The following is a 57,671-nucleotide window of genomic DNA, read 5'->3' as shown; positions in this document are numbered from 1 at the left end:
ATAATAAGCGTAAATATTATTGACAGTATAGTTATACTAACGAGATCTGACAATAAATATTTCTTTTTATGAGGAAAAGTAACTAATAACTGGTATTTACTATTTCCTTCATTATCAGTATAAATCGGAATAGAATAGGTGGCGTTTTTATCATACTTAAAATCTTTAGATTTTATTTTAGTAGCCAAATTATTATTATAAATTCCGAACTCAAATTTAGTATTTACACCATATTCTTCTAACTCTCTTTTGATGAGTTTATTTAAGATTTCTTTTGAAACCCGTTCTTCAAGAGGCATTGCAGAGGCAATATCTTTAAAGAAAATTTCAAACTGTGCATTATCTAAAACATCTAAATTTCCAGATTTTTCAATTCGAACATCTGGTATCAGACTTTGTTGAACACCCGGATTATCAATTTTATTATTGTTATAAACTTCGGTAACACGCTTAGAATTGAAACTCTTAAACCTTTCACTATCAAATTTTTTATCAAAGAACGTTGAAGAAATATTATAATCTTCAGATATAATACTATTTGAATATATTATTGTTTTATTTGTTCTTGGATTTTTTTGAACATAATAAAATTCTAATAAATCATTCTTTTTCGGAATCTTTCCTGTGCTGTCTTTATAATGATTGTATTTATCATAAAAACTGTATGCTTCTTGCTGCTGAAGCTTATCTGCCACATTACCAATAACTTGCTTAACATGAAATTTAAATTGTTCATCATTGTTTTTAAATGAGGTATTAAACCAATACACCTGAACAAGAATAATCCCTATTAGGGACAAACTCATCAACAACACAAGCAATCTAAAAAAAAGTTTATTCATCGAGACAAAATTAGTATTTTAACAATATATTAAATAATACATTAACCAAAGATTAACATCTAAGACACATTTTGTTTAATCTTTAAAATTTTAAGAATTTTAAGAATTTCTGTTTTTGCTTCTTCAATTGAAGTATTTTCTATGACAAAATCACTTTTCGAAATGCGTTCATCATCAGTCCATTGAGATTTTATTCTTTTTAAAACAAGTGATCTAGTTGTTTTATCTCTTTCAATAACTCTATGAATCCTTGTTTCTACTGGGGCAGTGACGGTTATGATTATATCACAATCCTTATATCGGCCACTTTCAAATAAAATAGCTGCCTCATAAATAACATAAGAATTATCTTTACACTTCAATACCCATTCATCAAAATGCTTTTTTACGGCGGGATGAACAATTTTATTGAGCTGTTCTAGTTTTTCAGGATTATCAAATACAATTTCAGCTAGTTTTTGCCTATTCAATATTTCATTTTCAAAAATAGATGTACCAAAAGTTTCTTTAATTGCATTAATAATTTCTGATGACTGCATAATTTTTTTTGCCTCATCATCAGCAATATAAACTGGAATCCCAAATGATTGAAAAATCTTTGCAATGGTAGTTTTACCACTTCCAATACCACCGGTTAAACCAATTATTTTTGTCATATTAATTTTTGAAAAACAATCCTGGAAAAGCTTCTTGAGGTTTTTGTTTCAGAATGATAATTTTTATAAACGATTCTAAAAAGCCTAATCCGTAACCATAAAATTGTTTCCAAACAGCTATTAATGATAAATACCCTATTTTAAAGCTTTTGTTTTGATATGAAGACATCAAAAACAACACTAAAAAATAAACAAAATACAACTGCAGTAGCTGATCAAGATTAAAAACCAATAATACTAATGAAGTAAAGAATCCTATTATAAAAACCGATGGAAAGAAAAAAGTGAGTTTATTATATTTTGGATACCAACTATTAAGAATGGGTCTTGCTTTACCAAATTTATTTACCTGAACAGAGAACTTATCCCAATCAATTCTTCTCTTATGATATACAAATGCCTTAGGAAAAAGTTTTGTTTGAAAACCTAAATTCCACAAACGAATTGATAAATCTGGATCTTCACCAGGATGAATATTCCCAAAACCTTTAGAAACTTCAAAGGCTCTTCGTGACAATCCCATATTAAAACTTCTAGGCTGAAACTTATCAATTTTTTCAGAACCACCTCTAATTCCACCTGTAGTAAGAAATGAAGTCATCGCAAAATTAATCGCTTTTTGAATATCTGAAAAACTATCCAAAGCTTTATCAGGACCTCCAAAACAATCAACATAATTCTGCTGTAGTTCATTTTCAACTTCACTTAAATAAGTTGGAGGAATAATACAATCCGAATCAAAAATGATAAAGTAATCACCCCTAGCCTTTTTCATTCCATAATTTCTAGAATCCCCTGGACCTGAATTTTCTTTAAAATAATAGGATATATCGAGTCTGTCTCCATATTTTTTAGCAACATCTTTACAAGGTAAAGTAGAGCCATCTTCAATTAAAACAATTTCAAAAATTTCGTTATAAGTTGAATGCGACAAACTTTCTAAAAGTTCATCAACTTCATCCGGGCGATTGTAAACTGGTATAATTAGGGAAAATAACATAAAGTAAGACTGTGGTATTAGAGATGCTTTTTAGACTCAAAAAATTTTTAACAAATATAATCTTTATCCATAAAAAAACCATCAACTATTAATTGATGGTTTTATAAATATTTAATGTAGTAATGGGATTATGCAATACTTTCTATGTTTACCACCTCGTTTGCTTCTGCTTTATAATCTATTCCTTGAACGTCAAAACCAAACAGATTGTAAAAATCTTTTCTGTATCCTTCTAAATCACCTATTTCAGATAAGTTTTCAGTAACAGCCTCAATCCATAATTTAGCTACTTTTTCCTGAACATCAGCACGCATTTCTAAATCGTCAATACGAATTCTTCCTTTCTCATCTACAGGAACTTCATTTCCAGTATATAATCTTTCTTGGTACAAACGTTGAATTTGCTCAATACAACCTTCATGAATCCCTTCTTCTTTCATTATTTTGTACAATAAAGAAATATACAATGGTATAACAGGAATTGCCGAACTTGCTTGAGTTACTAGTGCTTTATTTACCGAAACAAATGCTTTTCCGTTAATATCAACTAAACTGTCTGTGATAGCAAATGCTGTCGCTTCAAGATGATCTTTAGCACGACCTATAGTTCCTTTTCTATAAACAGCTTCAGTCAATGATGGCCCAATATAAGAATAAGCAACAGTTGTAGCACCTGGCGCCAATAAATTCTCCGCTTTTAAAGCATCAATCCACATAGCCCAATCTTCTCCACCCATTACAGCAATTGTATTTTCAATATCATCACCACTACAAGGCTCAATAGAAATTTCAGAAACTTTACCAGAATGGAAATCAACAGTTTTATTCGTAAAAGTACTTCCTATAGGTTTCAATACAGAACGATGCATAACACCTGTAACCGGATGAACACGAACAGGAGAAGCTAAACTATAGATAATTAAATCTATTTGACCTAGATCAGCTTTGATAAGATCCAATGTCTGTTTTTTTATTTCATTAGAAAAGGCATCTCCATTGATACTTTTTGCATATAAACCTGCTTGATGCGCTTCATTTTCGAAAGCTGCAGAATTATACCAACCTGGTGAAGCCGTTTTCCCTTCAGAAGGTGCTTTTTCAAAAAACACACCAATCGTTGCAGCATCAGAACCAAAAGCACTTGTAATTCTTGAAGCCAACCCGAAACCTGTTGAAGCTCCAATTACTAAGACTTTTTTAGCCCCGTCAATATTCCCTTTTGATTTTATATATTCTATCTGATTTTTAACATTTTGTTCGCATCCTTTTGGGTGAGATGTCGTACAAATAAATCCTCTCATTCTAGGTTCTATAATCATATTTGGTTATTCTTTATTTAATTTTCGTATAATTGTTTTTAAGCGTTCACAAAATGCTTACTAAAAGGGAACAAATATAAAGCAAAATATTAGTTCAACAAGGCTTTTGCATGATTTAAGGCTGATTCAGAAACGATTGTTCCTGATAACATTTGTGCAATTTCCACTACTCTATCTTCATCATTTAACAGCTTTAGTTCTGATTGGGTATCGTCACCAACAGTCGATTTGAATACTTTGAAATGTGCATTTCCTTTTGCAGCGATTTGAGGCAAATGCGTGATTGCAAAAATTTGCATCTCCTGACTCATTTCTTTCATAATTTCTCCCATTCTGATGGCTATTTCTCCAGAAACACCAGTGTCAATTTCATCAAATATTAGTGTTGGTAATTTTGAATATTGTGCTAATATCGCCTTAACAGCGAGCATAATTCTTGACATTTCACCACCTGAGGCCACTTTTTTCAATAAACCAAAATCAGTTCCTTTATTGGCTGAAAACAAAAACTGAAGTTCATCTTTTCCATTTTGAAAATACGTTTCACCTGCGTTAATATCAATTTTAAAACGGACATTAGGCATTCCTAACGTAGCTAAAATGGAAATTAACTTTTGAGATAAAACAGGAATAGATCCTAATCTATTATCATGAATTATAATTGACATTGTATCTAATGTCGTTGTTTTTTGTTCAATAGAATGAGTTAATGCTATAATTTCTTCTTCGATATTTCCTAATTCAAGAACTGAATTTTCCAAGTTAGCTTGGATTTCAAGTAATTCTTCAACTGTAGAAACCTGATGCTTCTTTTGCAAATTAAAAATAACCTGCAGTTTTTGACTAATTAAATCTAATTGCTCTGGATCATTAATTAATTTCTCTGAACAGCGAATCATCTCGTCCGAAATATCATCAAACTCAATCGTTACGCTTGTAATTCTTTCCAACAAAGAATGATAATCGGCAGAAAAAGGAGCGATTTTTTGTAATGCAATTTTAATTTCTTTCAAATTATTCAAGACTCCTATTTGTTCTTCATTGGCAATAGCCAAAGCTTTATCAATAGATTCTTTAATAATCTCAACATTATTCAATTTTTCAAAATCAGCTTCAAGAGTTTCTTGTTCGCCTGATTTTAATTGAGCCGCAACCAATTCATCCAATAAAAAAGTATTGTATTCTTGTTCCTTCTTAGATTCACTTTGTTTTTTTAACAGCGAATTCAATTTGGATTTATCCGATTTATAACTTTTCAAAAGTAATTGATAATCCAGAATCGTCTCTTTATTATTAGCAATAGCATCTATAATATCAAACTGAACATTTTCATCTGAAAGCTCTTGAGTTTGCTGTTGCGAATGAATATCGATTAAGAACAAACCTAAGTCCTGAAGTTCCTGAAGATTTACCGGACTATCGTTTATAAAAGCTCTGGATTTACCTGAAGGCAAGATTTCTCGTCTAATTATCGTTTCATTTTCATAGTCCAAATCATTGGCATCGAAAAACGGCGACAAATTATACTTTGAAATTTCAAAATGAGCTTCAATAATACACTTCTCTTCTTTATTTTTTAAAGAAGTCAAGTCGGCTCTTTTTCCCAAAACTAGCCCTAATGCTCCTAAAATTATTGATTTACCAGCACCAGTTTCTCCTGTAATAGTTGAAAAACCTTTTGAAAAATCGATAGTTAATTTTTCTATTAAAGCATAGTTTTTTATCGAAAGTGACGTTATCATTTATATATTATTTGTTATGAGGAGTTGGAATTAAACTATAAATTGAAAAACAATTAATACTTTATTAGTCCCCATTTACTCGAATTTAGAGGAGAAATTACATTCAGCTTATCGACTAAATCTGAAATAGTAATAGTTGGACCACCAGAAAATATAGAAACTATTTCATCTGATTTAGCATCAAAAAAAACGCGCGTTAAAAAAGCATTAGGTCTTGATGCATTTAATTTTGATAAATTAATTAGCGCTATTTTAATCTTTTCTTTTGATGTTTTAAGATCTTTAGTCATCAAATCTAATCCAGAATGATAATCATACATGGTTTGTCTGACTTGCTTGAATGGAGGCGATAAAATATCGTTAATCAAAAAATATCGATTTTGATTTCCATCCGTTTGTGCCCAACCTTTAGACCCTCCTTGTTGTGCTACATTTGAAATATTTTGGGCAATTTCAAAATTTGGATTTCCAGATTCCAAAACAAAGGTATCCGAATCCATTCCTAAAATAACATAACTGTAAAAAGCAATTACTGAAACTAAATTAGAATCGAAAGTTGTAGGATTAAAAATTAAATTTTCGAACTCAGTATACCTAAAACTAAAGTCTTTATCATTAAAATTTAAAACAGGAGACGCATAGGAAGAATTAAAAATGGGTCTCGATGATTGAACCTGAATAGTAGCAGTAAATTGATCTGAACTATTTGATGAAACAGTAATGTACATCGAGCAATTAATCTTTTCGTTTTGCTTGAAAGTCTGTCCCGTCCAATCGGTTTTATTTACAAATTCACTTATTGATGTTTCCAAGGTTTTAAAAACCTGCTGATTTGCATTACTTAATTTTTGTGCATTTACTGTAACGGTACAGTTCAACTGTTGCGCATGGGAAAGCCCAAAAGTCAGTAGTAAAAAAAAAGTAATTATTTTATTCATTGTAGCTTTCTATTATTTCTTATAGGTCATCTATAAATCACTAACCATTATTGTCGCTTGCATTGCAATCTACTAGCTCATTTCATAAAAGTGCGAAATTACTTTATTTAATATATCATCAGCAACCGCTTCTTTCGATTTCAATTCCATGGCTTCGATAGCAAAAAATTTATCTATAAAGGTAATTTTGTTTGTTGCCTTTCCAAAACCGGCTCCTTTATCCTGCAATGAATTTAAGACTATCAAATCTAAGTTTTTTTTCTGAATTTTCAACTTCGCATTTTCAATTTCATTTTCTGTTTCCAAAGCAAAACCAATTAAAAACTGATTTTTTTTAAATTGACCTAAAGATGCTAAGATATCCTTTGTTTTTTCTAATTCAATACTAAATTCGTCAGCATTCTTTTTTATTTTCTGGGAAGCTACATTTTTAGGTTTGTAATCAGCTACAGCTGCAGCAGCAATTGCAACATCTACATCAGCATAATAAAGATGGCATGCGTCATACATTTCCTGAGCAGAAACTACAGGAATCACTTTTATTAATCGACTGGTTGCTTTACAATGTGTAGGCCCTGTAACTAATAATACGGAAGCACCCAGATTTGCAGCACTAGCAGCTATATCAAAACCCATTTTCCCCGAAGAATGATTTCCTATAAAACGTACAGGATCTATTGCTTCGTATGTGGGACCGGCAGTTATTAATATTTTTTTTCCTTTTAAAGGCAATCTGCTTTCTAAATCGGCTTCTATAAATGCAACAATATGTTCAGGCTCAGCCATCCTGCCTTCTCCTGAAAGTCCACTTGCTAATTCTCCACTTTCAGCTGGAATTATTGTATCTCCAAACTCAGTCAGCGAGAAAAAATTAGCAACGGTAGATGGATGCTTGTACATATCCAAATCCATTGCGGGGGCATAATAAACAGGACATTTTGCTGATAAATAAGCTGCAATCAAAAGATTATCACAAGTACCATTTGCCATCTTTGACAAGGTATTTGCAGTAGCAGGAGCAATAACCATCAAATCAGCCCAAAGTGCTAATTCAACATGATTATTCCATTTTTCATTCTCGTCGTCTTGATTATAAAAGCTAGAAAATACAGGATTTTTAGATAACGTAGATAACGTTAATGGAGTTATAAAATCCTTAGAAGCAGGTGTCATTATCACTTGGACATGTGCACCTGCTTTTATAAAAAGTCGTACTAATGAAGCTGTTTTATACGCTGCAATTCCACCAGAAATACCTAGCAAAATTTTCTTACCGTTTAAAACTGACATTACTACTATTACTTATTTGAATCTCTGTGGTAAATTTTACCATCTAACCATTCTTGAACCGCTAAAGCATGAGGCTTAGGCAATTTTTCATAAAATTTTGAAACCTCAATTTGTTCTTTATTTTCAAAAACTTCTTCAAGACTGTCATTATATGTAGCAAATTCTTCCAATTTCTCAGTCAATTCTTTTTTAATTTCAGAATTGATTTGGTTTGCTCTTTTAGCCATAATGGTTATCGCTTCATACACGTTACCAGTAGGTTCTTCAATAACATTCTTGTTGTATGTTATTGTATTTACTGGAGCATTCGTCTTTTTTAAATCCATGACTTTATTTATTTAGTAAATTTTTGTAAATCTTTATCAATCCTAGCTAACATTTCGTCAGCTTTCTTTTTGTATTTGGTATTAGCATCAAATTTAACCAAATTTGAATGCGCTACTTTTGCAACATTTAATCTTTCTTCCATTTTTGCAGGAACACTATTAATTGCGAGCTGATAGGCTGAGTCGTATTTATAAAACAAAGCATCTTCTTTAAATTTTGTTCCGGGATAATCGCCTATAAAATTATCAAAAGCAATTATTGCTGATTTAAAATCAGAAATAGTGTTATAACCTTTAGCATTTTCATATACTTTTTTCTCGATTTTATCACTTAGAACTTTTAGAGTTGCATTTGCTTCAGCTATATATTCTGAGTTTGGATAATTATCTATAAATGCTTGTAATTTATCAATTGCTTTTACTGTATCTGCTTGATCTAAGCTATAAACAGGAGATAGCATTGAATAACTTTTCGCACCTAAAAAGGCAGCTTCTTGTATCTTTTCACTTTTTGGATAACCGGAAACAAAACTTTCAAATTGATATCCCGCTAAATAATATTGTTTGGTTTTATAATATGATTGTGAAAACATATAAAACAATTTTTCTGCCTGAGGTTTCCCTCTATAAGCTGGAGCAATTTGTTCAAAAAGACGAATCGCTTTTGAATATTTACCAGCATCGTACAATTTAGTAGCTATATCAAATTTTACAGCAACATCTTCGGTTTTTAGTGCTTTTTGATATTCATTACAAGAACAAAAAAGAGTAACGAGAAGCAATAGAGATATTATTTTTTTCATTTTTTTACTTTTTTCACGATTTCTTTGTTGTGTTCAACGTACAAAAAATCATACCGAAGTTTCGGTGGCAAATTTAGTTATTAATTTAGCTACTACAAAATATATTTTTGCATAAAAAAAGACACTATTTTTTATGCTTGTTTATTCATTTTTTCAACAAATTGACCAATTCTGTTTGCCAATGATTCATCAACTTTTACTAATGGTAAACGCACTGTATTTTCAGCGATTCCCAGTGACAGAAACACTTGTTTAATTCCTGCAGGATTTCCTTGCTCAAAAATCATATCGATACAGTCCGACAAAAGGTATTGCGTTTTAAATGCTTCCTCTACTTTTCTATTCAAACCCAATCGAATCATTTCAGAAAATTCTTTTGGAAACCCCTGTCCAATTACGGATATAACACCTGATCCACCTGCTAAAATCATTGGCAAAGCAATCATATCATCGCCAGAAATCACAAGAAAATCTTTTGGTTTGTTTTTCAATATTTGCATTGCTTGCACAATATCTCCGGCAGCTTCTTTGATAGCAACCACATTTTCAAAATCATTTGCTAAACGCAAAACAGTTGATGGTAACATATTACTTCCTGTTCTTCCTGGTACATTATACAAGATTACTGGAATCGGAGAAGCATCTGCAACAGCTTTAAAGTGTTGGTAAATTCCTTCTTGAGTTGGTTTATTATAATATGGAGAAACCGAAAGAATTGCAACAAATGCAGACAAATCTCTAGTTTTAAGCTCTTCAACTACTTTCATTGTATTATTACCGCCAACACCCAATACCAATGGCAATCTTCCATTATTAGTTTCTATTACCGTCTTGATAACTAATTCTTTTTCGTCCTGAGACAAAGTTGCATTCTCAGCTGTTGTACCAAGTACGACTAGATATTCAATTCCATTATCGATGGAGAAATTTACAATTCTTTTTAATGCTTCGGTATCAATTGAAAAATCTTCGTTAAATGGCGTTATAAGGGCAACACCGGTTCCTATTAATGATTGCATATAGTATTATAATTTGTTTAATATTTTTAAATATCTAAATAATTCGTGAATGAAAACTTTATAATTTTCGGCATTCGTGTTAATCAACAAGTGATTTAGCCTTTTGTCTATTGATGAAAACCCAACTTTAAATTGTGCTTTTGAATTGTGCGTAACAACCATTAAAATTGCTTTTTCAACATCATAATAATTGATAAGCAAATCAAATTTTTCTTTTACAAAATCATTTACCTGTGAATCAGCAATCTCCCCTTTCCAATTGAGATATTTTGCTCCAAAAGTTGGATGAGTATACGCATCACTTTTTTTAAATTTGTCTTTGTAAACAAGAACTTTAATATTATCTTGTGAAATTCCGTTTGCAATTAAATCGTTAATCAAGGCCTCTTTTTCAGTAAAATAACTAGAATCTATAAGTAAACCAACGGTTTGTATCGACGTTGAAAGCGAACTGCTTTTAACATTATGCAAGCTGTTTTTTAATATTTTTTTTACAGAAAAATCCTTTATGTAATTTAAAAACATATTACTTTTACTTATTTACAAAATTAATTAATTAAGTTGCATTTGAAATGGTAAATCTAAAAAAGTATAACGATGTTTTAAAACTTTTTGTTATATCCTTAACATTTATTTTTATTATTTGCTGTAGTAAACAAAATTATTACGTTACAAAGATAGAAGGCAAAAGAATCCCGATTAGTGAAAAAGAAAATCAAGTTACTGATTTAAGCACAAATAACGAACAAGGGCAGCAAATTGAAAACTTTATTAAACCTTACCGCGAACATATTAATAAGGATTTAGACAGTGTTTTGGCATATTGCCCAATAACATTAGACAAAAGTTCTGGAAAATGGCAAACTACAATAGGTAATTTACTGGCTGATGTAACCTTGATGCGTGGTAATTTAGTTTTTAGTGCCCGAGAGAAAAAGAATATTGATATTTGTTTACTGAATCACGGCGGTATTCGTTCTATTCTACCAAAAGGAAATGTAACAGCAAGAACCGCTTTTGAAATTATGCCTTTTGAAAATAGCATGGTTGTTATTGGTCTAAAAGGAGAGCAAATATTTGAATTAGTAGATTATTTTATTGCTGAAAAAAAACCACATCCATTATCTGGAATTACATTTACAATTGATAAAAATACTGCAGCCAAAAATATCTTAGTTCAAGGGAAACCAATTGATAAAAACAAAATTTATTATGTGGGTACCAATGATTATTTATCTAATGGTGGCGATAATATGGATTTCTTTAAAAAAGGCATTGCAAAATATGTTTTGGATTATAAGTTACGAAATATTTTAATTGATTATTTCAAGGAAGTAGATACCATTCCTGTTGTAAACGATATTAGAATTAGTGTTGAATAAAGAAAGATTTAATTCAAAAAGAAATAATTTTACAAATACATAGCCTAGCCCTGATGGTCGAATTGCTCTTGCAATTACCTTTATATTTTTTCTTTAAAAACAGAAGATACAGCGGACGACAGGAAATGGCTCCCAAAAACAAGAAAATGAAAAGAAGAGATTTTATCGAAAAAACTGCTGCTGGTACTGCATTATTAACTTTAGGATTGCCTTTAGTCAGCTTTACAACTTTAGATACAAAACACTTGACGATTCTACATACGAATGATGTTCATAGTTATATTGATCCTTTTCCGGCGGATCATCCCAGAAACCCTAATATGGGTGGTGTTGCAAGAAGAGCGGCTCTTATAGAAACAATCAGAAAAGAAAATCCAAATGTATTATTGCTTGATGCCGGGGATATTTTTCAGGGAACTCCTTATTTTAATTATTATGGTGGAGAATTAGAATTCAAATTGATGAGTATGATGCAATATGATGCCTCAACAATAGGAAATCATGATTTTGACAATGGTGTAGAAGGTTTGCACGCACAAATGCCGCATGCGAAGTTTGAATTCTTATCAGCAAACTATGATTTTAAAAATACAGTAATGGATGGCTTTGTAAAACCATATAAAATATTTAATAAAAATGGAATTAAAGTTGGTGTTTTTGGTCTTGGAGTAGAACTTGATGGATTGGTTGACAAAGCAATGTACAAGGAGACTATTTACAACAACCCTGTTGAGGCAGCGCAAGATATGGTTCGGAATTTAAAAAAAGAGCAACAATGTGATTTAGTTATTTGTTTGTCACATTTAGGGTATAAATACAAGGAAGAGCCTAATAAAATTTGCGATTTAAAACTAGCAGAACTAACCCAAGATATTGACTTAATAATAGGTGGTCACACCCACACTTTTCTTGACAAGCCAACTGTTGTAAAAAACCTTGCAGGCAATGACGTTTTAGTGAATCAAGTGGGTTGTTATGGAATTAATTTAGGTCGAATTGATTTTTATTTAGACAATAGTAAAGAAAATACATCCATAGGAAGATCAATTGTTGTTTAATACGACACCAGAATTTGAATTCTCTACATCCATAAAAAATCTATAAAAAGCATAATACAATGTTATATTTAATAGCATTGCCAATGGTCTAAAAATAGCTGGAGCTAGATTAGAAAGATAGTATTTCTCAATAAAAACTATAAAATATTGTGTGACAGATAACAACCCGAAAATCAACAACCAAGTATTTTTCTTGACATCATTCATAACATAATGAGATAATGAAATACCTCCAAGAATCGAAATTAATATATTTTGTAGGATTAAAATATTATAACTTTTAGATGTTAATCCCTCTGAAATAGATAATAAATAAAAGAAAATAAACAAAAAAGGAACTGTCGCTATCAATAACGGAATGTAATCCTTCACTTTTGTCAATTTATTTATATAAAAAATCATCAGTATTCGATGTATCAAGAAAGCAATAAGTCCTAAAAACAACATTGTTTCTGTATTTGGAATAAAAAAAACATTTGTAATCAAGGAAAAGAATATGGTTGCAAAAAATAGCTTATTTCTTTGTTCAGAAGTACTCCAATATAAAGCCATCAACAGCACTGAAATTAATGGTTTTAATACAAAAAGCAAAGGTTTATATGCAAATGCTTCGGTAGTAACTTCTGCCATAGCAACTGCAAAATACAAACCTGTTATTATATTTTTAACGTTTTCTTTATTTTTCACAATCAGTATTTACAATTTTTAGCTTTTGGTTAACATTTGCATAAAATCATCTTCAGAAATTATAGGGATATTTAGCTTATTAGCTTTTTCCAGTTTTGCTGGTCCCATATTATCTCCCGCAACAACATAATCAGTTTTTGCTGAAATAGAACTTCCTACTTTCCCACCGTTATCTTCAATTGCTTTTTTTAAATCATCTCTGGAAAATTGCTCAAAAACACCCGATACTACAAAGGTTTTCCCCGAAAGTTTATCGGTTGCATTGGGGTTTATTTTTTCTACAATTTCAAATTGTACACCATGTTTTTTTAATCTTTCAATTATAACCCTGTTTTGCTGATTTTCGAAAAAGTCAATCACACTTTGCGCAATTCGTTCTCCAATTTCATCAACTAAAATCAAGTCCATCAAAGAGGCATGACACAAAGCATCAATGTTTTTATAATGTTTTGCTAATTTCTTAGCTACCGTTTCACCCACGAATCGAATACCAATAGCAAACAAAACACGTTCAAAAGGAATATTTTTTGAATTCTCTACCCCTTTCACTAAATTTTCAGCTGATTTTTGAGCCATTCGTTCCAAAGGAAGAATTTGATCAACCGTCAATTCATACAAATCGGCATAATTATGAACCAATCCATTATTAAAAAGTAACGCTACAGTTTCTCCTCCAAGGCCTTCAATATCCATAGCTTTTCGCGAAATATAATGCTGAATCCTTCCTATAATCTGCGGAGGACAACCGTAAAAATTTGGGCAATAATGATTGGCTTCTCCCTCACTTCGTACCAACTCAGTATTGCATTCCGGACAATGAGTGATATAGCTTGTTGGCTCAGTGTTTTCTGGACGTTTACTAAAATCAACAGCTATAATTTTAGGTATAATCTCCCCTCCTTTTTCTACAAAAACAGTATCTCCAACACGAATATCTAATTTTTCAATTTGATCAGCGTTATGTAAAGACGCACGTTTTACAATAGTACCTGCTAATTGTACCGGTTCTAAATTAGCCACGGGCGTTATTGCACCAGTTCTTCCCACCTGATACGAAATCGAGTTTAATTTTGTTGAAACTTGTTCTGATTTGAACTTATAAGCAATTGCCCAACGCGGTGACTTAGCTGTAAAACCCAACTCATCTTGGTAATGAAAAGAATTTACTTTTATAACAACGCCATCCGTTTCATAAGGTAAATCATGTCTATGTGTGTCCCAATAATCTATAAATTCGAAAACTTCTGCTAGATTATGAGCTAGTTTTGCTTCTTTAGGTACTTTAAACCCCCATTCCCTTGCTGTTTCTAATCCTTCATATTGAGATTTAAAAGGCAGATTATTTCCAATTAAAAAATACAACAAACAATCTAACGGTCTTTTAGCAACTTCGGCACTGTCTTGCAATTTCAAACTTCCCGAAGCCGTATTTCTGGGGTTTGAATACGGTAATTCACCAATTTCTATTAAATCTAGATTCATTTTTTCGAAACCGGCAAATGGCAAAATGATTTCACCACGAACATCAAATACAGAAGGAAAATTTCCTTTTAATTTTAACGGGATGGATTTTATAGTTTTAATATTATTAGTAACATCATCCCCTTGAAAACCATCACCACGGGTTACAGCCCGTTTTAATTTTCCGTTTTCATAAGTAATACTGATTGATGCTCCATCATATTTTAATTCACAGGTATATTCTAATGGAACTTCTCCGAGAACTTTTTGGATTCGCTTTTCCCAATCAACTAATTCTTCTTTAGAATAGGAATTATCAAGAGAATACATTCTGTGTTCGTGAGCTACAGTTTGAAAATTTTTTGTAATTGCCCCCCCAACTCGTTGTGTAGGAGAATTTTCATCAAAATATTCTGGATATTTATTTTCTAAATCTTGGAGTTGTTTTAATTTCAAATCAAATTCATAATCGGAAATTATAGGTTTATCCAACACATAATAATTATAATTGTGCTGATTTAATTCCTCTCTTAAAATTTGAATTGTATTTTGAATATCCATAGAAAATAAAAATTGGCTATTTTAGTTTTTTGAAAAAGTGTACTAAAATAACCAAATTAAAAGAAACTGCAATACAATTATGACTCTATAATTGTATTTATTTGCTTGTATAAAAGTCCATCACTTAAAAAAGAACCTTGTTGTATTAATCCAAAAACTGAGGTGTTACGCTCATCGGTAAACTCTTTTTTTCCCACTTTCATTTCAATCGTATCGGTAAACATATTATCACTAAGCCATTGCAATCCTTCTTTGGTCAGAAAATCAGTTTCAGGAACCAATGATTTCAAAACAATAGATTGAACATAGGTATCAAAACAATGAAAAAGAAAAATATGATTTTTAGAAAAATGCTCTAAATATTCCGCTTTAGTTAAAACCCCTTCCCAAACTAAATCAGAAAAAACATCCAATTCTTGTTCAGCTACTTCCGGTTTTTCCGTTTTAATCTTATCCCATTCCGCTTTATCAATTGCTTGAGTAGCTAAAAAATTAGTGAATTCAGGCATTAATTCTTCAAACTGTTCTTTTGTTAATCTTGAGTATTTCATTTATGCTAAATTTTGTTCAACATCTCATGTTTAAACAAGATGCTCTTTATATTATATTTAAATTAAAAAATCTGAAACAAGTTCAGATTAAACAAAAAAAAATCCCGACTTCCATCGGGATTTAATTAAATAAATTTAAAAATTATGCTTTTTCAGCAGCAATTTCATAAGGTAATTCAATAATTACATCTCTGTGTAATCTAACGTTAGCAGTATATTTTCCTGTACGTTTAACGATTCCACTAGTAATAAATTTTCTATCAATTACTTGACCACCTTTTGCTAACGCTTCAGCGATATCAATATTCGTGATTGAACCGAATAATTTTTCACCACCAGCTTTTGCGAAAATTTTAATTTCAATAGCTTTCAAAGTTTCAGCCAATGCTTTTGCATCATTTACTACTTTTTCTTCTTTGTGAGCTCTTTGTTTTAGATTTTCAGCTAATACTTTCTTTGCAGAAGAAGTAGCTAAATGTGCGTGACCTTGTGGAATTAAAAAGTTACGACCGTATCCGTTTTTCACATTTACTACGTCATCTTTAAATCCTAAATTTTGAACATCTTTTCTTAAAATAAGTTCCATGTTGTTGTCCTTTATTTGAGAAGTTAGGTTTCATATTTCAGAAAACCAACAACTGTTAATTTTTAATTATTTTAATAAATCCGCCACATATGGCATCAAAGCTAAGTGACGTGCTCTCTTAACTGCAACTGACACTTTTCTTTGGTATTTCAATGAAGTCCCTGTTAAACGGCGAGGAAGAATTTTCCCTTGTTCGTTTACAAATTTCAATAAGAAATCAGCATCTTTATAATCAATATATTTGATACCTGATTTTTTGAAACGACAATACTTTTTAGTTTTGTTAGTTTCTATGTTTAAAGGTGTAAGATATCTGATATCTCCGTCTTTTTTTCCTGAAGCCGATTGTTGTAATGTTGCCATGATAATTAAGCTTTTGTAGATTTTAATTTAGTTCTTCTTCTTTCAGCCCAAGATATAGCATGTTTATCTAAACTTACAGTCAAGAAACGCATTACTCTTTCGTCACGTCTAAATTCAGTTTCAAAAGCAATAAGAACTTCTCCTGCTACTTTGAATTCGAATAAATGGTAAAAACCACTTTTTTTGTTTTGAATTTCGTAAGCCATTTTTTTAAGACCCCAGTCTTCTTTCGATACCATCTCTGCTCCTCTACTAGTAAGAAAATCTTCAAATTTGCTTACTGTTTCCTTTACCTGAACTTCAGATAAAACGGGATTTAAAATGAAAACAGTTTCATAATGATTCATAAATATGTATTTATTTGTTAATTTGGGTGCAAAAGTAATTAATTATTTTAAATAAACAATCAAAATTTTACTTTATTCGTTGTATGGTAAAAAAAATCGACAAAGATTAGTTTTTTAAATAAAATTATGTTAAATTTACTCATCCAAATCTTAAAATTCAAAATTATGAAACTTAATTGTGTTGTAGTTGATGATAGTTCCATTCAAAGAATGATTATCGCAAAGTTAGTAAATAATCACCCAAATCTGCATTTAATTGGTGATTTTTCTAATGCAATTGAAGCTAGAAGTTGTATGTCCGTGCATAATGTGGATTTAATATTTCTTGATATTGAGATGCCTGTAATTAGCGGATTTGATTTTTTAGATGGTTTAAAAATAAAACCACAAATCATATTCATTACTTCAAAAGCTGAGTATGCTATGAAAGCATTTGATTATGATGCTACCGACTATCTGCAAAAACCTATTGCTATAGATCGTTTCAATGCATCAGTTAGAAGAGCAATCGATTTATATTCTCTTAAAAAAGAAAATAAAGAAGAAGAAGGCGAACATATTTTTATTAAGAGTAATCTTAAAAAATTAAAAATCTTCACTTCCAAAATTAAATGGATCGAAGCTTTTGGCGACTATGTTAGAGTTGTGACCGAGGAAGACAGCAATCTGGTACTTTCTACAATGAAATCTTTTGAAAATGATTTGTCTAAAGAAAAATTCATCAGAGTACATAAGTCCTATATTATAAACATAGACAAAGTAGAGCGTTTCAACAGTAAGTTTGCCGAAATTGGAGTTACTAAAATACCGTTGAGCAGAAACAAAAAAGAAGATTTAGTTAAAGCCCTATCATTTGCATAAAACTACTTTTAATAAAAATCAACGTTTAGCGTAACTTTTATAGCTCTATATTGAGCAACCGACTCAAAACTATTCAATATCTTTTGAATAGTTTTTTTTGTACTTACCACAGACGTATTTTGAGGAATTTTAATTATAATCGTTCGGATATATTCATTCCTAATTCTATTAATTGTTGGCTCTTCGGGTCCTAATACTGGCATTACCAGATTTTGACTCAGTACTTGATACAACCACATGGCGCCTTCTTTCAATTTGTCAAAATCGCGCTGTTTTAATGTCAGTTTTATGATTCTAAAATAAGGAGGATACTTATAGATCTGTCTGTCATACAATTGCTCTTTATACATTCCCAGATAATCATTGTTCGTTACTTGCTGTATCGTATTATGATTGGGATTATACGTTTGAATAATCACTTTTCCTTGCTTCTCAGAACGCCCTGCCCTTCCTGCAACTTGAGTCATCATTTGAAAACTTCTTTCGAAAGCCCTAAAATCAGGATGGTACAACATATTATCGGCATTCATGATTCCTACTAAACTTACATTGTCAAAATCTAATCCTTTGGCCAGCATTTGCGTTCCAACTAAAATATCAATTTCCCTATTCTTGAAACTATCTATAATTTTCTCAAAACCAAATTTCCCCCTTGTGGTGTCCTGATCCATTCTTCCCGTTTTAGAATTTGGAAAAATAGAAATCAGTTCTTGCTCAATTTGTTCGGTTCCAAAGCCTTTTGTAGTCAAATCAACACTCGAACACGAAGGGCAATGCGTGGGTTTTGCCATTGTATACCCACAATAATGACAACGCAACTGGTTTTTATGTTTGTGATAGGTCAAACTCACATCACATTGTTGACATTGAGGAACATTGCCACAAGTGATACATTCTATTATAGGAGAATAACCTCTTCTGTTTTGAAACAAAATCACTTGTTCCCCTAATGATAACGCTATATTTATTTCTTCAATTAGAACATCACTGAAATGTCCAGTCATTTTTTTTCGAAAGTATTTATCTTTTAAATCCACCAATTCAATGTTTGGCATCATTACATTTCCAAATCGTTTTGAAATTTCGACTAAACCATATTTTTCTGATTTTGCATTAAAATAGGTTTCTAAACTTGGCGTCGCCGAACCTAATAAAACTTTTGCTTTATGAGAATGAGCCAAAACTACTGCAGCATCACGCGCATGATATCGTGGCGCAGGATCTACTTGTTTAAAAGTTTGTTCATGTTCCTCGTCAACAATTATAAATCCTAAATTATGAAAGGGTAAAAACAAAGCGGATCTCGCTCCTATCACAACTTGTGCTTTGTCTGAATTTGACAAAACCTGATTCCAAACCTCGATACGTTCATTATTGTTATATTTCGAATGAAAAACAGCTACTTTATTTCCAAAATAAGTTCTTAATCTTCCAACTAATTGAGTTGTCAAAGCAATTTCGGGCAATAAATACAATACCTGATTTCCCGTTTCCAGATATTCTTCAATAAGCTTAATATAAATTTCAGTTTTTCCACTGGAAGTTACACCATGTAGCAAACAGACATCTTTTTGAATAAAACTATCTTTAATTTCTTCAAAAGCAGTTTGCTGCGCTTGGCTTAATTGCAGTTGATCTTCTCTTATTTTTCCATTGAAATGCACTCGATCTTCCTGAAGAAAATAATCCTCAAATATTTCTTTTTCAATTAGAGCTTTTATAATTGCCGAAGAAGAATTAGCAGTTTCAACCAGTTTCTTAACGGTTATTGGCTTCTTTTCGGTAGCACTCAATTGAAAATAACTCAGTACTATTTCTTTTTGTTTATTGGCACTTTTCAAAGTTTCCAACAATTCACCTAAACCGGCATTCGAATCGTATTTAGAATGCAAACGCACGTAACGAACTAACTTAGGTTTATAACTTTCTGAAATTTCTTCCTGAAGCACTACAATATTTTTGTCAATCAATTTTTGAATAACAGGAAAGATATTTTTTTTGTTTAAAATTGATATAATATCTTGCACTTTAAGTGAACTTTGCTGCTGCAAGGCTTGATAAATTAGATATTCATCATCCGAAAGCAAACTTTCATCCACAAACAAATCCTGCTTTTGAGAAATTATCGTTTCGCTTTCAAGCAAAAGTGCACTTGGCATGGCACCACGGTATACATCACCGATAGCGCACATATAATAAGAAGCAATCCATTGCCAATGTGCAATTTGAATTTCAGTAACTATCGGTTTTTCATCGAGAATTTGGTGAATTTCTTTTGCTTCGTATAAAGTGGGTTTATTTTGATGAATTTCAATAACAAGGGCCGTGTAAATTTTACTTTTACCAAAAGGTACAGCCACACGCATCCCTTTTTTTACATAATGAAATTCGGCCTCAGAAACGTTATAGGTAAAGGTTTTGGCTAGAGAAAGGGGTAAAATTACTTCGACGAAATGCATTTTTAAATTTTAAATATTTACTTTTTTTTAACATATAACAAATTCATTAATATGAATTAACTTTTTACTCTATACCAGTATTGCGTTCGTCCAAACAAAGAAATCCCAATAAAACCACGAACTTTAAGTTTATCTTTTGAAACTAATGTAATGTAACATTTGTAAAGTTGCCCGTTTTTAGGATCTAGAATTTTACCTCTTGTATATTCGTTTCCATCTTTAGTCAATCCTTTTATTACTATCATTCCTAGAATAGGTTTATTTTTATCCTCACCTGAACAATTACTACAGACTTTTTTTCTATGTTCTTCTTCGAGAATTTCAATTACTTTACCATAAATTTTTCCTGATTTTTCATAGATTTCGACTATCGATTTAGCTTTCCCAGTTTCATCATCAATGGTTTTCCATTTGCCAATAACAGTTCCGTTTTGACCATAGGAAAGGCTAACAAAAAACAGAGCTATAATAACTAAACTACTTTTTTTCATGATTCTTGATTTTTTTGCTTTCACAAATTGGAGAACTCAAATAAATTGATTGTAAAATTAAACATTAAAAAGGAAAAGACTGTAATGAATAGTAGGAAATAGCTCTGTGACTGCATTGGATTAAATCCTTAAATTTATTATTTTAAAATTGTCCCGTATGTAATTCCGAAAACGTTTGAAACTTAAAATTTTGCTCCTTTACGTCTTTGTCACCCGAAATAAAATCAATAAATTAGCCACTTGAAATTCAATACAAAATAACAATGAAAAATACTGCGCTTACGCACATACACGAGAGTTTGGGAGCAAAAATGCTTCCGTTTGCCGGATACAATATGCCTATTTTATATGAAGGGGTAAATGCTGAACATGAAACGGTTCGAAATGCAGTGGGTGTTTTTGATGTTTCTCACATGGGCGAATTCTTGCTTACAGGACCAAATGCGTTGGCTTTAATACAAAAAGTAACTTCGAATGATGCTACAACTTTAACAATAGGAAGAGCACAATATTCTTGTTTACCAAACAATGATGGCGGAATTGTAGATGATTTAATCATTTACAAAATGAAAGACGAGCAGTATTTATTAGTCGTAAATGCTTCGAATATTGACAAAGATTGGGATTGGATTTCGGCTCACAATGACTTAGGAGTTGAAATGAAAAATTTATCAGATGATTATTCCTTATTAGCAATTCAAGGTCCTAAAGCTGTTGAAGCGATGCAATCATTAACTTCAAAGGACTTATTAGCTATTCCATATTACCATTTTGAAGTGGGTGATTTTGCAGGAATTGACAACGTAATTATTTCAGCTACGGGGTATACTGGTTCAGGCGGTTTTGAAATTTATTGCAAAAACTCCGAAGTAGAACAAATTTGGAATAAAGTTTTTGAAGCGGGTGCAGCTTTTGGAATTAAACCAATAGGTCTTGCCGCTCGTGATACATTACGATTAGAAATGGGATTTTGTTTGTACGGAAATGACATTAACGACACCACTTCTCCACTTGAAGCTGGCTTAGGATGGATCACAAAGTTCACTAAAGAATTCACTAATTCAGAAAATCTAAAAAGACAAAAAGAAACTGGAGTATCTAAAAAATTAGTGGCTTTTGAAATGCAGGAACGTGCCGTACCAAGACACGATTACGAAATTGTAGATGGATCAGGAAATAAAATAGGAATTGTAACTTCGGGTACCATGTCGCCATCCATGAATAAAGGAATTGGACTAGGTTACGTAACCGTTGAAAACAGTGCTTTAGACAGCAATATATTCATTAGAATCCGTAAAAATGAAGTTCTTGCCAAAGTGATAAAACTACCTTTTTATAAGAAATAACAATTGAAAAAAGTAGCCCTATTTTTATTCTTGCTTTATTCAAAAGGGCTTATTGCTCAATCTGAAACGAATACCTGCAAAACTTTATCCAAAATTAATGCATTGGTCAAAGAGTTTCATTACAAACCTAAACCGATAAATGACAGTTTATCGGTTTACGTTTTTAACAATTTTATAAAAGCGTTAGACAGCAAAAACGATTTATTTTTAGAAGACGAAATTAACAGCCTAAAAAAATTCAAATACAAATTAGACGACAATATCATCCATTCTAATTGCAGTTTTTTAAACGAATTTTATATTGCTTATCAAAAAGCCGTTAATCGCCATACTACAATTATAGAAACTCTAAAGAAAGAAAGTTTCCCACTGAGTAGCCCTGAAATAATTAGATCTTACAAAACCCCTACTCCATATTTAAAAACAGAAGCAGATTTAAAAAAACTTAATAAAAAACGAATGCTATTCGATGTGCTTACTGAAATAGCACAAAGCAGCTCTAATAAAGATTCACTTATCGCTGTATTTCCAAGCATTTCAGGAAATATAAAACAAAAAATATTTGACGATTATACCTGCGAAGCAACCAAATACAACCTTACATCCCAAGAATTTCATAACATCTTTTTTACTGTTTATTGTTCTTATTTTGATCCTCATACCGAATTCTTTTCAACCAATCAAAAATCAGATTTTTTATCATCTGTAAGTTCAGACAACTATACCTTGGGGCTTATCGTTTCAATAAAAGAAAAAAATGATATCTCCATAGATGAAATATTACCTGGTGGTCCGGCTTATTTTTCAGAAAAAATTGAAGTAGGAGATCAAATCATTAAAATAAAATCGAAGCAAGAAGAATACTTAGTAAATTGTTATAATTTTGAAAAAATAGAAAAAATTTTAAGCTCTAATGAGTACAAAAATGTTTCCGTGACACTTAAGAAAAAAAGCGGGGAAATTTACACCACAAACCTCTCTAAACAAGTGATGAGAGATTATCAAAATAGTGTTTATAGTTATGTACTGGAACGCGATAATCAAAAAACGGGCTATATCAAAATTCCTAGCTTTTACTCAACTTTAGAAAACGGAAAAACAAATGTTAGTGATGATGTATCCAAAGAAATAGCCAAACTAAAAGAAGACAAAATCACCGGGCTAATAATTGATTTAGAAAACAACGGAGGTGGTTCTATGGAAGAAGCCGTTATGCTATGCGGTTTATTTATAAATACTCCTTATTTAGCGCAAGTTGTCACCAAAACAAATCAAAAAGAAATCATTGGTAATCAAAAACCAAAAAACAGCTATAGCGGCCCAATTATTATCCTAATAAATGGCTTTTCTGCTTCCGCAAGCGAATTTTTTGCTAACGTTATGCAGGATTATAATTTAGCCTTAATTGTAGGAACGAAATCATTAGGAAAAGCAACAATGCAAGAAATAGTTCCATTAAAAGATGAAAAAGATCAATTTCTAAAAGTAACCATTGGAGAATTTTATAGAGTAACCGGAAAAACCAATCAATACAACGGTATTACTCCTGATATTATAATCCCGGGGTTATTTGACGATCAAATGCCTAAAGAAAGTGCTTATCCAACTGCTTTAAAAAATGATAAAATTGAAAGCATCATCGACACCAATAGATTCCCGATGAATGAAAAACAAAAACAAGCTATTTTAGAATATACCCAAAAATCAAAAACGAATACAGAATTTCAAAAAAACATCCGTCTAAAAACTACTTTTAATCAGTTTTTCAAAGCAGCTGTAATCATACCATTGCAATTTAATGTCATTTTTAATAAATCAATTGCATTTTCAAAACATTGGAAAGAAATAGAAGCATTTGTCAAAACTGAGTACCCTTTTATTGTAAATAACACTAGTAATGATGCTAACAAAATACTAACAAACGATTACCTAAAATCTATAAATAGTACCCAAATTAAAAATTTAAAAAACAACTTTCGTGTTTTTGAATCTGTAAAAATCATGGCAAACTTAAAATAGTAAAATACTAATTTTTTAAAATTTATCACAAAAAAAACGACAGAAACTATTTTAAAACAATTGAATAATTCTATTTTTGCACTTAAATAAAATAAACTCATAAAGTAATGGGAAGAGCGTTCGAATTCAGAAAAGGGAGAAAAATGAAACGTTGGTCAGCAATGGCCAAAGCATTTACCAGAATTGGTAAAGATATTGTAATGGCAGTAAAAGAAGGTGGACCAAATCCCGATGCCAACTCAAGATTAAGAGCGGTTATTCAAAATTCCAAGGCAGTTAATATGCCAAAAGAAAATGTAGAACGTGCTATAAAAAAAGCAACTGATAAAGATACCGCTAACTATAAAGAAGTTTTATTTGAAGGATATGCACCTCATGGAATTGCAATCTTAGTTGAAACAGCTACAGATAACAATAACAGAACTGTTGCTAATGTTAGAAGTTATTTCAACAAATGTAACGGTGCAATGGGAACACAAGGTTCAGTTGAATTTATGTTTGACCATACCTGCAACTTTAGAATTCCTGCAAATGGAATTGATCCTGAAGAATTAGAACTAGAATTAATCGATTTTGGTGCTGAAGAAGTTTTCGAAGATGAAGACGGTATTTTGATTTACGCTCCTTTTGGAAGCTTCGGAACAATCCAAAAAGAATTAGAAAACAGAGGATTGGAAATTCTTTCTTCTGGGTTTGAAAGAATTCCTCAAATCACAAAAAAACTTTCTGAAGCAGAAGTTGCTGATGTTGAAAAACTGATTGAAAAACTAGAAGAAGATGATGACGTTATGAACGTATATCACACTATGGAGGAAGAGTAGACTTCTTAGATTTTTAGACTTCTTAGAAAAGAGAAAAGAATATAACTAAAAGGATAATAGAATAAAGACTTCAAAGTACTGCTTTGGAGTCTTTATTTAGACATTATGTTTATTAAAGCAAAAAACAGAATGACTCTGTTAAAATGAAAAACTCCATTCAAACAAGTCTGAATGGAGTTTTTTTTATGTCTAAAAATCTAAAAAGTCTAACAATCTAGAAGTCTAAAAGACCTATTTTATAAATTCAATTTTTTGAGCTTCTTCTTCGTTAATACTATCAAAAAAGCCTTGTTCATTCATCCAGTCATCGCTAAATACTTTACTCATGTAACGAGAACCATGATCTGGAAATATGGCAATTACATTACTGTTTTTATCAAATTCACCTTCGTCAGCATATTGTTTTATTGCTTGCAAAACTGCTCCGGATGTATATCCAACAAATAAACCTTCCTTTCTGGTAATTTCTCTAGCAGAATGTGCGCTTTCCTCATCAGTTACTTTCATGAACTTATCAATAAGATCAAAGTCAGTTGCAGATGGAATTAAGTTTTTACCTAAGCCTTCAATTCTATACGGATAAATCTCATCGTTATCAAATTCTCTTGTCTCATGGTATTTTTTCAATACCGAACCAAAAGCATCAACTCCAAGAATTCTAATGTTAGGATTTTGTTCTTTTAGGTATTTTGCAGTTCCTGAAATAGTTCCTCCTGTTCCGCTACAAGCTATAAGGTGCGTAATTTTACCATTTGTTTGTTTCCAAATTTCAGGGCCAGTGGATTTATAATGTGCATCAATATTCAATTGATTGAAATATTGATTGATATATACTGAACCTTTCGTTTCTTCATGCAAACGTTTAGCTACATTATAATATGAACGCTCATCATCAGCAGAGACATGCGCGGGACAAACATAAACTTTTGCTCCCAAACTACGTAACATATCTATTTTATCTTTAGAAGATTTAGAACTTACGGCAAGAATACAGTTATAGCCTTTTATGATACTCACCATGGCTAAACTAAAACCAGTATTCCCGGATGTAGTTTCGATGATCGTGTCACCTGGAGATAAAATCCCTCTTTTTTCAGCTTCTTCGATTATATATAATGCTATTCTATCTTTAGAAGAATGTCCAGGATTAAAAGCTTCTACTTTTGCGTAAAAATTACCCTCTAATTCTTCGGTGACTTTATTTAGCTTAATAAGTGGAGTGTTACCTATTAATTCTAAAACATTATTATAAGCGTTTATTTCTTCTTTCATAAAAAAATAGTTAGTCGAGGAGAATTTTTAATTTAACCTCGAACGTTGCAAATTTAACAAAAAAAATCTAATTACTTTTTAATTTTCTCTAAATCTAGTAAAAAACTAAATTCTTTTGCTAATTCTTTCAAGGCTTCAAACCTTCCAGATGCTCCTCCGTGGCCTGCATCCATGTTAGTATCAAGATATAAGATATTTTCATCTGTTTTAAACTCTCTTAATTTTGCGACCCATTTTGCAGGCTCCCAATATTGAACCTGTGAGTCATGGAGTCCTGTAGAGACATACATATTTGGATAATTTTGTTTTTTTACATTGTCATAAGGGGAATAAGACAACATGTATTTATAATATTTCTTTTTATTTGGATTACCCCATTCATCATATTCCCCAGTTGTCAACGGAATACTATCATCCAGCATTGTAGTAATCACATCGACAAAAGGTACTTGAGCAATTATTCCGTGATACAGTTCAGGTGCTAAATTTACTACAACCCCCATTAATAATCCTCCTGCGGAGCCACCTTCGGCATATAAATGCGCTGGTGAAGTGTATTTTTGATCAATTAAAAATTTAGAACAATCAATAAAATCAGTAAATGTATTTTTCTTTTTTAATAACTTTCCATCTTCATACCATTGTCTTCCTAAGTCTTCGCCACCTCGAATATGTGCTATAGCAAATATAAATCCTCTGTCCAATAACGTTAATCGTGTCGAAGAGAAAGTAGCATCCATGGAGTGTCCATAAGAGCCATAGGCATATTGTAACAATGGATTATTTCCGTCTTTTTTCAACTCTTTTCTATACACCATCGAAATTGGAATTTTAGTTCCATCTTTGGCTGTAGCCCAAACACGTTCTTCTTTATAATTATTTTTATCGAATTTACCTCCAAGAACCTGTTGTTCTTTTTTGACTTCTTTTTCCTTAGTTTTCATATTGAAATCAATAACCGAAGAGGGAGTTGTCATCGACTGGTATCCGTAACGTAAAATTTCTGTTTCAAAATCTACATTAGTTGTGGTGTAAGCAGTATAGGTTTCGCTTTCGAAAGGCAAATAATATTCCCCTTCCCCACTCCAAGGCATAATTCTGATTTTATTCAAACCATTCGAACGCTCTTCAACTACCAAATAATTAGCAAAAATTTCGATATCTTCTAATAAAACATCTTCGCGATGCGCTAAAACTTCTATCCAATTTTCTTGTGATGTTGCTGTTTCCAGCGTTTTCATCAGTTTGAAATTTTCCGCTTTGTCTTTATTGGTCAAAATATAAAAACTGTCCTTGTAGTGATTAATGCTATATTCAACTCCTCTGATTCGTTTCTGAAAGATTTCAAATTTTCCGTCCGGAGTATCTGCATTTAAGATTCGATATTCTGTTGTAAGCGTACTTCCAGACTCAATTGCTAAGTATTTTCTGGATTTTGATTTTGCAACTTCAACATTATAGGTGTCGTCTTTTTCAAAATAGACCAAAACATCATCTACTTGTTTTGAACCTAATTTATGTTTAAAAACTTTATCAGAGCGCAGGGTAACTTCGTCTTGCGAAGAATAAAAAATAGTATGATTATCATTTGCCCAAACAGCAGTTCCGGTAACTTTTTCTATTTTATCTTCTAAAATTTCATTCGTTTCCAAACTTTTGACCTGAATGGTATAAATTCTTCTTCCAACTGTATCCGTACTAAAAACAGCTAATTTATTATCCGGACTTATACTTAATCCTCCCAATTGAAAATACGATTGTCCTTTGGCCAATTCATTGCAGTCGAACATAATTTCTTCTTTTGCCGAAAGGCTTTCCTTTTTTCGAGAATAAATAGGATAATCTTTTCCAGTTTCAAAACGGGTGATGTAGTAATATCCATTGTATAAATAAGGAACTGATTCATCATCTTCCTTGATTCTAGCTTTCATTTCATCGAATAATTCCTTTTGAAACCCCTTAGTATGAGTAGTCATATTATGATAATACTCATTTTCTTTATTCAGATAGTCAATAACCTCAGTATTTTCTCTGTCATTCAACCAGAAGTAATTATCGATTCGCAAGTCATCAAACTTCTCTAATTTTTCAGGGATTATTTTGGCAACTGGTGGTTGTATATTTTCTGGCATCGTTTGCGCTTTTATATTTAAGTGAAGTTACAAAAATAGCACAAACACCTTTTAAAACGATTCAATTTTCTATCTAATTTAACATTGCTTATTACTCTGAATGTAGTAATTTCGTAGCTCAATATTTAAAATTTATCAAAATGGATTTAATGGGAATGATGGGTAAACTAAAAGAAACCCAACAAAAAATAGAAGATACTAAAAAGCGTTTAGACACAGTCCTTATAGATGAACAAAGCACTGATGGTTTATTGAAAGTTACTTTGACAGCCAATAGAAAAATAAAATCAATCACAATTGACGATTCTTTATTGGAAGACAAAGAACAACTAGAAGATTATATGATTTTAGTATTGAATAAAGCGATTGAAAAAGCAACTAAAACCAATGAAGCGGAACTTGATGCTGTTGCAAAAATGGATATGCCAATGATTCCAGGAATGGATAATCTTTTTAAATAAAAAAATTAAGGTTTAAAGTTTTTGGAGTAATCCTAAAAACTTTAAACCTTAAACTCATTTTCAAGCTGTATTACACTAATTTTTGAAGCGTTTCCAGTACATAGGTGTGCATCACTTCTTTATAATCAAGATGTGTGACAATTCTCAGTTTTCCATGCCCCATAGAACTTATTAAAATGTTTTTTTGTTTTAATAATTCAATTAAATTCTTTTCAATACAATTAGGAACTAACGAAAATATTAAAATGTTAGTCTCAACTGGTTCTACCGAAGCTACCCAACTTACCCTTTTTAAAACCTCGGCAATTTCTTTAGCTCTTCGATGGTCATCAGCAAGACGTTCTATATTATTATCCAATGCATAAATTCCGGCTGCGGCCAAATATCCTACCTGACGCATTCCTCCTCCCAATATTTTTCGAATTCGTAATGCTCTGTGAATAGTTGCTTTGTCTCCCAATAAAACCGAACCAATTGGCGCTCCTAAACCTTTGGACAAACAAACCGAAATAGTATCAAATAATTTTCCAAATGCTTTTGGATCTTGCTTTTTGGCTACTAATGCATTCCAAATTCGGGCACCGTCTAAATGAAATTTCAAATTATTGGCATCGCAAACCTGTTTTATTCTTTGTAAATCTTCCAGCTCATAACAAGCTCCGCCACCTTTGTTAGTTGTATTTTCTACACAAACTAAACTTGTTAACGGACTATGATAAAACTCAGGATCATTGATTGCTCCAGCCACTTGTTCCGCAGTTATCATTCCGCGATTTCCGTCTAATAAACAGCAGGAAACGCCACTGTTAAATGAAACACCTCCGCCTTCGTAATGATATACATGCGCATATTTATCGGCAATTAATTGTTCGCCAGGCTGAGTGTGTAATTTTATAGCCGTTTGGTTTGCCATAGTTCCTGATGGAAAAAAAAGTCCAGCTTCCATCCCGAACATTTCGGCAACTTTAGCTTCGAGCTCAATAACAGTAGGATCTTGTTTGTACACGTCATCTCCAACTTTGGCATTTAACATGTGTACTAACATTTCGCGAGAAGGTTTTGTAATCGTATCGCTAACTAAATTTATTTCCATATTATTTTTTATTTTCAGTACGAACAATTCGAGAATTGTCCCTTCGTAAAATTTTTCTATTTTTGTGCGACAAAATTACACAATACCGTTTGTTAATTCAAACTAGTTCAGTTAAAACTAAGCTATAATAAATGACATAACGGTATTTTATATAAATATTTGAAAACGGACCTATTTAATTACTATAATTTATGACAACTACCGAACAAATTAAAGGTATTGTAGAGCGCCTTGGTGCGTTGAGGAGGTATCTTTGACGTTGATGCCAAACTAATTGAAATTTCAAACGAAGAAGAAAAAACTTTTGCGCCTGACTTTTGGAATAATCCAAAAGAAGCTGAACTCATTGTAAAAAACCTTAGAAACAAGAAAAAGTGGATTGAAGATTACAACAAAGCAGTCGAAATGACTGACGAGTTGCAACTCGCCTATGATTTTTACAAAGAAGGAGAACTCACTGCAGAAGAATTAGATGAACAATATTCGCTAACAGCAAATCATATTGAAGCGATTGAATTCAAAAACATGCTTTCGGATGAAGGCGATACATTGAGTGCTGTTGTACAAATAACTGCGGGTGCCGGCGGAACTGAAAGTTGTGATTGGGCCGAAATGCTTATGCGTATGTACATGATGTGGGGCGAAAAATACGGTTACAAAATAAAAGAACTGAATTTCCAAAAAGGAGAAGCTGCAGGTATTAAAACCGTAACACTCGAATTTGAAGGTGATTATTCTTTTGGTTATTTAAAAGGAGAAAACGGAGTGCATCGATTGGTTCGGATTTCGCCTTTTGACAGTAATGCCAAGCGTCATACTTCCTTTGCTTCTGTTTATGTTTATCCGCTTGTAGACGACAGCATCGAAATTGATATTAATCCTGCCGATATCGAGATTACAACTTCGCGCTCCAGTGGTGCGGGAGGACAAAATGTAAACAAAGTGGAAACCAAAGTACAATTGTTTCATAAACCAACGGGGATTCAAATACAATGTTCCGAAACACGTTCGCAACAAGATAACAGACAACGTGCGATGCAAATGTTACGTTCTCAATTATACGAAATTGAGTTAAAAAAGAAACAGGCACAACGCGCTGATATCGAAGCTGGTAAAATGAAAATAGAATGGGGATCACAAATAAGGAATTATGTGATGCAACCTTATAAATTAGTAAAAGATGTTCGAACCGGCCATGAAACCAGTAATGTTGATGGCGTTATGAACGGAGAAATTGATGAGTTCCTGAAAGCCTATCTGATGATGATGGGACAGAAAGAAGAAGAATAGTTTGCAAATATCAGTGGTCAGATTTGATACTTTCAACTGAAAACAACTAATGTAAAAATCCTCTCTACTTTCGTTTATCGAAATGTTTGAGAGGATTTTTTAAAAAAATTTTATTCTAAACGTTTTATTGCACTAATTACAATCCGCTTTTCAAAACATTAAAATTCCCCATAATAATTGTTGGGTTTCTTTTAGGATCTAACCATTTCACCATCAATTTCATATTTTCTTCATCAATAGCAACACAACCAGCAGTAAAAGAAGGTTTTTTTACAGCCAAATGAAAAAATATGGCGCTTCCTTTTCCCTTAACAATAGGATTTGTATTGTATTCAATTACAATGCAATACTTGTAAGCATCATTGTTTAATAATAGATTTTCATATGATTTTGCATTGGTAACACCTTTTACATATCTATTATAGTCATTGGAATTCGGATCATCAATCCATTTATCTTCTTTGGTTGTTTGTTGGTATTCCAATAACGTATTTAACTGTTTTTCATACGTATATAATTTACCTAAACGAAAAATTCCAGTTGGGGACTTGCCGTCACCTTCAAGTTTAGTAAGTGGCGGTGCAAAACCATTTTTTCCAATACCAACTTCTACCGGATTATATTTTATAACCCAACTCCCCTCTTTTCTTTCTAAAGCTACAAGAAAAGCACTATAACTTTTTGGCTGATAATTGTACACTACCAATAATTGTTCGGTATTTTCTAACTTACTTTTATTATTAGAAGCAATTAATAATGCATTTTTGTTTGTAGTGTTATTTGTTTGAGCCTGCAGGTTAATAAACAAAAACAATACTGTAGCCAAAAACAAAAAACGGTTTAAAAAATTCATTTTATTGTGGAGATATTATTTTATAGCTAACAAGAAAATCAAATTAAGAATAAAAATTCGATTGAACATTCATCTACAAACATAACAAATTTATTGTAAAACTAATTTAACATCTACGCATCGATTTTCAGAACCTATAACCATTCAATCAATGAAACCCCAACGCCAACAGTAGTTTGGAGATTGTTATAATCAATTAAGGTTTCACCATAACCATGAGAAACTAACAAATATCCTTTTAAATTATTTTTGATGGGATACGACCATGAAAACGAGGAATTCCCCCTTGCTTTGGAACCAAAATTCAAATTATGACTCCCAATAAACGAAAATATATTCCCGTTTTTGGCGTATATTACATTCAAATCTCCTCGTCCCACATATTCTGAAATATCTGGATTATCATCCTTTTTGGCAGGCATTCGCAACCAAGGTCTGACATAAACTGTCCAATTATTGCGTTCAAATCCCGCATGAAAAATTACCCTATTCCAACTTCTGGAGAATGGATCACTTTTACCATTGGATTCATGATTGAATGCGACACCAATCATTCGTGCTTTAAAACCCAAAATTTTAAAGTTTACAGGAACATTCAAAATCAGTTCCGGTTCGTAATTAACTTCTCTAAAGGGGCGTGAAAGATTATTATTATAAATTTGCCAATGGGATATTTGTGTATAAGCAACCCATAAATCACCGCGTCCCCAAAAAATACCCTGCAAAACTTTAGTTTTAAAACTCAATTGAAATTTAATTTCAATATTATTGTAATCAACTCCTGGAGGAGCAATATAATCGGGATCAATATTCCCGGAATGTGGTTGTTCGTTTGTATTATTTGACCATCGAAAAGGTAAAGCATACATAGGCTTATAAGGAGTAACTAAAAATGTTCCTCTTAAAGAAGTCGTGTCTAATTCCCATCGCTCCGTTAGATTACGAAGTTGAGTTTTATTATTAAATAAACTTTGAATTTGAGCATTTCCGGAAAAACAGGAACAGAATAAGATAAAACTTAATAATTTTATTGAAATTAATTTCATAATATATAAAAGTAGTTTAGCTAGTAAAACTAACCGTTTGTTATAGTTTTCCGTTATACATTTAAATATTTTAGTTTCATAAATCACACTTTTAATCCTGTTAAAGAATCCCGAAATATTAGGAATTATAATCTCAATTTGTTTTATTTGATGACTATAACTAAACCAAAATCAAACTACACTTAATGAAATCCTATTCCATCCAAGAAATAAATGAAATTTTAAAAGGAGTTATTGTGGGAAGTACTTTCCAAAATATTACTGCTCCTGAACAACTTGAAGCTGCAACTGAATCTGAAATTTCTTTTATTGGAAACAAAAAATATGAAAAACTTTGGGCAATTTCAAAAGCATGTGTAGCGGTTGTTAATGAGGATATTTCAATAGAACCGGGAGAAAACAGAGCATTCATTAAGGTGAAAAATGCAGATTTGGCGATGTCGCAAGTTTTAGCTCTTTTTGCACCTCCAACGCCATTATTTAATATCGATATTCATCCAACTGCTGTTATAGATGAAACCGCTATTATTTGTAACGGTGTTAGAGTTGGCGCAGGTTGTTATGTAGGACCAAAAGTATTCCTTGGAGACAATACAACACTATATCCAAATGTTACTATCTTAGATGAATGTACCGTAGGAAAAAATACTACAATCTGGTCTGGAGCGGTAATCAGAGAGCGTTGTCATATAGGAAATGATTGTATTATACATCCCAATGCGACAATTGGTGCAGATGGTTTTGGTTTTCGTCCAGATCCTCAAAGAGGTTTGGTGAAAATTCCACAAATTGGAAATGTGATTATAGGCAATAGTGTAGAAATTGGTGCCAATACTTGTGTTGACCGAGGAAAATTCAGTTCCACTATTTTAGGTGACGGTTGTAAAATTGATAATTTAGTCCAAATTGGACACAACAGTAAATTAGGCCGTTTTTGTATCATGGCAGGAAATAGCGGATTGGCAGGTTCTGTAACGCTAGGAAACGGAGTAATTATTGGCGGAAGCGCTTCTATAAAAGACCATACAACCATTGGCGATGGTGCAATTGTAGGCGCTGGTTCAGGTGTTACGGGAGATATTCCTGCAGGAAAAACCATGTTAGGCTATCCGGCTGTTGAAGCTCGTGATGCATTAAAACAATGGGCAATTTTGAAAAGACTCGTAAATGAATCTAAAAGCAAATAATCACTTTTTTTATTAAATTCATAAAAAAACAGGAGGTAACTTCTGTTTTTTTGTTTTTATACCAAACTAATATCCAATTTCCTTTCAAAACCTATAAAATAATAAATTTTATTTCGTTGGATTTTGTATTTTAGCACAAACTATTTTAACATTATTGCATCATGGATTTGAACTTCAACAAAAACGAAGACCACAATAAACTTTTACTTTCGGCATTGCGACAAAAATTGAGTCTTGTGAAATTGGGTGGTGGTGAAAAACGCATTCAAAAATTACATGGTGAAGGCAAAATGACTGCCAGAGAACGCATCGATTATTTGCTTGACGCCAAAGCTAAAAGTATAGAAATTGGAGCATTTGTAGGTGAAGGAATGTATGCAGAACACGGCGGATGCCCCTCTGGCGGTGTTGTAGTTAAAATAGGATATATCAAAGGAAAACAATGTATTGTTGTGGCCAATGATGCTACTGTGAAAGCTGGTGCTTGGTTTCCTATTACCGCAAAGAAAAATCTCCGTGCACAAGAAATTGCAATGGAAAATCGGTTGCCAATCATTTATTTAGTAGACAGCGCGGGCGTTTATTTGCCTTTGCAAGATGAAATTTTTCCTGACAAAGAACATTTTGGTCGAATTTTTAGAAATAATGCTCAAATGAGCAGCATGGGAATCACTCAAATTGCTGCTGTAATGGGAAGTTGTGTTGCTGGTGGTGCCTATTTACCAATTATGAGCGATGAAGCTATAATAGTCGAAAAAACAGGCAGTATTTTTCTGGCTGGAAGTTATTTGGTCAAAGCTGCCATTGGCGAAAGCATCGATAATGAAACATTGGGCGGAGCGACCACGCATTGTGAAATTTCGGGGGTGACGGATTATAAAGCCAAAGATGATAAAGACGCATTAGACAAAATAAAAAATATAGTTGACAAAATAGGCGCTTTTGATAAAGCGGGTTACAGCCGAATCAAATCAGAAAAACCAGCTTTAGATGAAAATGAAATCTATGGTATTTTGCCAAAAGCTCGTAATGAGCAATATGACATGATGGAAATCATCAATCGCTTGGTTGATAATTCAGAATTTGAAGCCTATAAAGACGGTTATGGTCAAACGATTATCACCGGCTATGCCAGAATTGATGGTTGGGCAGTGGGAATAGTTGCTAACCAAAGAAAAGTGGTGAAAACCAAAAATGGCGAAATGCAGTTTGGAGGCGTAATCTATTCCGATAGTGCCGATAAAGCCACTCGTTTTATTGCCAATTGCAACCAAAAGAAAATCCCTTTAGTTTTTGTACAAGATGTTACCGGTTTTATGGTAGGATCCAAATCTGAACATGGCGGAATCATAAAAGATGGTGCCAAAATGGTGAACGCTGTCAGTAATTCAGTTATTCCAAAATTCACTGTTATTGTAGGGAATTCTTATGGTGCAGGAAATTATGCTATGTGTGGCAAAGCATACGATCCACGATTAATTTTTGCATGGCCGAGTGCGGAATTAGCTGTTATGGGCGGAACACAAGCCGCTAAAGTATTGGCACAAATTGAAGCTTCTTCGCTTAAAGCAAAAGGTGAAATAGTTGATGAAGCAAAAGAAAAAGCTCTTTTTGACAAAATCAAAGCAAGGTATGACGAACAGGTTTCGCCTTATTATGCTGCTTCTAGACTTTGGACAGATGCCATAATTGATCCTTTGGACACTAGAACTTGGATTTCTATGGGAATTGAAGCCGCAAACCACTCTCCTATTGAAAAGAAATTTAATTTAGGCGTTATTCAGGTTTAAATCTCAAATCACATATTTCAAATTGTAGTCTTTAGATTTGAGGAAAAAATTAGGCAATGAAAACATGAGAAAAATAGTTCTATTTAGTTTTGCGATATTATTCTTTGCGCAATGTACTTCCATAAAAAAGCACAACAAACATTTGAATGATTTGATAGCTGAAGAAAAACTGAAATCAGATGTTGATTTTACCTATCGAAAATTACAGGAATTACACCCCAATTTATACTGGTATATCAGTAAGGAAGCTCTAGATTATAAATTTGACAGCCTAAAAGCGACCATCACAAAACCAATAACAAAATTTGAGTTTTACAAAAAATTAAGCCCCGTAGTTGCTGCTGTTCGTCAAGGACATTTAGTCCTATATCCCCCAATAAAATTATTTACGAAACGACAAACCAAAGCTCTTATCAAAAAAGGAACTGGTCCTTTTTCTCAATTTGATTTCGACTTTTTTAATGGGAAATTATACGTTATCAAAAATAAGTCCTACAACAAAAACATACATCCCGGAACTGAAGTTAATGCTGTAAATGGTATAAAACCGATTGATTTAATTATTGAATACAATCATTATTATAGCTCCGATGGTTACAACAGCACTTATAAAACCAATTATTCTGGTAAACTATTCTCTACTTTTTTTACAAATGAAAATGGTCTTAAAGACAGCATCCGATATAATTTTAAATATAATGACAGTTTAAAAACGATTACTATCAAACGAAAAGCTGAAGATACTTCTAGGAAAGATCTTAAAAAAAATAAAAAAAAGCTAGCTATTAAGAATAAGACAAAATCGAAAGCAATTAGAAAAAAGAAAAGGATTAATGGTTATTATTTCGTTGAAAAAAATTATAATCGGAACCTACATTTTTTAGAACAAGACAGTAGTATAGCTGTAATGAAAATTAGAAGTTTTAAGATTGGTGATTATAAAACTTTTTACAAAGAAAGCTTTTCGAAAATTTCTGATTACAAAACTAAAACACTTATACTTGATTTGAGAAATAATGGCGGTGGACGTGTCAGTGAAATTGCCGATTTATATTCCTATTTAGCAGAAAGCACTTTTGTATTTTTAGATAAATCTGAAGTAGTTTCAAGATCCAGTTTGTTTAAAGGAGCTTATTTGCATGGTGGTTCTTTTGGTTTTAAAGTTTTAAAAACATTTTTTTCGCCAATAATGTACTCCTATTTACTGCTTACTGTTCATAAAAATAAAAATGGAAAAAATTATTTTGCAACACAAACGAAACCTCATAAGGTGAGTAAAAATACTTTCAAAGGAAAAATTTATGTACTTATAAACGGCGGAAGTTTTTCTGCTTCAAGCATTATTTCTTCTAATTTTAAAGGTTCTAAAAGGGCTTATTTTGTGGGTGAAGAAACTGGCGGTACCTACAACGGAACTGTAGCCGGCTTTATGCCTCGAGTAAAATTGCCAAATACTAACATCCAAATACGCATTGGATTAATGTATATGGCTTCTCCTTTTAAAACAATTTTAGAAGGCCGAGGTATATTTCCTGATAAACAAATAATCCCCACAATTGAAGATCGAATAAAAGAAAATGACCCTGAAATGACTTGGGTTTTAGATACTATTAAAATTCAAGAAAAAGATATTTCTATAATTCAAAAAAAATAATTTTAGATTTATATTTTTTCATTAAAAAAAATAAAAAGAAAACCTACAACATTGATTAATAGTTATTTGTATCTTTACTTTAGTATTCTTCTTTCTTTTTAAACAAATAAACAGAAATCAACTTTATAATATCATTTTTTTAAATTCAATAAAAATATTCACGCTGATTTGAATTATTTAATTATCCGAAAAAATGAAAAAAATTCCGACTATATTATTATGTATACTACTTTTTTCCGCACAGTTTATTTCTGCGCAAAAAACGAATAATGACAGTATTTCTCCAAAAAAAGAAAAAAAAATATATTTAGAATATGGCATTAACTTATCAATTCCAGTACACATACAAATGTACCGCTCCCATAAATTTGAAATTGGCGCTAATATAAGAGCATGGAAAAAAATTTCTCCAAAATGGGATTTGGGTATTAAATTCGATTATGATTATTGGCTGGTCAAGCAAAATGCACCAACATTAACACCTGAAAGCACTTTAAAAGACAGAACATTATACAGTAACTTTAGTATATTCTCTATAAAAGTCAATACTCAATATAGTTTTACCCGCAAATGGTATTGGGGAATAGAATCAGGATTAGGATATGCCCTTTCTGACGCTGATAAAAAATTTGGGCTTGGTTTTGTATCTGAATATGGAGGAGGACCGCAACAATTTGGCCTTTCTTCAGCTTTCTACTTAGGAAGGCATTTTATTATTGGCAATGAAAGAAATAAACTTGGTTTGTCATTGGATTTTACTCAATTTTTAGCTCATGGTCACGCTGAAAATAGTCTTGGTTTAAAGCTAAAATACCGATTTACACATTAAATAAATTCATTAATTCTTCACATAAAAAAAGTGTTCAGCTGCTATTTTAAAAAAGTTTTGTTACGAACAAATTACTGAATTTTTACAAACTAAAAACAACTTATATATTTAAAAATTAGCAATTTAGAATTAAATATTTTAAACTACACATTATGAGCAACGTAAAAAGTTTGAATAAGTGGGCAAATACACACACTTATTTACCATTAGATTTGGTACGAATAGCACTTGGTGTTTTTTTGTTTATGAAAGGAATATCTTTTATAACAAACATCCAATATTTACAAGACTTAATATCCCCAATTGATAAAATTGGCGGTGGTATGTTTCTGATTCATTATATCGCTCCGGCACATATGGTTGGTGGAATAATGATTATTTTTGGTTTGCTCACCAGATGGGCAATAATAGCACAATTGCCTATACTGATTGGCGCAATTATTGTGAATTTCATGGGAGAAATGCATTCGCAAAACTTACTGTTAGCGTTTGTTATACTTGCGATATGTGTCTTTTTTTTATTTTATGGAAGCGGAAAACATTCTGCAGATTACTATTTCAAAATGCAAAAATAATTAAACTATAAAAGCATCCTGTTTTTTTAACGGGATGCTTTTACATATTATGAAAAATAGAGAATACTAAATATGCTCCAGAATTTCTTTCCTCTTTATTTTTCCATTTTGTGTTTCAATAAATTTAGAAACATAAAAAACCTCTTTAGGCTTTTCATATTTATCTAAACCTTCAAAAATAGTTTCATCTAAAGGAAGTTTTTCTCCTTCAATAATCAATACTAATTTTTCTCCTAAAGTAGCATCCTGAACTCCTGTAACAAAAAATCTTGAATGAATTTTATGCGATAATTTCTCTTCAATTTGCTCGGGAATCAGTTTAATTCCACCGCTATTTATAACATTATCAATTCGGCCTAAAAAGACAAATTCATTTTCATTTATCAATTCGACCAAATCATTCGTTACAATTGTTTCTTCTGAAATTTTTGGCGCATTGATAACCAGACAATTTCTATCATCTTGAGAAATTTTTATGTTAGGCAAAACAACGAATGCCTTCTCTCCTATTTTCTTGGCAGCGATATGCGTAATTGTTTCTGTCATACCATACGTTTCATACCCTTTAGTACTCAATTTAGATAGGCTTTTTTCTAGCGGTTTACTCATTCTAGCACCGCCAACAATCATTTTCTTTACGTTTTTTAATTCCGTTAATGAATTTTCAGCCTGCAAAGGTACCATCGAAACAAAGTCATATTTAGTTTCATTATGCAACAGCGGATGCGAGCTTGGGGCTACAAAATCCATGTCAAGCCCCAAAATAAAACCTCTGACAAACATCATTTTTCCAGCTATATATTTCGTTGGCAAACAATGTAAGGCTTTATCTCCTGGACGTAAATCAAAAAAATCGCCAGTCGCCAAAGCCGAATTAACCATGGCCTGTTTATCCATTTGAATAATTTTTGGGCTTCCTGTCGTTCCTGATGTGTTTAATTCGATGTAGCTTTTTTTATCAAACCAATCGAGTATAAAATCCCCAACAGATTTTTCGTGCTCCTCACCTTCTTTAATAAAACTGTACGCTACTCTACATAAATCTTTTCGATTCAGATGAAACCCATTTAGCTTAAAATGATTATTCACGTTTTTGTAAGTGATTTTATCCATGGTAATTATATTGATTTTAAATGATTATAAGGTGTTGGTTCTTCCATTTTTCCTGTTAATTTTTCTTTCCAATTTGTCCAATTGTATTTTTTACTAAAGATAAATAAAAGTATCGGGTAAATGATTACAACAGGCAATATAACATCTACTCCAGCCGATGGCTCCGAAATATCTTTAAAAATAGAATGGGTTTGAAACGCTGACCAATCAGAAGTAACTAATAAAGCACTGACTAAATTATTGGCAGCATGAAAACCTAAAGCCAGCTCCATTCCTTCATCCATTAAGGTAATGACTCCTAATAACAATCCTGTTCCGATGTAATACACTAAAACAATGTTCCCTATTTTAGAAACTTCGGGATTTGAAATATGCATGGCTCCAAAAATAACAGAAGTCATAATTAAAGGAAACCATTTATTTTTAGCGAGATTGGCAAAACCCTGCATCAAATAACCTCTAAAAATATATTCTTCGGTACTGGTTTGAATGGGAATTAATAATGTCCCAATAACAACTAAAATAACAAATGGAATAGGTTTAAAATTGATTACAAAGTCACTTGGATTTGAAAAATAAAACAATAATGTTGATACAATTGTAAAAATTGACCAAATAGAAAACGAAAATAATACTCTTTTCCAATCCATTTTTAATCTGGATGTCGTTATGGAAAGCATCGTTTGATTGTGAACATATTTAATAACAAAATAAATACCTAACATCGCAAAAACAAATGAAACAAGAATCAAAAACAAAGTCATATTGGGCTCAAAAAAGGCCATAATATCTTCATTAGAAGATGGGTATTTTTTTCCATTTACAAATGTTTCATAAAGCAATGCTAATAATAATGGTATCTGACCTAAAAAAGAAGCAAAAATAATAACTAAAGAACCGACAATATACTTCCAAAACTTATTCTCAGATTTCACTCCTTGTTCTATAAACATAGATTTTTGTTTTTTATATTATTAAAATTAGAGTAACAAATTTTACTTTTGTTACACTTATGGAACGAGATTAATACACCATTTTCTTTATCAAAAAATTACTTATGATACAAATATACCACAATCCGCGTTGCGGAAAATCAAGAAACTGCCTGGCTTTTATAAAAGAATCTGAAAAAGAATTTGAAGTCATTAATTATCTTGAAAATGTTCCCACATTTGAAGAATTAAAAGCGCTTATTCAAAAACTAAATTTTGAACCGATTGCATTAGTCCGCCAAAAAGAAAAAATTTGGATAGAAAATTTCAAAAATAAAAAGATGACCAATGACGAAATCATTCAAGCAATGGTCACCCATCCTATTTTAATTGAAAGACCTATTGTTATCATAGGAGATAAAGCAATCTTAGGAAGAGACTTAGATAATGTAACTAATTTCATATAATTAAATTAACACTTTTTTATGATTAATGCATTAAACCTAAGTTCTTTTTTGCAATCTAAAAAAGAAACTAAAACTATAAAAATGCCGAAAAAATTAAAAAATCTACTTGTTCTTGCATTTATATTTACAAGCTTGATAAATTTTGCACAGCAACCCGTTCCTTCCCAAAAAGTAAAAATTAATGGAAAAGTTATTGAAAAAGTAAGTAAACAACCATTAGAGTATGCTACAATTACGTTTATAAACACCAAAAATCCAAAAGCGCTTGCCGGCGGAATTACAAATGCAAAAGGGGAATATAGTATTGATGTAACACCAGGCATTTATGATGTAAAAATTGAATTCATTTCTTTCAAACCAACGGAAATCAAACAAAAAAGTATTCAAGGAAATATTGATTTAGGCATAACTGCTTTAGTTGAAGATGCTAACCAACTGAATGAAGTTGTAGTTCGTGCTGAAAAATCTACAGTCGAAATCAAATTGGACAAAAAAGTCTATAATGTTGGCCAAGATATGATGGTCAAAGGCGGAACTGTTAGTGATGTTCTTGACAACGTTCCATCGGTTTCAGTTGATACCGAAGGGAATGTAAGCTTAAGAGGAAGCGATAACATTAGAATTTTAATTGACGGAAGACCCTCAAATGCTATAAACATTGCCGAAGCATTACGTCAAATCCCTGCTGATGCAATTGATAAAGTGGAAGTAATTACAAACCCATCTGCACGTTATGATGCCGAAGGAGGTTCAGGATTAATAAATATTATCCTTAAAAAAGGAAAAAATCAAGGTATAAACGGAACTTTTATCGCTTCAACTGGTCTTCCAGAAACGTACGGATTAAGTGCAAATTTGAATTATAAAACCGAAAAATTAAACTATTTTACCACTGCAGGATACAACCACAGAACAAATGAAGGCGGCGGTTTGACTAATTCTGAGTACTTTAATACTGACGGCACACCAAAAAATTTTTTAGAAGAAAACCGTGATACTAAAAGAACCTCAGATGGATTTAATGGAAGAGCTGGTATCGAATGGGTGATATCCCCAACGACTTTTTGGACAAATTCCATTAACTACCAGAAGAATTCAGGTGATACTAGAGACTTAATCAATTATAATAGTTTTGATGCAGCTCATGCTTTTACAAACACATCATTTCGATTGAATAATGGAAATACGGGCAGTCAAAACGTTGAATATAGTTCAAATTTAATAAAAAACTTTAACGATAAAGGGCACAAACTTACCGTTGATGGATCGATTTCTCGAAACACCGATGATAGCAATACTCTAATAACCGCTACAAATGATTTTAATAACACCTTAAATAACCAAGTTCAAAAACAAGTTCAATTGCAAGCTGACTACGTTCTTCCAATAGGTGAAGGCAGCCAGTTTGAAGCGGGTTACAAAGGAAGTTTTGGGGATTTAAATAATAAATATTACGTTCTTGATGACCAGGGCGCAACAATTCCGAGATTGTCAAACACTTTACAATATAAAGAAAACATAAATGCAATTTATACGCAGTATGGTTTCAAAGTAAATAAATTCTCTTCTTTATTCGGGTTGCGTTGGGAAGACACCAATATCCAGGTTAATTTATTAGACACTAATGTATTCAATACTAAAAAGTACAACAACTTATTTCCAAGTGCTTTTATTAGTTATGAAATATCTAAGCAAAGTAACTTCACTGCCAGTTATAGTAAACGTTTATCAAGACCAAGAGGGCGTTTCATGAACCCGGCAACGAATTACTCAAGTAATATTAATATTTTTCAAGGAAACCCTGATTTAGATCCGTCACTAACTGACAAATACGACATTGGATATATCAAGCGTTGGAATAAAGTAACTTTTAATACTTCAGCTTATTTTGAAGATACAAAAGATGTCTTTAGTTTTGTTCGATCTCCTACAGGTGAAGATGTAAACGGAGTTCCAGTTATTTTGAGCAGACCAATTAACTTAGGAAAAGAACAAAAATTTGGTTTCGAATTCACTATAAATTACACCCCTTTTAAATGGTGGAAATTAAATAGTAATTTTAATCTTTACAATGTAAAAACAACTGGAGAAAACAGTTATACAGATACAAATGGTGTCGTTGTAACTCAAAATCTTGATAATCAAGCAAATTCTTGGTTTGCAAGAATCAACTCAAAATTAACCTTACCCCATAAAATAGATTGGCAATTAACCGGAACGTATAATGGCCCACAAAATACTGCACAAGGTAAAAACTTAGGTCAATTTGGTATGAACACAGCTTTTAGCAAAGACATTCTAAAAGATAAAGCAACAGTAGCATTTAATATAAGTGACATTTTCAATTCCAGAATAATGAAGTCTTATACTCACCTTGAAGGTCAGACATCATATAGCGAAATGCAATTTCGTAAGCGACAGTTCAATCTTTCTTTTACTTATAGATTTAATAAGACTAAAAATGAAAGAGAAAAACAAGCGCCTAAAAACGAAAATAATGATAATGGAGGAGAATTTCCAGGATAAGGATAACTAACAAACAAAAAGGACTCGTGAAAACGGGTCTTTTTTATGTAAAAAATTAAAATAAAAGCATAAAAAAAAAGGACTCGTTTTCACGGGTCCTTATTTTATGAAACAATTAGATTAAACTGATTGTTCTTGCTTCTTTTTTGCTCTTTTCTCTTTATATGCTTCCCAAGTCGCTCCTCCTAACCAATAGGATACGAAACCAACAAGAAAAAACATTAACCAAAATCCTATAGTAAGAACGGTTAAGAAAAGTAAAAAGCCTAAGTACTGTGAAAATTCAAACATGTTTTCCGGAATTTTTGAATGTAGCCACAAATGTAAGTTTAATTCCTTTTCTTACCAATAAAAAGTAACAAAAACTACCAATCAATTTTTATAAAAAGGGAATTATCCGTATTTTTGGGCTCAGAATTTGGAGCTGATCCCGCTATCCGTTGCAATCTTTTATGCCGTCCCGAAGTTTCGGGACAGCATAAAAGGATTTTCACTGCTATCGGGGCTAAAAATCTACTAAACTACTTAATACTTATAAATAACAACACAATGAAATTTAGAATAGAAAAAGACACGATGGGTGAAGTGCAGGTTCCTGCAGACAAATATTGGGGCGCACAAACAGAACGTTCCCGTAACAACTTCAAAATAGGTCCATCGGCTTCCATGCCAAAAGAAATTATTGAAGGTTTTGCTTTCTTAAAAAAAGCAGCTGCTTACGCTAATTGCGATTTAGGTGTTTTACCAGTCGAAAAACGGGACGCTATTGCGGCCGTTTGTGATGAAATCCTAGCCGGAAAACTTGATGACGAATTTCCATTGGTAATTTGGCAAACTGGTTCAGGTACGCAAAGTAACATGAACGTAAATGAAGTCGTTGCTAATCGTGCGCAAGTTCTTAAAGGATTCAACATTGGCGAAGGCGAGCAATTCATCAAAGCTAATGATGATGTAAACAAATCACAATCTTCTAATGATACGTTCCCAACAGGAATGCACATTGCAGCTTACAAAGCAGTAGTAGAAATTACCATTCCAGGCGTTGAAAAACTAAGAGACACACTTCATGCCAAAGCGCTTGAATTCAATACTGTAGTAAAAATTGGTCGTACGCATTTAATGGATGCTACGCCACTTACATTAGGACAAGAAATTTCAGGTTATGTAGCGCAATTGAACTACGGTTTAAAAGCGGTTAAAAATACTTTGGCACACTTATCAGAAGTGGCTTTGGGAGGAACAGCTGTTGGAACCGGATTAAACACGCCAGAAGGATACGATGTAAAAGTAGCGGAATATATCGCTGAATTTACCGGACATCCATTCGTAACTGCCGAAAACAAATTTGAAGCTTTGGCAGCACATGATGCTATCGTAGAATCGCATGGTGCATTAAAACAACTAGCCGTTTCCTTGAATAAAATTGCTAATGATGTGCGTATGTTAGCTTCTGGACCACGTTCAGGAATTGGAGAAATCCTTATTCCGGAAAACGAACCAGGTTCTTCTATCATGCCCGGAAAAGTAAACCCAACACAATGTGAAGCATTAACTATGGTTTGCGCTCAAGTTATGGGGAATGATGTAGCTATTTCTGTCGGAGGAATGCAAGGACATTATGAATTGAACGTTTTCAAACCATTGATGGCTGCAAATTTCCTGCAATCAGCACGATTGTTAGGTGATGCTTGTATGTCTTTTGACGAACATTGCGCACAAGGTATTGAACCAAACTACAAAAGAATCAAAGAATTGGTAGACAATTCATTAATGTTGGTTACAGCTTTAAATACTAAAATTGGATATTACAAATCAGCAGAAATTGCTCAAACCGCACATAAAAACGGAACTACTTTAAAAGAGGAAGCTGTTCGTTTGGGGTATGTAACTCCAGAGGATTTTGATGCTTGGGTTAAACCGGAAGATATGGTTGGAAGCTTGAAATAATCATAAATCATAAGTAGAGACGCACTACAGTATATCTCTACTAAAATAAAACCTGCAATGTAACATTGCAGGTTTTCTTGTTTTAAAATTTATCTTTCAATAACAAAATTGAATAATTGAACCATTTCTTAAATGAACTTACATCCCTTATATGATTTAATTTTCTCAACATATAAGGGATGTAAGTTCATTTAAGTTTTAAAAAAGTATTACAATAAATTTCATGTTTAATTCATGGAATCTATTACTTCTTTCATTATTCGAATGCTTTTCAATTTATCCTGATGATTGAAAATCGGGCTGGTAATCATCAATTCATCAATACGGGTATAATCAATAAACTGCTGTAATTCGGCAATTAATTTTTCTTTACTTCCTACAAATGAACAGGCAGTCATTTGGTTTACATGAAAATGTTCTTGTTCACTCATAATTCCATCCATAGAATCTAATGGTGGTTGCAATGGTTTTCTATCATTCCGAATCAAATTTAGAAACATCTGAGTCAAACTGGTTGACAAAATCTGGGCTTCTTCATCTGTATCGGCAGCAATTGCATTGACACACGCCATTGTTTTGGGTTGGTCTAAATATTCCGAAGGTTGAAAATTATCTCTATAAAATTCAAACGCCTGATGCATTTGTTTGGGAGCAAAATGTCCGGCAAAAGCATACGGCAATCCTTTGGCGGCAGCCAAAGAAGCGCTATCCATACTGGAACCTAAAATCCAAATGGGAACTTTAGTCCCTTCAGCAGGAAAGGCGCGCACATTTGCAGTCGCATTATCTTCAGAGAAAAATTCCTGAAGCGCAGCCACATTTTGCGGAAAGCGTTGCGATTGTTCAAAAAAATCTTTTCGAATGGCTTGTGCGGTTAAAGAGTCGGTTCCCGGTGCTCTTCCTAACCCTAAATCAATCCGATTCGGATACAGTATTTCTAATGTTCCAAATTGTTCCGCAATAATTAGCGGGGCATGATTAGGCAGCATGATTCCGCCGGAACCTACTCGGATATTTTGAGTTTGACTGGCAATATAACCAATCAGTACTACCGTTGCTGTACTTGCGACGTGTGCCATATTATGATGTTCTGCTAACCAAAATCGGTTGTAGCCTAAACCGTCGGCAAGTTGTGCAAGTACTGCTGTTTTTTGTAACGTTTCGCTTGCATTGCTATCTTGGGTAATTATTGCTAATTCTAATAGGGAGACTGGAATATTTTTTGACATTATAATTTTTCTATTTAAACAAAAATAATCATTTACTATGGAGACCTAAATTCTTAGGTGTTAATTGAATTATAATATTTGATATAAAATTGGAATATGTAGAGACGCACTGCAGTGCGTCTCTACAGTACGTCTCTACATAAAAACAAACCCCGAATTATTTAAAAAAACAGTCGGGGTTAAAAAATTCCATAAAAAAAACCGTTCACCAAAGGCGAACGGTTTTGTAAATCTACAATAAAGACGGACAGCAGTCCGTCTCTACAGGAATTATTATTTTACTTCTTCGAATTCAACGTCTTCAACATTGTCTCCTTGAGGCTCACCTTGTGGTTGTGCTTCACCTTGACCTTGTTCACCTTGAGCATACATCGCTTCAGTTGCTTTTTTCCAAGCAGCGTTGATGTTGTCAAGAGCAGTTTGAATTGCAGGAATGTCTTGAGATTGGTGTGCCATTCTCAATTCAGTTAATGCATATTCTACAGCAACTTTGTTTTCATCAGATAATTTAGAACCTAATTCTTTCAATTGAGTTTCAGTTTGGAAGATCATTCCGTCAGCTTCGTTCAATTTTTCAGCTCTTTCTCTTGCAATTTTGTCAGCATCAGCATTAGCTTCTGCATCTTTTTTCATTCTTTCGATTTCTTCAGCAGTTAAACCAGAAGAAGCTTCGATACGAATATCGTGAGATTTACCAGTTCCTTTGTCAGTTGCAGAAACTTTGATGATACCATTAGCATCAATATCAAAAGTAACTTCAATTTGTGGAACACCTCTTGGTGCTGGTGGAATACCATCTAAATGGAAACGACCGATAGTTTTGTTATCAGCAGCCATTGCTCTAGCTCCTTGTAAAACGTGGATTTCAACAGTTGGTTGAGAATCTGCAGCTGTAGAGAAAACTTGAGATTTTTTAGTTGGAATAGTTGTATTAGACTCAATAAGAGTTGTCATAACACCACCCATAGTTTCGATACCTAAAGATAAAGGAGTAACGTCAAGTAACAATACATCTTTTACATCTCCAGAAAGAACTCCACCTTGAATAGCTGCTCCAATAGCAACAACCTCATCAGGGTTAACTCCTTTAGACGCTTTTTTACCAAAGAATTTTTCAACTTCTTCAGCAATTCTTGGCATACGAGTAGAACCTCCTACAAGAATAACTTCGTCAATATCAGAAACAGATAATCCTGCATCTTTCAACGCTTTAGCAACTGGTGCCATAGAACGTTTTACTAAAGCGTCAGTTAATTTTTCAAATTGTGCTCTAGTTAATTTTTTAACTAAGTGTTTTGGTCCTGAAGCTGTAGCAGTTACGTAAGGTAAGTTGATTTCAGTTTCAGTAGAAGAAGACAATTCAATTTTAGCTTTCTCAGCAGCTTCTTTCAAACGTTGCAAAGACATTGGATCTAAACGTAAATCAATACCTTCTTCAGCTAAAAATTCAGCAGCTAACCAGTCAATAATTTCGTGGTCAAAATCATCTCCACCTAAGTGAGTATCTCCGTTTGTAGACAATACTTCAAAAACTCCGTCTCCTAATTCAAGAACAGAAATATCAAATGTACCTCCACCTAAATCGTAAACAGCAATTTTTTGATCTTTACCTTTTTTATCAAGACCGTATGCCAAAGCTGCAGCAGTAGGTTCGTTGATAATACGCATAACTTTAAGACCTGCAATTTCACCCGCTTCTTTCGTAGCTTGACGTTGTGCATCATTAAAGTAAGCAGGAACAGTAATAACTGCTTCAGTAACTGTTTGACCTAAATAGTCTTCAGCAGTTTTTTTCATTTTTTGAAGTGTCATTGCAGACAATTCTTGTGCAGAGTATAAACGACCATCAATATCAACACGTGGTGTATTGTTGTCCCCTTTTACTACTGAATAAGAAACTCTTTTTGCTTCAGCAGAAACTTCTGAAAAAGAATGACCCATAAAACGTTTGATAGAAGCAATAGTCTTAGTTGGATTAGTTACCGCTTGTCTCTTAGCAGGATCTCCTACTTTAATTTCTCCACCTTCTACAAATGCAATGATAGATGGCGTTGTTCTTTTTCCTTCAGCATTAGGGATAACTACTGCTTCATTACCTTCCATTACAGAAACACAAGAGTTTGTTGTACCTAAATCAATTCCGATTATTTTACCCATTTTTAATATATTTAATTTTATTATATACTCATTTTAATAGCTCGAAGTCGATAAGTCAATCTTTGTGCCAATGCAATACAGCTCCTTAAATTGTCAGTTTATGTTAAAATTGGCGTAAAAAAATCTGACAACATGACATTTTAGAGGGTTTGTCATTCTGGCGGAAGTCGTAATCAGGAGCTCTCTCCCGCTTTCCGCTCTATCTTTATGTTCTTAAAGAAAGAACATAAAGGATGCCGCTGCTATCGGGGCTAGGGAATCTGATTCCTAAGTTTATTTATTTCTATTCGATTACTTTAGAATTTCAATGCCGATGATTCGTAATAAATTGATTACATTAGCGAAACGGCAGAAAAGTTATTTGTAGTGTAAGGCATACCATTTTTGTGCGTATATCGCTAGTTTGTAGCGAGTATAGTTACCTACAAGCATACCGCAATACCTAACAAAAAACAGAATTTACATATGAAAATCAAAAAAGTAAAGATTAAGAATTTTAGAAGCTACAAAGACCAAGTAGAAATTGAATTTGATGATTTGACTGCTTTTGTTGGTAAAAATGACATTGGAAAATCAACGGTTTTAGAAGCTTTGGATATTTTCTTCAATGACGGCAAAGGTGTTGTAAAACTTGACAAAGATGATATAAACAAACAAGCAGCTGCTGACAATGACAATGAAATAATAATATCCGTTTGTTTTGAAGAATTACCAACAACAATAGTAATTGACAGTACAAACGAAACTACACTACAAGCAGAGTATTTATTAAATTCAAACAATCAACTTGAAATAATAAAGAAATATCCAAATGCAGGTAAAGAAAAAGTTTTTGTTAAAGCAAATCACCCGACAAACGACAATTGTAAAGACTTACTACAAAAGAAAAATACTGACTATCAAAAGACGATTAGAGAAAACGCAATTACTTGCACTAATCAAACGATAAATGCAATAATGCGTACAGCAATTTGGACACATTTTAGTTCTGACTTACAATTAGCTGAAATTGAAATTGATGTAACTAAAGGTGACACCAAATCTATTTGGGACAAATTACAAAATTACTTGCCTCTTTATTCGTTATTTCAATCTGATAGAAAAAATAGTGATGGAGATAGTGAAGTTCAAGACCCATTAAAAGAAGCAGTAAAACAAATTTTGAATGATACAGTACTTAAACAAAAATTTGCTGAAATTGCATTAGAAGTAGAAAATAAATTAAGAGAAGTTTCTACGAGAACACTTGAAAAAGTAAGAGAAATGAATCCCGAAATTGCAAATAGTTTAAATCCAGTTATTCCACCAGTTGAGAGTTTAAAATGGGCTGATGTATTTAAAAGCGTTTCCATTACAGGCGATAATGATATTCCAATTAATAAAAGAGGTAGCGGAGTAAAAAGACTTATTTTACTTAATTTTTTCAGAGCAGAAGCAGAAAGAAGAAAAGCAGAAGAAAATATACCAAGTATTATCTATGCAATTGAGGAACCAGAAACTTCACAACATACAGACCATCAAAAAAAATTGATTTCTGCTTTTTTGGAACTGGCTACAACACCAAATACACAAGTAATTATTACGACACATAGTGCAACATTGGTTAAAGCGCTAAAATTTGAGCATTTAAGATTAGTTACAAATGCAAATAATACAAAAAACATAGAAGCCATTTTGCCAAATCAACTTCCTTATCATTCACTTAACGAAGTTAATTTCCTTGCATTTTCAGAAGTAACTGAAGAATACCATAATGAACTCTATGGCTACATAGAGTTAGAGGGGGAATTAAATAATTTTAGAAATGCAAAACCAACGGTTGCTTACAATAAGCAAATGCGAGATGGAAATTTGAGAGTAGAGCAAATAATTCTCACAGATTATATTAGACATCAAATTCATCATCCTGAAAACATTAATAATACAAAATATACTTTTGACAATCTCAATGACTCAATAAATATGATGAGAGCATTTATTCAAACAATAGCACTTTAAAAAAAATGCCTGAAGATAAATGCTACTTCAACGGATTTGGGCAATAGGCTTAATGGGAAGTTGGTTTTGTATTTGGAAGATTTGGCAAATCCGAAAATAGAGCTTAATTTAGTCCCAAACCCGCTGTAGTGCCAAGACGTTGGCAGCAACCAAATCGCCGAACATAACCTAATAATTAAAAACATAAATGAAACTTAAAACTTTATTCATAATCATTATTATTTCATTCTTTATTCCAAATTTATCTGAAGCACAAAATGAAAACCTTTCAATGAATGGACATAATGTAAAATCTTCATTTAATAAAAAAGATTACCAGTTGTACATTTCACTTCCTTCAAATTATAATCCATCAGACACAATACATTATCCTGTTTTATATATACTAGATGCCACCTATTCATATCCTTTAATTTCTTCTCTTCACAATTTACTAGATTCTAGTCAAGAAATAGAGAAAATAATAATTGTTGCTATTGGAGATAAAAACCAATCAAATACAACTTGGATATCTAGTAGAATGGCAGATTGTACTCCTTCAAATAATTCAAATGTAGATGCAGAAATAGCAAATGGACTCAACATACCTAAATCCGAAGTAAAAACCGGAGGAGCAAAAGAATTTTTAGCAACTATCCGAACCAATATTATACCATTTATCAATAATAATTACAAAACTAAAAATGATTATGGTATATTAGGACATTCTGTTGGTGGTTTATTTGCTGGTTATTGTTTAATTAATGCTCCTACTTTATTTAAAAGATATGGAATAAACAGTCCTTCTTTTCTTTGGAATAATCAAGAGATTCTATCTAATCAAAAAAACTTCATTACAGAAAATGCCGAACTAAATGGGAAAGTTTTCATTTCCTATGGTAGTCTTGAACCTGAAATTATGCTTCCATCCATTAATTCATTTATAAATACATTGGAAGAACGTAACTACAAAGGTTTAACATTAACTACTCAAATTTTTGAGAATGAAACGCATACTTCTGTAGTAGCTGCTTCAACAAGTCGTGCTTTGAAAGTCTTATATGGAGTTAAAAGAGAATAATGAATATATAAATTTACTGCTTTTACATGGATGCTTCGTTGCGTGCGTAGCACGAACAATGAAACTCCTGTTGAACGGAACCAGTCACTGGCAGGTACTATGGAGTTATCGTAAAGTTTTAAGAAAGAATTATTAGAGGATTTAGTGTCCTCTTTTTTTGGAGTGGTTTTAGCTTGTTTTTTGAGTGTTTTTCTTCACTTTTGTGCATAAGTGCCCCTAGCTGGCGAGAGCGTCCCGCTCGTGCCCTCAAAAATTTAGAACTTTTTTTTAATTACAAATACTAGTTTAAGACAATGTCCCGATTAACCCAAATAAATAATAAATGAAGAATTTAGATTTAAAAGAAATCAAGGAAAGAGCGTTAAAAATCAGACAACAATACCATCAACTGGAAAAAACCCACCACGGCAGTGAATGGACAGTAGAGGAAGATGCTTTGGCTTTTCTTACGGATGCGGGATTGGTAGGACGTCACACCATGTCACAACAAGGCCGCTGGCCAAAAGGAGATACAAACCCTGAACTGCAGCATAAATTGGGTGAATGTATTTGGTGGCTGACAGTACTTGCAGACCGAATGGACATAGACATTAATGAATCAGTAGAAGCTTTTTTGACAAAAACTGAAAATTTATTAGAGGAATAAAAATAGCACACAACATCAATCACAAAAATCAACAATCATTATGAAACAAGGTTCCAAACATTTTGCAGTAAAGACTATCTTAATTGGTCTATTCATTCAACTCACTACATTGACGGTTTCCATTGGGCAAACCAAAACGGAGCAAATCGATAAATTGATGAATCTATATTCCGACTACGGACAATTTAACGGCTCTGTCCTTGTCGCTGATGCAGGAAAAGTTATTTATAAAAAAGGTTTTGGAATGGCAAACATGGAATGGAATATTCCGAATCAACCCGATACTAAACACCGATTAGGCTCTGTTACCAAACAGTTTACTTCCATGCTAATACTTCAATTAGTCGAGCAAGGAAAATTAAAGTTGGATGCTCCCATTTCAACATATCTTCCTGATTATCCTAAAACATCGGGCGATAAAATCACTATTCATCACTTACTGACACACACATCCGGAATTCCAAATTATACTTCGTTTCCTAATTTCGTAAAAGAATTAAGCATCAATCCGTATAGCCCGGAAGCATTTGTAAAAGTATTCGCTGACTTGCCTCTGGAATTTAAGCCAGGTGAAAAATTTGCGTACAGCAATTCCGGTTATTTTTTATTAGGTTATATTATAGAGAAAGTTTCTGGCAAAACTTATGAGCAGTTTTTACAAGATAATATTCTTACGCCGCTCAAAATGGATAATACAGGATTTGATCATCATGAAACGATTCTAAAAAATAGAGCTTCCGGTTATGAGAAAAATGGTAAAAACTATAGTAATGCCAGTTATCTTGATTTGTCTATCCCCTACGCTGCCGGTTCTTTGTATTCTACTGTAGAAGATTTGTATTTATGGGACCAAGCGCTGTACACGGAACAGTTACTTTCGAAAAAATATCGAGATTTATTATTCAATCCTTACATTCCTGCTGGACCGGGACATTATGGTTACGGATGGTTTATCAATAAGGCTTTCAATGGAGAAAAGAATGACAGCATTACGGTTATTGAGCATGGTGGTGGAATAAATGGGTTCAACACTTTGGTTTCCCGCATTCCGTCTGACAAAAATCTGGTTGTATTATTAAACAATACGGGCAGTGCGAACTTAACCGAGATGAATACAGCGATTGGAAATATCCTATACAATAAACCATACAGTTTGCCTAAAAAATCATTAGCCACAGCTTTAGTAGACGTTATTCTGGAAAAGGGAATCGTCTCTGGACTAACTTATTTTAAAGAAAATAAAAATTCAAGTACCTACGCTATCAACGAAAATGAGATGAACAACGCAGGATACCAATTATTACAAACCGGAAAAGTAAAAGAAGCCATAGCAGTTTTCAAACTAAATGTGGAAGCGTTTCCAAAATCAGGGAATACCTACGATAGTTTGGGAGAAGCCTATTTGAAAAATGGAGATAAAAAGCTTGCCATTATAAATTATAAAAAATCCGTAGAACTAAATCCTCAAAATGAAAACGGAAAAAAAGTATTGGAAGAAATTTCAAAGTCCTAAATCATTGAACATTATAAAGTCCTTTGCTTTCTCAAGCAAAGGACTAAAATAAGACACTAACACGATTGTATAAAACCCGCTATTTTTTAGAAAAAAATTACTTTTTAGAAAAACTATTGCCAGTTGAAAAAATAGATTTACATTTACTGACTGATTAGTCAGTAATAAACCTGTATTTATTTCAATTTCTTTAACTATCTTATTCGAAATGAGCGTATTATCTTATTTAAAACAAGTAAAATTTGGTAAACTGCCTACAGGCAAAAGATTGGAAAAAATTAAACAATCACCAAATTATAAAAACGGCACTTTTCAAAACCAAAGCTTCACGCCTGACCTGACAGAAGGAGCAAGCTATTATACCGTTGGTAAAGAGTTCTTTTTTGGGCAGCACAAGAACGTTACACCAGTAGACGAAATTCCATCTACAAAGACTGATCTTTTGAATGCAGACCTAAACGAAAATATTTTGGTTTGGTTCGGGCATTCCTCCTACTACCTTCAAGTTGACGGAAAACGAATTTTAGTTGATCCTGTTTTAAGTGGCTTTGCTTCTCCATTTTCATTTGCAACAAAAGCCTTCAAAGGAACCGACCGTTACACAACGGATGACATTCCCGAAATTGATTACCTTTTTATTTCGCATGACCATTGGGATCATTTGGATTATAAAACCGTTTTAAAATTAAAACCTAAAATAAAAAAAATAATCTGTGGACTTGGCACCGGCGAACATTTTGAATATTGGGGTTTTGACACCACTAAAATCATTGAAAAAGACTGGAACAAGAAAATAGTTTTGGACGATGGTTTTACAGCGCATACGGTTCCTTCTAGACATTTTTCAGGTCGTGGACTAACTAGAAACAAAGCACTTTGGACCTCCTATGTTTTACAAACACCAACAATGCAAATTTTTATTGGTGGCGACAGTGGGTACGACAAACACTTTGCCGAAATTGGGAAAACGTTTGGCGCTTTTGATTTAGCCATTTTAGAAAACGGTCAGTATGACAAGAGTTGGAAATACATTCACATGATGCCAGATGAAATTTTGCAAGCAGCAAAAGACTTAAATGCCAAACGAATTTTTCCCGTTCACTCTTCAAAATTTGCACTCGGGAATCACCCTTGGTACGAACCTCTGGAATTGATTATAGAAAACAACAAACAAGAAAACCTAAACCTCATCACACCGATGATTGGTGAACAGGTAAATTTAAAAGATACCACACAGCAATTTTCACAATGGTGGAAAGGTGTAAAATAATCTCCTCAATTATCCGTGAATAAAGCAATCCGTAGCGGTATAACGTTGGAGAAAAATAAAATCTGAATAATGGACAAGAGAGAAAAATTACTGGCGGCGGCACTCAAACTATTTGTTGAGTTTGGCTTTCACGATACACCCACAAGTAAAATAGCAAAGGAAGCAGGTATTGCCAGCGGCACCTTGTTTTACTTTTTCCCAACAAAAGACGAATTAGTCAAGGCTTTGTATATTGCCATTAAAAGCCGTCTGAATGAACACATTTCAGAAATAATTAAAGACGAAAAATCGTTGCAGGGAATTTTGAAAATTTATTATTCTGCAACACTTCATTGGGCATTAAAGCACAAGACGGAGTTCCGTTTCATGGAACAATTCAACTCTTCGCCTTACTTAAAACAAATTGCAGAAGAAGAAACTCAGAAATACATTAAACCAATTATGACGCTTTTAGAAAAAGGAGTAAAGGACAAAATCATAAAGCCGATGGATGTTGAACTCATTTTTACAATCATCTGCGGACACACTTTCAGCATCAATCAATATTTAGTTGCTAAAGAATTTTCAAAACCCGAACAAGACACCGTTATCAATGACACTTTTGACTTGCTTTGGGATATGATAACATAAAACAAGCAAACAAATGGATTTAAAACAGCAATATACTGCGCTATACAACGAATCTATTGAAAAGATTGTGACGAACACGTATCAAATTGACAATCAAATCGATTCGCTTTCAGATAATAGATTTGGCATTACTGTAGTAATTCGACCTGATAGCGAAACCAAAAAAAACATTCAGGGCTTTTTAGACGAACTGAAGCAGAGCAATCCAGAGCAATATTATTATCCAAGTTCAGATATTCATATCACGGTACTATCAATTATTTCCTGTTATGATGGCTTCGATTTGGAAACAATTTCGATTCCCGATTATGTTGCAATTATCGAAAAAAGTCTTGTTGGAATACAGGATATAGCAATTAATTTTCAAGGTATCACTGCTTCCCCATCGGCTATAATGCTTCAGGGTTTTACCAATTCTGATTCCCTGGATGATTTAAGAAACAATTTAAGAACAAATTTCACGAATTCAGGATTAGAAGAAAGTATTGACAAACGCTATTCCATTAATACGGCGCATGCAACTGTAGCACGATTTCGAAAAGAAATCAGCCATAAAGAAAAGTTGATTGAAACTTTAGAAAAGTATCGGAATTTTGATTTCGGAAAATTTAAAGTTGAAAAATACCACTTGGTTTATAACGATTGGTACCAACGAAAACAATTTGTCAAAGAATTGCATGAATTTCAGTCTGGATTATCATAAAAAAGCCTTAAAAATCAAGGTCTGCCGCTATAACTTTCCTTTTTATTAGTATTTTCGATTTTCTAAATTTAATACTGAAAACGCATTAACAATAATTTTAAAATAAAACAATAATGACTTCATTTATAAAAGAATTATCCTTTCGTTGGTCAGACCTAGACCCTAATTTTCATGTACGTCATAGCGCTTATTATGATTTTGGCGCACAACACCGTATCGAAATTCTGGAAAGCCTAGGATTAACGATGAAGGTGATGCAAGTACAAAATTTTGGCCCAATTCTTTTTAGGGAAGAATGTGTTTTTAGAAAAGAAATAAAAATTTCGGACAAAATCTTTATGCATACCAAAACCTCAAAAGTAAATGCTGA

General features: G+C 32.6%; 53 protein-coding genes (2 of these 53 cut by a window edge). 24 read left to right on the top strand and 29 right to left on the bottom strand.

Annotated elements, in window-relative coordinates; all coding sequences use genetic code 11:
• The 11 genes from T410_RS11115 to T410_RS11065 all read right to left on the bottom strand — a co-directional run.
• Positions 1-842, bottom strand: partial view of a sensor histidine kinase KdpD gene (locus T410_RS11115; protein ID WP_035671663.1) — the 5' portion only. Its footprint begins 742 nt before the window's first position; only the first 842 of its 1,584 coding nucleotides appear in the window; it begins with the start codon at positions 840-842; its stop codon lies off the left edge, out of view.
• Positions 843-901: 59 nt separating this feature from the next.
• Positions 902-1,498 (bottom strand): dephospho-CoA kinase, encoded by a 597-nt coding sequence (gene coaE, locus T410_RS11110; protein ID WP_035671661.1) that lies wholly within the window; start codon positions 1,496-1,498, stop codon positions 902-904.
• Position 1,499: 1 nt separating this feature from the next.
• Positions 1,500-2,498, bottom strand: coding sequence for a glycosyltransferase family 2 protein (locus T410_RS11105; RefSeq protein WP_035671657.1), 999 nt, complete (start codon positions 2,496-2,498; stop codon positions 1,500-1,502).
• Positions 2,499-2,626: 128 nt separating this feature from the next.
• The gene (gene fabV, locus T410_RS11100) at positions 2,627-3,817 is read right to left on the bottom strand and encodes an enoyl-ACP reductase FabV (RefSeq protein ID WP_035671654.1); all 1,191 of its coding nucleotides are present in this window, start codon (positions 3,815-3,817) and stop codon (positions 2,627-2,629) included.
• 89 nt (positions 3,818-3,906) lie between these two features.
• Complete coding sequence (recN, locus tag T410_RS11095) at positions 3,907-5,559, bottom strand: DNA repair protein RecN (protein WP_035671651.1); 1,653 nt, start codon at positions 5,557-5,559, stop codon at positions 3,907-3,909.
• Between the two features lie 53 nt (positions 5,560-5,612).
• Positions 5,613-6,497: a DUF4835 family protein gene (locus T410_RS11090; RefSeq protein ID WP_035671647.1), complete on the bottom strand. Its 885-nt coding sequence runs from the start codon at positions 6,495-6,497 to the stop codon at positions 5,613-5,615.
• A gap of 72 nt (positions 6,498-6,569) precedes the next feature.
• Positions 6,570-7,787, bottom strand: a complete 1,218-nt coding sequence (gene coaBC / locus T410_RS11085) for a bifunctional phosphopantothenoylcysteine decarboxylase/phosphopantothenate--cysteine ligase CoaBC (RefSeq protein WP_035671645.1) — start codon at positions 7,785-7,787, stop codon at positions 6,570-6,572.
• 8 nt (positions 7,788-7,795) lie between these two features.
• Positions 7,796-8,113 (bottom strand): DNA-directed RNA polymerase subunit omega, encoded by a 318-nt coding sequence (locus T410_RS11080; protein ID WP_035671643.1) that lies wholly within the window; start codon positions 8,111-8,113, stop codon positions 7,796-7,798.
• 8 nt (positions 8,114-8,121) lie between these two features.
• Complete coding sequence (locus T410_RS11075; protein ID WP_035671640.1) at positions 8,122-8,916, bottom strand: outer membrane protein assembly factor BamD; 795 nt, start codon at positions 8,914-8,916, stop codon at positions 8,122-8,124.
• Between the two features lie 131 nt (positions 8,917-9,047).
• Positions 9,048-9,935, bottom strand: a complete 888-nt coding sequence (gene dapA, locus T410_RS11070; protein ID WP_035671639.1) for a 4-hydroxy-tetrahydrodipicolinate synthase — start codon at positions 9,933-9,935, stop codon at positions 9,048-9,050.
• A 6-nt stretch (positions 9,936-9,941) separates the two neighbouring features.
• Positions 9,942-10,460, bottom strand: a complete 519-nt coding sequence (locus T410_RS11065; RefSeq protein WP_035671637.1) for a hypothetical protein — start codon at positions 10,458-10,460, stop codon at positions 9,942-9,944.
• A 47-nt stretch (positions 10,461-10,507) separates the two neighbouring features.
• Here T410_RS11065 and T410_RS11060 point away from each other — a divergent pair, with 47 nt between their 5' ends.
• Both T410_RS11060 and T410_RS11055 read left to right on the top strand, forming a co-directional pair.
• Positions 10,508-11,317, top strand: a complete 810-nt coding sequence (locus T410_RS11060; protein WP_035671634.1) for a 5'-nucleotidase C-terminal domain-containing protein — start codon at positions 10,508-10,510, stop codon at positions 11,315-11,317.
• A 146-nt stretch (positions 11,318-11,463) separates the two neighbouring features.
• On the top strand, positions 11,464-12,375 hold the full coding sequence (locus T410_RS11055) for a bifunctional UDP-sugar hydrolase/5'-nucleotidase (RefSeq protein ID WP_035674416.1): 912 nt from the start codon (positions 11,464-11,466) through the stop codon (positions 12,373-12,375).
• Here T410_RS11055 and T410_RS11050 read toward each other — a convergent pair.
• From T410_RS11050 to rpsF, 6 genes are all read right to left on the bottom strand, one after another.
• The gene (locus T410_RS11050; RefSeq protein ID WP_035671632.1) at positions 12,361-13,062 is read right to left on the bottom strand and encodes a hypothetical protein; all 702 of its coding nucleotides are present in this window, start codon (positions 13,060-13,062) and stop codon (positions 12,361-12,363) included. The two genes, T410_RS11055 and T410_RS11050, sit on opposite strands and share 15 nt — an antisense overlap.
• A gap of 18 nt (positions 13,063-13,080) precedes the next feature.
• Positions 13,081-15,084 (bottom strand): NAD-dependent DNA ligase LigA, encoded by a 2,004-nt coding sequence (gene ligA / locus T410_RS11045; RefSeq protein ID WP_035671630.1) that lies wholly within the window; start codon positions 15,082-15,084, stop codon positions 13,081-13,083.
• A 77-nt stretch (positions 15,085-15,161) separates the two neighbouring features.
• Entirely contained in the window at positions 15,162-15,635 is a 474-nt protein-coding gene (locus tag T410_RS11040) for a DUF6495 family protein (RefSeq protein WP_035671627.1), read from the bottom strand.
• Positions 15,636-15,777: 142 nt separating this feature from the next.
• Complete coding sequence (gene rplI / locus T410_RS11035; protein WP_035671625.1) at positions 15,778-16,221, bottom strand: 50S ribosomal protein L9; 444 nt, start codon at positions 16,219-16,221, stop codon at positions 15,778-15,780.
• A gap of 66 nt (positions 16,222-16,287) precedes the next feature.
• Positions 16,288-16,584, bottom strand: coding sequence for a 30S ribosomal protein S18 (rpsR, locus tag T410_RS11030; RefSeq protein ID WP_007138295.1), 297 nt, complete (start codon positions 16,582-16,584; stop codon positions 16,288-16,290).
• Between the two features lie 5 nt (positions 16,585-16,589).
• Positions 16,590-16,931, bottom strand: coding sequence for a 30S ribosomal protein S6 (gene rpsF, locus T410_RS11025; RefSeq protein WP_035671622.1), 342 nt, complete (start codon positions 16,929-16,931; stop codon positions 16,590-16,592).
• A 165-nt stretch (positions 16,932-17,096) separates the two neighbouring features.
• Between rpsF and T410_RS11020 the strand changes: the two genes are divergently transcribed.
• Positions 17,097-17,792, top strand: a complete 696-nt coding sequence (locus T410_RS11020; RefSeq protein ID WP_035674413.1) for a LytTR family DNA-binding domain-containing protein — start codon at positions 17,097-17,099, stop codon at positions 17,790-17,792.
• 8 nt (positions 17,793-17,800) lie between these two features.
• Here the strand turns inward: T410_RS11020 and priA are convergent, their stop codons facing one another.
• Positions 17,801-20,251, bottom strand: coding sequence for a primosomal protein N' (gene priA, locus T410_RS11015; protein WP_035671620.1), 2,451 nt, complete (start codon positions 20,249-20,251; stop codon positions 17,801-17,803).
• A 56-nt stretch (positions 20,252-20,307) separates the two neighbouring features.
• The gene (locus tag T410_RS11010; RefSeq protein WP_035671617.1) at positions 20,308-20,742 is read right to left on the bottom strand and encodes a DUF2147 domain-containing protein; all 435 of its coding nucleotides are present in this window, start codon (positions 20,740-20,742) and stop codon (positions 20,308-20,310) included.
• Between the two features lie 263 nt (positions 20,743-21,005).
• Between T410_RS11010 and gcvT the strand changes: the two genes are divergently transcribed.
• The 3 genes from gcvT to T410_RS10995 all read left to right on the top strand — a co-directional run bounded on the left by gcvT (position 21,006) and on the right by T410_RS10995 (position 24,928).
• A complete protein-coding gene (gene gcvT / locus T410_RS11005; protein WP_035671614.1) occupies positions 21,006-22,088 on the top strand; it encodes a glycine cleavage system aminomethyltransferase GcvT in 1,083 nt (360 codons plus the stop codon).
• A 3-nt stretch (positions 22,089-22,091) separates the two neighbouring features.
• The gene (locus tag T410_RS11000) at positions 22,092-24,107 is read left to right on the top strand and encodes a S41 family peptidase (protein ID WP_035671613.1); all 2,016 of its coding nucleotides are present in this window, start codon (positions 22,092-22,094) and stop codon (positions 24,105-24,107) included.
• A 107-nt stretch (positions 24,108-24,214) separates the two neighbouring features.
• The gene (locus tag T410_RS10995) at positions 24,215-24,928 is read left to right on the top strand and encodes a YebC/PmpR family DNA-binding transcriptional regulator (RefSeq protein ID WP_035671611.1); all 714 of its coding nucleotides are present in this window, start codon (positions 24,215-24,217) and stop codon (positions 24,926-24,928) included.
• Positions 24,929-25,159: 231 nt separating this feature from the next.
• Here the strand turns inward: T410_RS10995 and T410_RS10990 are convergent, their stop codons facing one another.
• Together T410_RS10990 and T410_RS10985 are read right to left on the bottom strand one after the other, a co-directional pair.
• Entirely contained in the window at positions 25,160-26,200 is a 1,041-nt protein-coding gene (locus tag T410_RS10990) for a PLP-dependent cysteine synthase family protein (RefSeq protein WP_035671610.1), read from the bottom strand.
• A gap of 71 nt (positions 26,201-26,271) precedes the next feature.
• On the bottom strand, positions 26,272-28,332 hold the full coding sequence (locus T410_RS10985) for an oligopeptidase B (RefSeq protein ID WP_035671609.1): 2,061 nt from the start codon (positions 28,330-28,332) through the stop codon (positions 26,272-26,274).
• 140 nt (positions 28,333-28,472) lie between these two features.
• Between T410_RS10985 and T410_RS10980 the strand changes: the two genes are divergently transcribed.
• On the top strand, positions 28,473-28,793 hold the full coding sequence (locus tag T410_RS10980) for a YbaB/EbfC family nucleoid-associated protein (RefSeq protein WP_035671607.1): 321 nt from the start codon (positions 28,473-28,475) through the stop codon (positions 28,791-28,793).
• 70 nt (positions 28,794-28,863) lie between these two features.
• Here T410_RS10980 and T410_RS10975 read toward each other — a convergent pair whose 3' ends face one another.
• Positions 28,864-29,886 carry a low specificity L-threonine aldolase gene (locus T410_RS10975; protein ID WP_035671605.1) on the bottom strand — a complete coding sequence of 341 codons (1,023 nt, stop codon included), beginning with the start codon at positions 29,884-29,886 and terminating at the stop codon, positions 28,864-28,866.
• Between the two features lie 191 nt (positions 29,887-30,077).
• Between T410_RS10975 and prfB the strand changes: the two genes are divergently transcribed.
• Positions 30,078-31,176, top strand: a protein-coding gene (prfB, locus tag T410_RS10970) for a peptide chain release factor 2 (protein ID WP_152556951.1) whose coding sequence is annotated in 2 segments (ribosomal slippage) — positions 30,078-30,140 and positions 30,142-31,176 — 1,098 coding nt in all. Because the reading frame shifts where the segments join, the coding sequence is not laid out codon by codon here.
• Positions 31,177-31,312: 136 nt separating this feature from the next.
• Here prfB and T410_RS10965 read toward each other — a convergent pair.
• Together T410_RS10965 and T410_RS10960 are read right to left on the bottom strand one after the other, a co-directional pair.
• Positions 31,313-32,029: a L,D-transpeptidase gene (locus tag T410_RS10965; RefSeq protein WP_051929396.1), complete on the bottom strand. Its 717-nt coding sequence runs from the start codon at positions 32,027-32,029 to the stop codon at positions 31,313-31,315.
• Between the two features lie 134 nt (positions 32,030-32,163).
• Positions 32,164-33,075: a phospholipase A gene (locus tag T410_RS10960; RefSeq protein ID WP_081897831.1), complete on the bottom strand. Its 912-nt coding sequence runs from the start codon at positions 33,073-33,075 to the stop codon at positions 32,164-32,166.
• A gap of 185 nt (positions 33,076-33,260) precedes the next feature.
• On the opposite strand from T410_RS10960, the gene lpxD reads away from it, so the two are divergent.
• The 5 genes from lpxD to T410_RS10935 all read left to right on the top strand — a co-directional run bounded on the left by lpxD (position 33,261) and on the right by T410_RS10935 (position 39,110).
• The gene (gene lpxD / locus T410_RS10955; RefSeq protein ID WP_035671601.1) at positions 33,261-34,262 is read left to right on the top strand and encodes a UDP-3-O-(3-hydroxymyristoyl)glucosamine N-acyltransferase; all 1,002 of its coding nucleotides are present in this window, start codon (positions 33,261-33,263) and stop codon (positions 34,260-34,262) included.
• A 161-nt stretch (positions 34,263-34,423) separates the two neighbouring features.
• Complete coding sequence (locus T410_RS10950; protein WP_035671600.1) at positions 34,424-36,052, top strand: acyl-CoA carboxylase subunit beta; 1,629 nt, start codon at positions 34,424-34,426, stop codon at positions 36,050-36,052.
• A gap of 64 nt (positions 36,053-36,116) precedes the next feature.
• The gene (locus tag T410_RS10945) at positions 36,117-37,706 is read left to right on the top strand and encodes a S41 family peptidase (protein WP_035671598.1); all 1,590 of its coding nucleotides are present in this window, start codon (positions 36,117-36,119) and stop codon (positions 37,704-37,706) included.
• Positions 37,707-37,899: 193 nt separating this feature from the next.
• Positions 37,900-38,535, top strand: a complete 636-nt coding sequence (locus tag T410_RS10940; protein ID WP_035671597.1) for a hypothetical protein — start codon at positions 37,900-37,902, stop codon at positions 38,533-38,535.
• A 152-nt stretch (positions 38,536-38,687) separates the two neighbouring features.
• The gene (locus T410_RS10935) at positions 38,688-39,110 is read left to right on the top strand and encodes a DoxX family protein (RefSeq protein ID WP_035671596.1); all 423 of its coding nucleotides are present in this window, start codon (positions 38,688-38,690) and stop codon (positions 39,108-39,110) included.
• A gap of 66 nt (positions 39,111-39,176) precedes the next feature.
• Here T410_RS10935 and T410_RS10930 read toward each other — a convergent pair whose 3' ends face one another.
• Together T410_RS10930 and T410_RS10925 are read right to left on the bottom strand one after the other, a co-directional pair.
• Entirely contained in the window at positions 39,177-40,223 is a 1,047-nt protein-coding gene (locus T410_RS10930; protein WP_035671595.1) for an AMP-binding protein, read from the bottom strand.
• Positions 40,224-40,228: 5 nt separating this feature from the next.
• Positions 40,229-41,176: a CPBP family intramembrane glutamic endopeptidase gene (locus T410_RS10925; RefSeq protein ID WP_035671594.1), complete on the bottom strand. Its 948-nt coding sequence runs from the start codon at positions 41,174-41,176 to the stop codon at positions 40,229-40,231.
• A gap of 104 nt (positions 41,177-41,280) precedes the next feature.
• Between T410_RS10925 and arsC the strand changes: the two genes are divergently transcribed.
• Positions 41,281-41,622, top strand: coding sequence for an arsenate reductase (glutaredoxin) (gene arsC, locus T410_RS10920; protein ID WP_035671592.1), 342 nt, complete (start codon positions 41,281-41,283; stop codon positions 41,620-41,622).
• An 81-nt stretch (positions 41,623-41,703) separates the two neighbouring features.
• Positions 41,704-44,148, top strand: a complete 2,445-nt coding sequence (locus T410_RS10915) for an outer membrane beta-barrel family protein (RefSeq protein WP_035674404.1) — start codon at positions 41,704-41,706, stop codon at positions 44,146-44,148.
• A 120-nt stretch (positions 44,149-44,268) separates the two neighbouring features.
• Here T410_RS10915 and T410_RS16910 read toward each other — a convergent pair whose 3' ends face one another.
• A complete protein-coding gene (locus T410_RS16910; protein WP_035671587.1) occupies positions 44,269-44,439 on the bottom strand; it encodes a hypothetical protein in 171 nt (56 codons plus the stop codon).
• Positions 44,440-44,697: 258 nt separating this feature from the next.
• Here T410_RS16910 and fumC point away from each other — a divergent pair, with 258 nt between their 5' ends.
• Positions 44,698-46,095, top strand: a complete 1,398-nt coding sequence (fumC, locus tag T410_RS10905) for a class II fumarate hydratase (protein WP_035674402.1) — start codon at positions 44,698-44,700, stop codon at positions 46,093-46,095.
• A gap of 227 nt (positions 46,096-46,322) precedes the next feature.
• Here fumC and T410_RS10900 read toward each other — a convergent pair whose 3' ends face one another.
• On the bottom strand, positions 46,323-47,324 hold the full coding sequence (locus tag T410_RS10900) for an LLM class flavin-dependent oxidoreductase (protein WP_035671584.1): 1,002 nt from the start codon (positions 47,322-47,324) through the stop codon (positions 46,323-46,325).
• 273 nt (positions 47,325-47,597) lie between these two features.
• Complete coding sequence (gene dnaK / locus T410_RS10895; RefSeq protein ID WP_035671581.1) at positions 47,598-49,481, bottom strand: molecular chaperone DnaK; 1,884 nt, start codon at positions 49,479-49,481, stop codon at positions 47,598-47,600.
• A gap of 465 nt (positions 49,482-49,946) precedes the next feature.
• On the opposite strand from dnaK, the gene T410_RS10890 reads away from it, so the two are divergent.
• From T410_RS10890 to T410_RS10855, 8 genes are all read left to right on the top strand, one after another.
• Complete coding sequence (locus tag T410_RS10890; protein ID WP_035671580.1) at positions 49,947-51,479, top strand: ATP-binding protein; 1,533 nt, start codon at positions 49,947-49,949, stop codon at positions 51,477-51,479.
• A gap of 271 nt (positions 51,480-51,750) precedes the next feature.
• The gene (locus T410_RS10885) at positions 51,751-52,539 is read left to right on the top strand and encodes an alpha/beta hydrolase (RefSeq protein WP_193743740.1); all 789 of its coding nucleotides are present in this window, start codon (positions 51,751-51,753) and stop codon (positions 52,537-52,539) included.
• Positions 52,540-52,861: 322 nt separating this feature from the next.
• Positions 52,862-53,185: a MazG-like protein gene (locus T410_RS10880; RefSeq protein WP_035671576.1), complete on the top strand. Its 324-nt coding sequence runs from the start codon at positions 52,862-52,864 to the stop codon at positions 53,183-53,185.
• Between the two features lie 40 nt (positions 53,186-53,225).
• Positions 53,226-54,698, top strand: a complete 1,473-nt coding sequence (locus T410_RS10875; RefSeq protein WP_035671573.1) for a serine hydrolase — start codon at positions 53,226-53,228, stop codon at positions 54,696-54,698.
• A 208-nt stretch (positions 54,699-54,906) separates the two neighbouring features.
• Positions 54,907-55,968 carry an MBL fold metallo-hydrolase gene (locus T410_RS10870; protein ID WP_051929395.1) on the top strand — a complete coding sequence of 354 codons (1,062 nt, stop codon included), beginning with the start codon at positions 54,907-54,909 and terminating at the stop codon, positions 55,966-55,968.
• Between the two features lie 69 nt (positions 55,969-56,037).
• Positions 56,038-56,598, top strand: a complete 561-nt coding sequence (locus T410_RS10865) for a TetR/AcrR family transcriptional regulator (RefSeq protein ID WP_035671567.1) — start codon at positions 56,038-56,040, stop codon at positions 56,596-56,598.
• Between the two features lie 13 nt (positions 56,599-56,611).
• Complete coding sequence (locus T410_RS10860; RefSeq protein WP_035671559.1) at positions 56,612-57,301, top strand: 2'-5' RNA ligase family protein; 690 nt, start codon at positions 56,612-56,614, stop codon at positions 57,299-57,301.
• A 113-nt stretch (positions 57,302-57,414) separates the two neighbouring features.
• Positions 57,415-57,671, top strand: the 5' portion of a protein-coding gene (locus T410_RS10855) for a thioesterase family protein (RefSeq protein WP_035671557.1). The gene runs 181 nt beyond the window's last position; the window shows 257 of its 438 coding nt (coding positions 1-257); it begins with the start codon at positions 57,415-57,417; the stop codon falls past the right edge of the window.

Origin of the sequence: Flavobacterium sp. 83 (assembly GCF_000744835.1) — a bacterium.
Lineage (GTDB): Bacteria > Bacteroidota > Bacteroidia > Flavobacteriales > Flavobacteriaceae > Flavobacterium.
Note: the sequence above shows the minus strand (reverse complement) of the source record. Positions and strands in the feature narration are given on the sequence as shown.

Excerpts from the sequence above, each read along its gene's own strand:
- coaE (WP_035671661.1), bottom strand. The coding sequence starts at position 1,498 with ATGACAAAAATAATTGGTTTAACCGGTGGTATTGGAAGTGGTAAAACT.
- T410_RS11105 (WP_035671657.1), bottom strand. The coding sequence starts at position 2,498 with ATGTTATTTTCCCTAATTATACCAGTTTACAATCGCCCGGATGAAGTT.
- fabV (WP_035671654.1), bottom strand. The coding sequence starts at position 3,817 with ATGATTATAGAACCTAGAATGAGAGGATTTATTTGTACGACATCTCAC.
- recN (WP_035671651.1), bottom strand. The coding sequence starts at position 5,559 with ATGATAACGTCACTTTCGATAAAAAACTATGCTTTAATAGAAAAATTA.
- T410_RS11090 (WP_035671647.1), bottom strand. The coding sequence starts at position 6,497 with ATGAATAAAATAATTACTTTTTTTTTACTACTGACTTTTGGGCTTTCC.
- coaBC (WP_035671645.1), bottom strand. The coding sequence starts at position 7,787 with ATGTCAGTTTTAAACGGTAAGAAAATTTTGCTAGGTATTTCTGGTGGA.
- T410_RS11080 (WP_035671643.1), bottom strand. The coding sequence starts at position 8,113 with ATGGATTTAAAAAAGACGAATGCTCCAGTAAATACAATAACATACAAC.
- T410_RS11075 (WP_035671640.1), bottom strand. The coding sequence starts at position 8,916 with ATGAAAAAAATAATATCTCTATTGCTTCTCGTTACTCTTTTTTGTTCT.
- dapA (WP_035671639.1), bottom strand. The coding sequence starts at position 9,935 with ATGCAATCATTAATAGGAACCGGTGTTGCCCTTATAACGCCATTTAAC.
- T410_RS11065 (WP_035671637.1), bottom strand. The coding sequence starts at position 10,460 with ATGTTTTTAAATTACATAAAGGATTTTTCTGTAAAAAAAATATTAAAA.
- T410_RS11060 (WP_035671634.1), top strand. The coding sequence starts at position 10,508 with ATGGTAAATCTAAAAAAGTATAACGATGTTTTAAAACTTTTTGTTATA.
- T410_RS11055 (WP_035674416.1), top strand. The coding sequence starts at position 11,464 with ATGAAAAGAAGAGATTTTATCGAAAAAACTGCTGCTGGTACTGCATTA.
- ligA (WP_035671630.1), bottom strand. The coding sequence starts at position 15,084 with ATGGATATTCAAAATACAATTCAAATTTTAAGAGAGGAATTAAATCAG.
- T410_RS11040 (WP_035671627.1), bottom strand. The coding sequence starts at position 15,635 with ATGAAATACTCAAGATTAACAAAAGAACAGTTTGAAGAATTAATGCCT.
- rplI (WP_035671625.1), bottom strand. The coding sequence starts at position 16,221 with ATGGAACTTATTTTAAGAAAAGATGTTCAAAATTTAGGATTTAAAGAT.
- rpsR (WP_007138295.1), bottom strand. The coding sequence starts at position 16,584 with ATGGCAACATTACAACAATCGGCTTCAGGAAAAAAAGACGGAGATATC.
- rpsF (WP_035671622.1), bottom strand. The coding sequence starts at position 16,931 with ATGAATCATTATGAAACTGTTTTCATTTTAAATCCCGTTTTATCTGAA.
- T410_RS11020 (WP_035674413.1), top strand. The coding sequence starts at position 17,097 with ATGAAACTTAATTGTGTTGTAGTTGATGATAGTTCCATTCAAAGAATG.
- priA (WP_035671620.1), bottom strand. The coding sequence starts at position 20,251 with ATGCATTTCGTCGAAGTAATTTTACCCCTTTCTCTAGCCAAAACCTTT.
- T410_RS11010 (WP_035671617.1), bottom strand. The coding sequence starts at position 20,742 with ATGAAAAAAAGTAGTTTAGTTATTATAGCTCTGTTTTTTGTTAGCCTT.
- gcvT (WP_035671614.1), top strand. The coding sequence starts at position 21,006 with ATGAAAAATACTGCGCTTACGCACATACACGAGAGTTTGGGAGCAAAA.
- T410_RS10995 (WP_035671611.1), top strand. The coding sequence starts at position 24,215 with ATGGGAAGAGCGTTCGAATTCAGAAAAGGGAGAAAAATGAAACGTTGG.
- T410_RS10990 (WP_035671610.1), bottom strand. The coding sequence starts at position 26,200 with ATGAAAGAAGAAATAAACGCTTATAATAATGTTTTAGAATTAATAGGT.
- T410_RS10985 (WP_035671609.1), bottom strand. The coding sequence starts at position 28,332 with ATGCCAGAAAATATACAACCACCAGTTGCCAAAATAATCCCTGAAAAA.
- T410_RS10980 (WP_035671607.1), top strand. The coding sequence starts at position 28,473 with ATGGATTTAATGGGAATGATGGGTAAACTAAAAGAAACCCAACAAAAA.
- T410_RS10975 (WP_035671605.1), bottom strand. The coding sequence starts at position 29,886 with ATGGAAATAAATTTAGTTAGCGATACGATTACAAAACCTTCTCGCGAA.
- T410_RS10965 (WP_051929396.1), bottom strand. The coding sequence starts at position 32,029 with ATGAATTTTTTAAACCGTTTTTTGTTTTTGGCTACAGTATTGTTTTTG.
- T410_RS10960 (WP_081897831.1), bottom strand. The coding sequence starts at position 33,075 with ATGAAATTAATTTCAATAAAATTATTAAGTTTTATCTTATTCTGTTCC.
- lpxD (WP_035671601.1), top strand. The coding sequence starts at position 33,261 with ATGAAATCCTATTCCATCCAAGAAATAAATGAAATTTTAAAAGGAGTT.
- T410_RS10950 (WP_035671600.1), top strand. The coding sequence starts at position 34,424 with ATGGATTTGAACTTCAACAAAAACGAAGACCACAATAAACTTTTACTT.
- T410_RS10945 (WP_035671598.1), top strand. The coding sequence starts at position 36,117 with ATGAGAAAAATAGTTCTATTTAGTTTTGCGATATTATTCTTTGCGCAA.
- T410_RS10940 (WP_035671597.1), top strand. The coding sequence starts at position 37,900 with ATGAAAAAAATTCCGACTATATTATTATGTATACTACTTTTTTCCGCA.
- T410_RS10935 (WP_035671596.1), top strand. The coding sequence starts at position 38,688 with ATGAGCAACGTAAAAAGTTTGAATAAGTGGGCAAATACACACACTTAT.
- T410_RS10930 (WP_035671595.1), bottom strand. The coding sequence starts at position 40,223 with ATGGATAAAATCACTTACAAAAACGTGAATAATCATTTTAAGCTAAAT.
- T410_RS10925 (WP_035671594.1), bottom strand. The coding sequence starts at position 41,176 with ATGTTTATAGAACAAGGAGTGAAATCTGAGAATAAGTTTTGGAAGTAT.
- arsC (WP_035671592.1), top strand. The coding sequence starts at position 41,281 with ATGATACAAATATACCACAATCCGCGTTGCGGAAAATCAAGAAACTGC.
- T410_RS10915 (WP_035674404.1), top strand. The coding sequence starts at position 41,704 with ATGCCGAAAAAATTAAAAAATCTACTTGTTCTTGCATTTATATTTACA.
- T410_RS16910 (WP_035671587.1), bottom strand. The coding sequence starts at position 44,439 with ATGTTTGAATTTTCACAGTACTTAGGCTTTTTACTTTTCTTAACCGTT.
- fumC (WP_035674402.1), top strand. The coding sequence starts at position 44,698 with ATGAAATTTAGAATAGAAAAAGACACGATGGGTGAAGTGCAGGTTCCT.
- T410_RS10900 (WP_035671584.1), bottom strand. The coding sequence starts at position 47,324 with ATGTCAAAAAATATTCCAGTCTCCCTATTAGAATTAGCAATAATTACC.
- dnaK (WP_035671581.1), bottom strand. The coding sequence starts at position 49,481 with ATGGGTAAAATAATCGGAATTGATTTAGGTACAACAAACTCTTGTGTT.
- T410_RS10890 (WP_035671580.1), top strand. The coding sequence starts at position 49,947 with ATGAAAATCAAAAAAGTAAAGATTAAGAATTTTAGAAGCTACAAAGAC.
- T410_RS10885 (WP_193743740.1), top strand. The coding sequence starts at position 51,751 with ATGAATGGACATAATGTAAAATCTTCATTTAATAAAAAAGATTACCAG.
- T410_RS10880 (WP_035671576.1), top strand. The coding sequence starts at position 52,862 with ATGAAGAATTTAGATTTAAAAGAAATCAAGGAAAGAGCGTTAAAAATC.
- T410_RS10875 (WP_035671573.1), top strand. The coding sequence starts at position 53,226 with ATGAAACAAGGTTCCAAACATTTTGCAGTAAAGACTATCTTAATTGGT.
- T410_RS10870 (WP_051929395.1), top strand. The coding sequence starts at position 54,907 with ATGAGCGTATTATCTTATTTAAAACAAGTAAAATTTGGTAAACTGCCT.
- T410_RS10865 (WP_035671567.1), top strand. The coding sequence starts at position 56,038 with ATGGACAAGAGAGAAAAATTACTGGCGGCGGCACTCAAACTATTTGTT.
- T410_RS10860 (WP_035671559.1), top strand. The coding sequence starts at position 56,612 with ATGGATTTAAAACAGCAATATACTGCGCTATACAACGAATCTATTGAA.